The organism is Brevibacillus sp. HB1.4B (assembly GCF_013284285.1).
Lineage (GTDB): Bacteria > Bacillota > Bacilli > Brevibacillales > Brevibacillaceae > Brevibacillus > Brevibacillus porteri.
This window is the reverse complement of the sequence record NZ_JABSUT010000006.1, coordinates 1-57,671: the sequence shown is the minus strand read 5'-3', so window position 1 is coordinate 57,671 and position 57,671 is coordinate 1. Positions and strand designations below refer to the sequence as shown.

Genomic DNA, 57,671 nt, shown 5'->3' with positions numbered 1-57,671 from the left:
TAACTTCAAGGGGGAGTCGAGGGGTGTAGTCGTGGTGCTGCATGACATCACCGACATTCGCCGCTTGGAGAAGATGCGCAGTGATTTTGTGGCTAACGTATCGCATGAGCTACGCACGCCGATTACCTCGATCAAGGGCTTCACGGAGACCTTGCTTGAAGGGGCGATGCAGGACGAGGAAACATGTCGCAACTTCCTGCAAATCATCTCAGATGAGAGCGAGCGACTCTACCGGATGATCCGCGATATTTTAGACCTGTCCAAAATCGAGCAGAAGCGAATCCCCTTGCATCTGAGTCAGGTTCACTTGCAGGATTTGATCAGTTCGGCAGTTGCCATCATGCATGACCAGGCACAGCGCAAGGAATTGACGATCACACTCCCTTCACCGAAGCCAGATATTTGGTTGATGACAGATAAGGATTGCTTGCAGCAGATCATCTTGAATCTGTTGACGAATGCGATCGCCTATACGCAAGAAGGTGGGAAGATCAACGTTAAGACACAGGCAGACAGCGAAAACATCACCATTCAAGTTATGGATACTGGGATCGGCATTCCGGAAAAGGATCTCACGCGTATCTTTGAGCGGTTTTATCGCGTAGACAAGGCGCGTAGCCGCGATTCAGGTGGAACAGGTTTGGGCCTCGCAATTGTGAAGCATCTCGTGGAAAATTTGCACGGACATATCAGTGTGGAGAGCAAGGAAGGAAGAGGGACAACCTTCTCAGTTACACTTCCCCTTACCTAAAAAGCTGCTGCAAAAACATTTACACAAACAAAATAGTAGCTTTACTTCTACAATACAATCGCCTTGTACCATTTGACATGTCAGACACTAGAAGGGGGAAGAGGGAAATGTCACGGCACGCTTTTGAAGAACAGCAGGATGTACTGCACCGCAAGCTCATGACGATGGGCACATTGGTGGAAGAAGCTATTCATAAATCCATTAAGAGTCTGGTTGAGCGGGATGCTGAACTGGCTGAACAGGTTATCGCAAACGATCCTGTGATCAATGAGTTGGAGCAAGAAATACAGAGCGATTGCTTCCGTCTCATTGCATTGCAGCAGCCAGTCGGAGGTGACTTGCGACGCTTGGGAACCATGTTGAAGCTGGTGACGGATTTGGAGCGAATGGGTGATCATGCCGTTTCCATTGCGAAGACGACCCGGCGCTTGATGGCGGACCCGTACGTGAAACCCCTCATCGACATTCCGATGATGGCTGATCACGTCAAGGCTATGGTGCGCGATTGCTTAAATGCGTATATTGCACGCAATAAAGAAGCGGCAGAAGAGATTGCTGCACGCGACGACATTGTTGATAAACTGTACTCCACGATTTTCCATGATCTGATTGAATTGATGACGAAAAACAGTCAGGCCATTTCGCAAGGAACGCATTTGCTCTTGGTCGCGCAATATTTGGAACGGATTGCCGATCATGTTACGAACATCTGCGAATGGATTATTTATATGTCGACTGGTAAAATGACGGATTTGAATAAATAATACCCGCATGACAAAAAGCCGCCGTGAGCTATGAATAATAGCTTGCAGCGGCTTTTTGTAGACAGACGCCTATTTCCCCTGTTGTGCATACAATACATCGTTTCAACCGCAGCGAGAAGATGTACAGGAGGGAAAAGCAATGACGAACAAAGTGCGCCATATATATGCCGCAGGGAATACTGCGCGAGGATACAAGACATTTTATGACTCCGTATTGGAAGGCTTGGAGCGCGTTTATATTTTGACAGGGACAGTGGAAGGAATTACATCGCCACTGATCGAGTCGATTGGAAATCAAATGGCACGAAAAACAAACGAAGTGGAGTGGATTCATTCCCCTTTTGTGAACGGACAGTTTGATGGTGTCATTTTTCCTCACTATAAAGTAGCGATCATGGACGGGAGCTATCCGCGCTTGTGGAGACCGGCTTCCCCTGGCGTAACAGAAATTCAAGTCAATTTGCAGGCGATGGTAGACGTTGATCAGCTCGTGGATGACAAAGACCGGATCGCCGCCTGGTACGAAGAGATTTTTAACAAGAGTGAAGAGGCTTATCTGGCTTTTGGCGAAGCACTGCGCATCCATGATGAGTGGGAAGCCCCTTACATTGAAAACCTGGACAGAGAAGAAGCCAATCGTGTCACGGAAGAAGTCATCGCGCTATTCTTCAGGGATGAGCAGCTAGAGAAGAAAGCAAAAGTTCGGCGTATGTACTTGGGGGCTGCCACTCCACAGGGACCAGTCGATCATATCATGAAGCTGACAGACCAATTGCAGAAACGTTACTTCATCAAGGGCAGACCAGGCTCTGGCAAGTCAACCATGCTGAAAAAGCTGGTGAAGGAAGCCCAGACACGGGGTTTTGATGTGGAAGTGTATCATTGTGGTTTGGACCCACACAGCCTCGATATGGTGATTGTACCTGAGAAGAGCCTCGCTATTTTTGACAGTACGGCTCCGCATGAGTATTTTCCTAGTAAAGAGACGGATGAGGTTATTGATATGTACGAACGCGCGATTACCCCAGGAACCGATGAGAAATATGAAGAAGAATTATTGGATATTAAGGTAAGATATAGCCAAAAAATAAAAGAGGCCACAGCCAATCTTGTCGCTGCCAAAGAGCTGCGTGACCAGTTAAACATCACGTATCAGGAAGCTGTTGACCAGCAGCGTTTAAAGGCTGTCTCTCAAGCTCTCGTAAGCAGACTGACAAAGATGGCTAATGGTATTTAGATCGTAGAATGAAACCCGTTCGACTGCTCATACTACAATAACGGAAGATGATCGTTGTTGGAGAATGGAGGTGAGCAGCCGGATGGGTTTTGCTATGACGTTGGCTCTGTTATTGTTAATCAATCCCCTCGACCCGACGAATTTTTTGCAGATAGAGATGGAGGACAAGACGGTAGCTATTCTCAGTCGTGCTGATTATTCTCTTCCCTTTGATGGTGTTCCATTAGTTGATGAAAGCAAGCTTGCGCGAATGGTGGAAGAGGTGGCGAAAAAAGCCCACATCGAGCCCACCAATGCGACGATTAATAACGCCGGGGCCATTGTTCCAGAAACCAAGGGAAGAAGGTTAGATGACCTGGCATTTCGCGCACGCTTTTACGATTATTTTTACGGTACGGGAGCCGCAAGCATGAATGTTAGCTACAAAGAGGTATTCCCGAAGGTAGACAAGGCTCTCATGAGTCAGGTTCGGAAAAAAACGATCGGACAGTATGCGACCTATTTCAATGCAGGCAACCGGAATCGTGTACACAACATTAAACTCGCCTCGCAGGCGATTAACAATTACGTTGTCTTGCCAGGAGAAATTTTTTCTTTTAATAAGGTAGTGGGCCAGCGTACAAAAGAAAAAGGGTATTTGCAGGCACCTATTATTGTTAGAGGAGAGCTATCGGAAGGCATTGGGGGAGGAATCTGCCAAGTATCGTCTACTTTGTTCAATGCGGTAGACCAAGCAGGCTTGCACATTATGCAGCGTTATTCTCACAGTCGAAACGTAGCGTACGTACCTCCAGGTCGTGATGCAACCGTGAGCTGGTACGGCCCTGATTTTGTGTTTCAAAACAAATACGCCTATCCGGTCTTGATCCGGGCGATCGCGAGCAACGGAAGCATGTACGTGACGGTTCACTCTTTCCCAGAAATTGAGCATGAGCCACGAAATGTACCAAGCGTACGCCGCACGACCCCTGAAGAAGCACCGGATGCTCCATCTATTTTGCATGAAAATGGGCCGACAATTCCTTGAGGGTAAAGGGGGTGTCGGTTTTTCTTTTTTAGTACGAGGCTGCGGTGGGGAGAAGAATATTTCCAGTCTAGGCTCCAGGCTCCGTCCCACGGGGATGTTTAGATTGCCCGCTCCGAAGGGATTTGCGGGGAAACGCAAAAATGGTAGCCGCTTCGTAGCACGGGCACGTTGCGTTTCTTTTGCCCGCAAATCCCTTCTCCGCTGGGTAAGACTCCACAAGTCGCTACGTCTGGAAATATTCTTCTCTAACGTAACTGCGCACATTCTTTAATCTTTTAAGGCATTTAAGATCCGTTTAACACGGAAAGCTCGTAGAGGAAACAGGAGAAATAAGCGAAGATCTTAGGGACGCCGACCGAGACGGAATGCAAAAAGCGAAACACGGCTTTAAGCGTCCACCTCTGAAACACATCTTGAATGGACCACTTTGGACGCGGTTTCGCTTTTTGCATGGAGTCGGGCAGTCAATCCCCCAGCGGGTGGCCCTAGAAGCTGGAGCGTTTTCTCCTGTTTCCTCCCCACCACGACAGCCCGCCCAACTCATGCTTTTAAAAGGTTACCTAATTAAAGTTTAACCTAAAGAAATAGTTGCCACGGATAGAAAAACATCGTATAGTTTTCATGTGATAAATTTCGTGTACGAAATATTACTTAAGAAAGGAGTGCACTATGAATAAATCACTGCTTATTCGGGACTTGTTAAAACGGTTGAACAAGACATTTGGAACAATGGCCACAAAAGAACTGTCCCAATATGGTGTGACTGTCCCGCAGCTAATGGTCATTCGAGAAATACACCCTGATCCCAAAACGATCGGCCAGATAAGCAAAGCCGTAGACTTATCGTACAGCACCGTTTCTGGCATCATAGATCGTTTGGAACGAGAACAACTCGTAGAACGCGTACGTGATGAGAATGACCGGCGTGTTGTCTGGATTCGTAAAACACCGAAGATTTCGGAGCTGTTCGCAAAGGTTGATTTTTTCTCAGAGAACTTTTACAAGCGTATTTTCCATGGATTTTCCGATGAGGATTTAGACATCATTATTCAGTCGATGGAAACATTGATTGCGAAACTAGAAGAACGAGAAAGTTGAGGAGAAACCATGAAGCGAAAACTGGTTTTGTATGTCATTTTGCTCCTGTTCGTGGCAGGTGGTGGAGGAATCGGTTACTACTATTGGTATCAAGGTGCACATTATGTGACCACACAAGATGCTCGGATTGCGGGAGACATTTATCGCGTCATGCCAAAAATGACAGGCAAACTGACCGGACTCGCTGTCAAAGAAGGCGACACCGTTATAGCGGACCAAATCGTAGGGCAGCAAGATACAACTAACGTAGCAACGACGATGCTGGAAAACAGCGTGTTGCGTTCTCCCATTACAGGTACCGTGATTAAAACGCAAGCAAAAGAGGGAGAGATTGTTTCGGCAGGGCAATCGGTAGCTCTCGTGATGGACGAAAACAAATTGTACATCTCCGCCAATTTGGAAGAGACTGAGATCGAACGGTTGAAACTCGGCCAAAAAGTCGATTTTACGATTGACGCTTACCCAGGTAAGAAATTGGGCGGTCATTTATTGGAGATCGGAAAGGCGACGAATTCTACATTTTCCTTGATGCCAGCGACCAATACGAGCGGGAACTTCACCAAAGTAACCCAGCGTATCCCGATCAAAATCGCTATAGATGACACAGCAGGTCTGGACCTCGTGGCCGGATTGAATGCCGAGATCAAAGTGCACGTGAAGGAGATGTAATCAAGCATGAAAAAGACAGCACAATGGAAAACAATCGCTGCAGTCATGGCAGCCGTTTCTATTCTTACGGCGGGCTGTAGCGAGACATCTTCTGCATCGCAAACGAGCGAGAGCGTCCCTGTCGTGAAGACGTGGAAGGTGACCTCTGCCTCTACGGGTGTCATTGCCAACGGTAAGGTGGCAGCATCTGAAGAGATCCAAGTCGTTTCTAAAGTATCTGGAAAAGCAGCGAGCGTGAAAGTAAAAGAAGGCGCAGTCGTCAAGCAGGGCGATGTACTGGTCACGCTAGAGGCAGCTGATTATCAGCAGCAGATCAATCAGGCACAAGCAGCCATTGCAGGCGCTCAGGCAAAGCTGAGAGATACGAAAGCAGGTGCGCGCAATGAACAGCTGACGCAGCTTGGGAGTATTGTCACCCAGGCAGAAGCCAGCCTGAAGGTGGTCGAGAGCAACTACAATCGGATGAAAGCACTTTTTGATGCAGGCGCATTGTCCCAGGCTGAGCTGGAGAAATCTTCGCTGGAATTGGAAAAGGCGCGTACAGGTCTTGAACAAGCGCAAGCTCAATACGATCTGGCAAAAGCAGGCCCAACTGCCGACACGGTAGCGGCTCTGCAAGCAGAAGTAAGCCGTTTAGGCTCCAATCTGGAGCTGGCGAAAAGCAATTATGACAATACCATTATTCGTGCGCCAATCACAGGTATCGTCGCCAAGCGCTCGGTTGACCCGGGAGAAATGGCAGCGGCAGGGACACCTCTCATGGTGCTAGTGAATATGGCAGATGTCAAAGTAGAAGCAAGCGTACCGGAAAACCAAATCAACCAAGTGAAGGTCGGCTCTACTGTTGATGTGAAGGTAGGCAGTCTGGGGGGAAAAGTGCTGAAAGGTACCGTTGAGTTTGTCTCTCCGATTTCGGATACCAACAGCAGTTCTTTCCCAGTCAAAGTGAAGGTAAATAATCAGGACGGCTTGCTGCGCGCAGGTATGGTAGCAGAAGTCATGCTCCAAGGTCAGGCAACGCCAGGAACAAAATTACCGACGTCAGCCGTGCTGGAGAAGGACAGCAAGCATTACATCTATACCGTAAGCGACAACGTTGTACACCAGGTAGAAGTTGCGGTAGAGAACGCAAGCGGCGACTGGACAACTGTCACGAATGGCGTCAAAGACAATGATCAAATTGTACTGAACCCGACAGACAAACTGTCCGAGGGCAGCAAGGTGATCGCAAACTAACGGGGGTGTTGACACATGGCGGAAGCGGTGGCACACCGAGAGGAGAAAAGAGGGAACAGCGGCATGTGGCTGTCTCTTGTCGCCATCCTCTCAGGAACCTTCGTTGCGATTCTGAACAATAGCTTGATTAACGTTGCCCTGCCTGCCATGGTCAATATTTTTGGTTCGACTACCGAGACCATGCAGTGGGTATTGACCGGATATATGCTGGCAAATGCCGTCATGATTCCGATGAGCGGCTCGTTGTCTGCCAAATTCGGGGCGAAAAAAATATTTGTACTCTCCTTATCCGCGTTTACATTTTCGTCCATCCTTTGTGCCTTGGCGTGGAGTGACTCTTCGCTGATTGCTTTTCGCGTCGTGCAAGGTGTCAGCGGGGGGATGATCATGCCAATCGGGATGTCGATGATTTACATGATCGTTCCGCGTGAAAAGATCGGAATGGCATTGGGGATATTCGGGATTGCTTCCATGACAGCCCCTGCGCTGGGCCCGACATTGGGTGGATATCTCATCGAATTTTTAAGCTGGCAATTTCTTTTTCTGGTCGGTGTACCCTTTGGTATTTTTGCGGTGATCATGAGTATCGTTCTGCTCAAGGAAACGCCGAAAAAGCCAGAGCTAAAGTTCGACTTTTTGGGAGCGTTTCTTGCCATCGTCGGTTTCGGGACCCTGCTGCTCGCCTTCAGTAAAGGGCAAGCAGAGGGCTGGACCTCCTTTTTCATCGTCAGTCTGTTTTTCGTTGCCGTGATGAGCTTGATCCTGTTTGTTTGGGTAGAGCTGGGGAAAGAAAGTCCGCTGCTCGATTTGCGGCTTTTGAAGATTCCTACCTTCACCATTAGTATTTTGACTTCGGGTTTCGTCATGATGGGGATGATGGGCGGTATCTTCCTGATGCCGATTTTCCTCCAGAACATTCAGGGATTGACGGCCATGGAGTCTGGAATTCTGCTGATGCCGCAATCGATTGCTATGGCGATCATGATGCCAATCAGCGGAAAGCTGATGGATAAATACGGAATCGGACCGATCGGGTTGATCGGCTTGACCATCATGAGCATCACGACGTACGAACTGCACACTCTATCTGCTGACAGCATGCATTCGTGGATCGATATGATCTTGACCATTCGCGGGATTGGAATCGGATTGTGCATGATGACGCTGTCTACTGTAGGGATGAACGCCGTTCCGCGTGCAAGTGTAGGGGATGCCTCTCCGCTGTCCAACGTATTGCGCCAAGTCATGAGTTCGTTTGCCATTGCGATTTTGACAGTCATCATGCAGGCGCGTCAAAATTTCCACATGGCCTCAATCTCTGACAACTTGAATACGGATATGGCGATGCAGTTTATCAGTGGCATTTCAGGAATGTATGCACAAGTTGGGGTAGATGCGGCGAGTGCGACAGGGGGAGCCAGCGCGATTTTATACGGAATGATGGCAAAAGAATCGTTGGTCCAAGGCATCGGGGATACTTTCCTCGTCTCCGTTATCCCTATTGTCCTCTCGATTCCACTTCTGTACTTCCTGCATAAAAAGCCGAAAAAAACGCAACAGGTGCCAGCAACCGAAAAGGCAACAGCCTAATAGCAAGGGGCAATTCCGCAAGTCTTATCGAAGACTTCTTTGGAATTGCCCCTTTTGCCTGTTAGGACATCATTTTAAATAACCAGTACAAAATCCGTCCGACGATGTAGCCAAGAAGAACTGTCCAGCCAATCTTCGCCCAAATACTCAGTCCCTTGACGAATTCACGCAAGCTTTTTCGGTTCTCCGGTTGCTTGTTCAATGGAGGACACTCCTTTAGCAGGTTGGTTAAAACGAATGAACACATAAATGCCGGCGATAATGATCAGGCCGCCGATCCATTGCGGAGGTGTTACCACTTCACCCAAGATGAAGTAAGCGAGAATCGCAGTCCCAATCGGTTCTCCCAAAATCCCCATGGATATCGTCGTCGTATTGAGCCATTTAATGATCCAGTTAAAAATAGAATGTCCAAGCAAGGTCGGGAACAGGGCGAGACAGAAGAACCAGCCCCAATCTGCCGCAGGGTAACCGACGAGCGAATATCCGAGTGCCAGATCGTAGGTGACCAGAATCACGCTGGTGGCTGTATAGACGACCAGTGTGTAGGCAAAGGAGGACATATGTTGGCGAACGTACTGCCCAACCAGCCAGTAGCCCGTCACAGTGACAGCTCCCATCAATGCGAGGAAATCACCCCACAGAGCCATGCCGCCTACTTGAAAGTCTCCCCAGCCAATCACAAAGCTTCCCGCAATCGCCAGCAAGCCGCCGGATAGAGCCAGAAATCGAACTTTTTCACCAAAAAAGAAATAACCGCCGATGAATGCAAATAATGGCTGCAAGGTAACGAGCACAGTAGAACTGGCTACAGACGTGTAGTTCAGCGATTCAAACCACAACAGAAAGTGGCTTGCCAAAAAGGCCCCGGATAAAATACAGAGTAGCCACACTTTTTTGGACATTTTTCCAATCTCTGCGATGGCGCCACGATTCCAGAATAAAAAAGGAAGCGTTAAGAGAACAGAAAAAATCAGGCGATACGTAGCGATAATCGGAGCAGGCGCATCCGATAGCTTTACAAAGATCGCAGAAGAGGAAATGGCGATCACCCCGATTAAGAGAGCCAAATACGGGGGGAATAACGGTTTTTCCAAAGATTGATTCATCAGTACACCTTCTTATGCGGGTAAGGTCATGTTTCATTATTGTAATTGTACAGTTGGATTAAAAAATTCACAATGTTATGTGTACCTCACCGCTTGAAAGGTTTCTTTTCAATCCGGTTATCCTACTGGCATGAGAAACTTACAGGCTATTTTCCGTATCGCTGCTTTCATACTTATCCTCATCTGTATCCCGACGCGAAGCGAGGCATTGCCGCTCACCCCCTTTCACATTTTGATTGATGTAGGTCATGGGGGTGTAGACTCGGGAACTTCTTATGGGGATTTGTACGAAAAAGACATCAACCTGCAAATTGCCAAGCAACTATACCAACAGTTGACAGAAGCTGGCTATACGGTGGCCTTGAATCGGAACAATGATATCGCACTGAGCGATGAGAATCGGTGGTTGGACAACCGATCGAGGCATATTCGGGATTTGGCGCAGAGGAAGAATTTGGCGAAAGAGATCGGTCCCCAGATGTTGCTCAGCCTGCATGTAAACTGGGCGTCTAATACGCGACGACGCGGTGCCATTCTCTTGCACCAAGATACCGAACAAAGTTATATGCTGGCAGAGCTGCTGCAAAACTCGCTGAACAAGCTGACAGGGACGAACAACCAACCAGTCAGGGGGAAGACGTACTACATGTTGCGTCATAACTACTGTCCGTCTGTCATCGTGGAGATGGGTTTTATCAGCAATGCGCATGACCGCGAAATGTTAACGAATCCCAAAGCACAAGAAAAAATCGCTCAGGCTATTACAGAAGCCGTGAGCGAATACGTAAAGCTGTCGGGAAATCTGAAAACGGAGGCTCGTGTGAAGGAGAGCTGGTGGCGAAAATTAATGAGCAGTTTGCTGGATAAGCTTTGAAATGGTTACAAATTCGGCCTCCTTCTGAATTCGCGGGATATACTGGCGCAGAACGGAGGCTGTTTTCTTGCCAGGAGGCCCAACATGGCCTATTGCGATACATAGGGGATGGTTGTGTATTCGTTTGCAAACGAGCTCCATTTGCTTCGTAATATGTGGGACAGAGTACACGTCATCGAGAAAAATTTGATTCACTGCATGGGGCACGCCCATTTCAGCCGCTATTTTCGCCGCCACGCTTTTATCAGTGGTCTTGCTATCCAAGTAAATGAGCCCACGCTCCTTGACGACCTTCATGATGATGCGCATAAGTCGCTCGTCAGCCGTTATTTTTGACCCCATATGGTTGTTCATGCCAATCGCATGTGGCACATCGTCAATCGCTTTTTCCACGCGACTGCGAATCTCATCGTCGGACAGATCAGCCGTAATGGCTCCAGGACCGAGCCAGGAGCGCTTTCCTTTCATCGGCTCCATCGGCATGTGAACGAGTACATCATGTCCTTTTTGATGGGCGAGCTCGGCATCCTGCTTGGTGCTTGGCAGAAACGGCATGACGGCAACCGTGAGAGGGACTGGCATTGATAATATTTCCTCCGTCCCTTGCATGTTGTTCCCGAAGTCATCAATGACAAATGCCATCAGCTTTTTGCCTGCGGGCTCGGCATCTGCATGTGGAGTCGCTGTTGCTGGTATTGACCCGAAGGAAAGAAATAGCGTGAGCAAGAGCGGAATCAATTTCCTCGCATTCATAGGATCACCTTCCTTGTCCATTTTTTTCATAGTCTGTTCAATCACCTTGTTCTTTACCCGCCATATCTACGGCTTGGCTTTGATGTTTGCCCTATGTTACGATTAAAGATAGTAGTTTTGTAACGAGAGGGGTCGAATTCCTTGAGTCATTTTGTGTTGATTGATGGAAACAGTGTTGCGAACCGGGCGTTTTATGCGCTCCCTTTATTGTCCACATCAGCAGGACTGCATACGAACGCAGTGCTGGGCTTTACGACTATGCTGTTAAAAGTGTTGGAGGAAATGAAGCCAACGCATATTATGGTTGCTTTTGACGCGGGAAAAGTCGTGTTTCGCCATAGCGAGTATGCTGAGTACAAAGGGGGACGCAGTAAAACTCCGCCGGAGCTGTCTGAACAGTTTCCATTGATTCGGGAGCTGTTGGATGCCTTCTCAATCAAACGCTTCGAGCTGGAAGGCTACGAGGCGGATGACATTATCGGTACGTTGACGAAGCAGGCAGATGGGCAAGCTTGGAAAACGACTGTCATTACCGGAGACAAAGATATGCTGCAGCTCGTGTCTGAGCATGTATCCGTCGCTTTGACGCGCAAGGGAGTCAGCGAAATCGAGCTGTACACTCCACAAGAAATTCACGAAAAGTACGGCCTTAAGCCGCTGCAAATAATTGATCTGAAAGGCTTGATGGGTGATTCATCCGACAACATTCCAGGTGTCCCTGGTGTCGGGGAGAAAACAGCGCTGAAGCTGCTGCACGAATACGGCTCTGTCGAGCAAGTACTGGAAAACATCGATAAAGTCTCGGGAAAAAAGCTGCAAGAGAACCTGCGTGAGAATGTAGACAAGGCGAACATGAGTAAAGCCTTGGCAACCATTTTGCGTGAAGCGCCTGTGGAGCTGGATGTGCAAGAGACTGGCTATGAAGGTTATGATGGTGTACCGCTAAGCGAGTTCTTTAAAAAGATGGAGTTCAAATCGCTGCTGTCCAAGATCAAAGTGGCACAGCCAGCAGAGGGAAGCGGACAAGCAGACGCTAAGCCGTTTTCGTTTGAGATGATTTCAGAGGAAAACAAAGCGGCGTACGAGTCCAAGCTGACGTCACCAATGGCTCTTTACATTGAAATGGACGGGGAAAACTATCACCATGCGCCATTCCTCGGAATTGGACTGGCTGCGGAAGATACGGTGATGTTCGTTCCGTGGGACGTAGCTAAGGAATGGAAGGCACTCTGTGAGTGGCTGGCTGATCCTGCGAAGGAGAAGTGGGTATTTGACGGCAAGCGAGACACGGTTGGACTCGCCTGGCATGATTTGGTGATAAAAGGCATCAGCTTTGATGTGTATCTCGCCTCTTACCTGCTGAATGCGACTGAGAGCAACCCGACATTGGATAGCATAGCGGCACAATACGCACAAACACGGGTATTGTCAGATGAAGAGGTGTACGGCAAGGGTGCCAAACGTCTTGTTCCTGAAATGGACGTGCTGAGCGAGCATGTAGCGCATAAAGCGGCCGCAATCTGGCAGAGTGTGCCTGTATTGCGCGAGCAGCTGGCGGAGAACGAAATGGAAAAGCTGCTCGGTGAATTGGAAGCCCCGCTGAGTATGGTACTGGCTCTCATGGAAAAGCAAGGCATAAAGGTAAACAGTGAGCGCCTTGTGCAAATGGGGGAAGACTTGGACAAAAAGCTCGCAGGTCTGACAGATCAGATTTACGAGCTGGCGGGTGGGGCATTCAACATCAACTCGCCGAAGCAATTGGGTGAAATTTTGTTTGATCGCTTATCTCTGCCTGTATTGAAAAAGACCAAAACAGGTCCTTCTACCAGTGCAGATGTATTGGAGAAGCTGGCTCCTTATCATCCGATCATCGATGCGATCCTGACCTTCCGTCAGCTCGGCAAGCTCCGCTCTACGTATATTGAGGGCTTAACCAAGGAAATCCATACGAAGACGAGCAAGGTGCATACACTTTACAACCAAGCGACTACAGCTACAGGGCGCCTGTCCAGTACGGACCCGAATCTGCAAAATATCCCGATCCGCATGGAAGAAGGACGCAAGATTCGCGAGGCGTTTATCCCGTCGGAGGATGGCTGGTACATGCTGGCGGCCGACTATTCCCAGATTGAGCTGCGGATTTTGGCCCACATTTCGCAAGACGAAAACTTGATTGACGCCTTCCAAAAGGGAATGGATATTCATACCCGCACTGCCATGGACGTATTTGGTGTGAGTGAGGAAGAAGTGACCTCACTGATGCGTCGTCAGGCCAAAGCGGTCAACTTTGGGATCGTATACGGCATCAGCGACTACGGTCTGTCGCAAAACCTCAATATTACCCGCAAAGAAGCTGGGGACTTTATTGAGCGCTACTTCGCTGTCTTCTCCGGTGTGAAGCGCTGGATGGACGAGATTGTCCAACAGGCGAAGGTAGATGGCTATGTGACGACCTTGTTGAACCGCCGCCGCTACCTGCCAGATATTCGCAGCAGCAACTTTAACCTGCGTTCGTTTGCCGAGCGTACTGCGATGAATACGCCGATCCAGGGTACTGCTGCCGATGTGATCAAGCTGGCGATGATTCGTATGCAGGAGGCAATCGAGGAGAAAGGTCTCGCTAGCCGCATGCTTTTGCAGGTGCACGATGAACTTGTATTTGAAGTCCCAGAAAATGAGCTTGAGGTCATGCGCAAACTGGTGCCAGAAGTGATGGAGAGTGCACTGTCACTCAATGTGCCACTCAAGGTGGACGTCAGTGATGGACGTACTTGGTACGATGCGAAGTAGGCATGCCTAGACAATAAAACATGGATAGACAGCGAGAGGAGGAGGGCATATGCCAGAATTGCCGGAGGTAGAAACCGTCGTACGGACTCTGCGTGGCTTGGTCATGGGAAAAACGATTGAGAGAGTAAGTGTTCATTTGGCGCGTATTGTGCGTCAGCCAGATGATGTGGAAGCTTTCAAATCTCTCTTGGTGGGACAAACCATCCAGGATATCCAACGGCGGGCAAAATTCATTCAGTTTTTCTTAAACGAGGATGTGCTTGTGTCCCATCTGCGAATGGAAGGGCGCTATGGCGTGTATCAAGCGGATGATCCCGTTGAGAAGCATACCCATGTCGTCTTCCATTTTACGGACGGAACGGAGCTGCGTTATCGGGATGTTCGCCAGTTCGGGACGATGGATCTATTTCCTAAGGGGAAGGAAACAACCGTCGGACCTTTGGCAAAACTGGGAGTAGAACCGCTAGATAAGAGTTTTACTCCTGAAGTTTTGGGGAAATTGGTAAAAGGACGGTCAACAAAAATTAAGCCACTTCTCCTAAACCAGGAATGTATTGTAGGGCTGGGGAATATTTATGTGGACGAGTCACTCTTTAAAGCAGGCATTCATCCGGAGAAACCAGCAGGAATGCTGACAGATAAAGAAGTTATCCGACTGCACGAAAGCATCGTCTCTACCTTGCAAGAAGCGGTAGAACAAGGTGGTAGCTCCATCAAGTCGTATGTGAACGGACAGGGCGAGATGGGAATGTTCCAACAGTCTCTATTAGTTTATGGACGAAAAGATGAGGCATGTACGAAGTGCGGGGCCGAAATCATTCGGTTTGTAGTCGGAGGCAGAGGGACGCATATTTGCCCGGACTGCCAAAAGAACCAGTAACCTCGAGAAGTTTTTCACAAAGCAGTGATAACAGTTCGACCAAGGGAGGAGGATGGGCATGATACTAGGGTTAACAGGCGGAATTGCCACTGGGAAAAGCACGGTGACAGGTATGCTTCGAGAGCGCGGAATTCCTGTCATTGACGCTGACCAAATCGCCAGAGAGGTCGTAGAACCAGGTAAAGTAGCCCATGAAGCGATCGTGCGCCATTTTGGAAGAGAGATCCTATTGGAAGATGGTCAAATTGATCGGAAAAAACTAGGTGAGATCGTGTTTTCGGACGAGTCCGAGCGTCAAAAGCTGAACGCCATCGTCCATCCCGAGGTACGCCGCGTTATGCGGGAAGAGGCCGAAGTAGCGGAAGCGAATGGAGCCGAGATCGTCTTTATGGACATTCCTCTGCTGTATGAGAGCAAGCTTACGCATATGGTAGAAAAAATCGTGGTCGTCTATGCGCCCTACGAGATGCAATTGGCGAGAATGCTGGAGCGCGACGAATTGGAAGAAGAACAAGCACGAAAAAGACTGCGGGCGCAGTTTCCCATTGATCAGAAGAAGCAAGGCGCAGACTTTTTGATCGATAATTCTGGTTCGCGTGAAGAAACCGAGCGTCAAGTGGAGGCCGTATTGGCCGCGATTCGATCGGAGCGTCAATCATGAGTTTTGGCAAACGTGCAGCATTGATCTTGCTCGTTTTGGCGAGTGTATTTCTGCTGCTAAACACGCCATTGGTGTGGAAATGGATGTACCCGATCAAATATGAGCAACAGATTGTGACGGCTGCACTGAAATATGAGGTGGACCCTCATTTGGTATTGGCCGTCATTCGTTCCGAGAGTGGGTTTGCGACAGATCGCGTTTCGAAAAAAGGTGCCGTCGGGCTCATGCAAATCATGCCGGAAACAGCACAGTGGATCGTCAAGGAGGCGGGCTTCCGTCCAAAGGACAGTCAATACTTGTACGACCCTGTCATGAACATCGAGATTGGGACATGGTATCTCGATTTTTTGCTGTCCCGCTATGATGGGGATATTGTCAAAGTCATTGCAGCCTACAACGCTGGTCCGGGGAAAGTAAACGGATGGCTCGCGAGTGAGCAATGGAACGGAACTCGAGAGACGATTGAGGACATTCCTTATGGGGAGACTCGTCAATATGTCCAGCGAGTGCTCTATTATCATGATCGTTACAAAAATATATACGACTTTCAATTACGTTAAAAGTCATGAAAAGCCGCTTCTCTTATGGATAAGAGAGCGGCTTTTTCCTCTTTTTTTGGGTAGGGTAAATCGTCCAAATATTTATTTTTCAGTAAAACACATTGATAATTGTGTCATACTTATTATAATAAAAGTATCAGATAAGCGTAACTCAATTCGGAAGGGGTTTCTATATATGACAATTAAAATCGGTATTAATGGTTTCGGACGTATTGGCCGCATGGTATTCCGCCGCGCTATTCAGGACCCCAACATTGAAATCGTTGCAATCAACGCCAGCTATCCAGCGGAGACGCTTGCACATTTGTTGAAATATGACACGATCCACGGACGCCTGCAAAATAAAGTGGAAGTCCAAGACAACAAGATTATCGTAGATGGAAAAGCAACAGTTGTCCTGTCTGACCGTGATCCGCTGAAGCTGCCTTGGGGTGACCTCGGAGTAGAGATCGTCGTAGAAGCTACAGGCAAGTTCAACAATCGCGAAGGCGCTGGCAAGCACCTGCAAAGCGGTGCGAAAAAAGTTGTGATTACAGCACCAGCGAAAGAAGAAGACGTTACGATCGTGATGGGTGTAAACGAAGGTATCTACGACCATGTTAATCACCACATTATCTCCAATGCGTCTTGCACGACCAACTGTCTCGCACCTGTGGCAAAAGTGCTCAACGATGCATTCGGTATCGAACAAGGTCTCATGACTACCATTCACTCGTTTACAAACGATCAGGTGAATCTCGACAATCCGCATAAAGACCTGCGTCGTGCACGTGCAGCTAGCGAGTCCATCATTCCAACGACTACCGGTGCTGCTCGTGCAGTGGGTAAGGTTCTGCCAGAATTGAATGGCAAGCTGAATGGATTTTCACTTCGCGTACCTACTCCAAACGTTTCCGTAGTGGATTTGGTAATCAATACGAAGAAGCCTGTTACATTGGACGAAGTAAACCGTGTCCTACGTGAAGCGAGCGAAGGCAGCATGAAAGGCTACCTCGAGTTCTGCGACGAGCCGCTCGTATCCAGCGATTTCAATGGTAACGATCACTCCTCGATCATCGACGGTCTGTCTACGATGGTAATGGGAGACAATCAGGTGAAAGTGATTGCTTGGTACGATAACGAGTGGGGCTACTCCTGCCGTGTCGTAGACCTGGTTCGCCACGTTTCCGAGCAGAACAATCAAGCTGCAACAAAAGAAGCAGCTGCTGTGGGTGTAAAATAAGTAGCATAACCAAAACCCCTTTGCCGATTTTCGAGCAAAGGGGTTTTTCGTTGCTTCGTATTTACGATGAGGTAGAAGATTCATCTAATGAGTTCACGTTAAATAGATCATCATCTTCAAAGCTGACAATAAACAGTCGGATGTTCGCCTTGAGATCGAGGTCATAAGGACTTGGGACGTCGTTTCCTCGGCCGTCTTTTAGCACACGTACAGTAGGACGATGCGAATAATCCGGATCAACCCGACTCACTACCCCGATTTCTCCGGTATTCAAAACGACGCTGCTTCCAATCGGGAAGATAGCGATGTGCTTGATAAAGGCATTGACTAGATGGTGTTCGAACAGCGTACCGCCAGCGCCTAGCAGGTACTCGACAGCATCCTGTGGCATGTACCGCTTGCGCCATGGGCGTGGGGAAGTCAATGAGTCATAAATATCACAGAGACCGACGATTTGCGCAAATTCGTGAATTTGCTTGCCGGATAATCCCTGTGGATAACCACTTCCATTTAGTCGTTCATGGTGTTGCAAGCAGACATGTGCTGACATAAGCGAGATATCATGCTGCTTTCGCAACAAATTAAAGCCAAGCATCGTGTGCTGTTTGGCGATTTCCTTCTCTTCGTCCGTCCAACGCTCTGTTTTTTGTAACAGCTCTTCAGGCAGGCTCACTTTGCCGATATCGTGCAGCATGGCGCCTACCCCTAGGTTTATGAGCTGTGTGCGATTGTAGCCCAGAGACATGCCCACAGCAGTCGCCAGCACGGCCACATTCACGGAGTGATGGTATAAGGATGGCGAATGAGAAGAGATTGTCGTCAAATGTCCAACCATTTGTTTGTTTTGCATCAGGTCGTCCAATATTGAACTAAAGGCACGCTGAAAATGAAGGCCCATTTCTTTTAAGGAAATTTTCCGGGCCAGCTTGTTTGAGTTTGTAATTTGTTTGATCGTCTTCTCGATGGCTTCCACAGCTACTTGCCTGGTTTGTGGGCGAATCACTTCTTCTACAACGATGTCATTGGTACGGGGATCATCGATATACACCGAATCGACACCAGTTCGCTCTAATCCGGATATCAGTCGTTCCGTTAAGAGCATACCGGTTCCAAGCAGCACCTTTCCATCTTCTGTGAAGACCGTACGTCCCAATTTCATTCCAGGCTGTAGGTGCCTTAAAGATACTAAACGCATGACTATCCCTCCAACAGTACCATAATTGTACTCCATTCGACTTATGCTTTAAATAGGTACAAGGATTGACTTGACTTCTGACAGGAATATGAGGGACACTGTAGACAAGTATTGTCAGTATTGGAGTTGATTCTGATATGCGTTGTCCATTTTGCGAATATAATGGGACTAGAGTCCTGGATTCACGTCCTTTCAATCATAATAAATCCATTCGTCGTCGCCGTGAGTGCGAAGCCTGCGAGCGCCGTTTTACTACCTTTGAAATGGTAGAAGAAACACCTTTGTTAATTGTGAAAAAGGACGGAACACGCGAGGAATTCAATCGTGACAAGATATTGCGCGGGTTGGTGCGCGCTTGCGAAAAACGCCCCGTACCGTTGGAAGTGCTTGAAAATGTAGTGAACGACATTGAAAAAGAATTGCGCAGTTGCGGGCAAGCGGAGATCCCAAGCAATGACGTTGGGGAGAAGGTCATGGAGCGTTTATACCATGTCGATGAGGTTGCTTATGTACGCTTCGCCTCTGTATACCGCCAATTCAAAGATATCAATGTATTTATGAAAGAGCTGGAGGAGCTATTGGCTCAAGCGCGAAATAGCTCGTTTCCAAAAGAATAGATAAGCTTTTTCTATCAGACTCGCAACTTCTCTCTCACGCTCTTGCGGCCGATCCGCCAGGGCTTCTTTGGCTTTCCAGCTGATTTTTCCGCGAATGAATGGGTAGTCGTGCTATAATAAAAGAATCGAATTTTGTCAGGAAGGAAAGATCTGATGCGTCGTTTAGTTTGGAACGAATTGTTGCCGAAGGATCGTTATCTGGTGCGGATGGCAAGACCGATTGGCTTTGCCGAAATGGGCTTTGTTACGCAGCTATACTTGCCGATCATCGGTGTCGAATCGTACGCTCTCTACCAACTGCTCGTCCATGGCGTGCAGGAGGTGAGCGGAGCCTCCTCGGAGGGGACCCATCGCAGTTTGATGCTGACGACTTCGCTTTCTCTGGATCGGCTATTGGATGCGCGTGAACGTCTGGAGGCAATCGGGCTAGTCGAGGTGCGCCGCAGGGAAAATCAGCAGCGTGACTATTATTACGAGTATTTGATCAAACCGCCGCTTAGTCCGGCAGAGTTTTTTGCAGACTATGTACTGTCGTTGATGTTGTTAAACAAAATCGAAAACGTTCGCTATTCGCAACTGCGCCAGCATTATGCAGATACGCTTGGCAGTCAGTTGGATCAAGAATACTCCATCGTGGAAAACGTCACGAAAGACTTCCATGATGTATTCCAGTCGTTGAAACCATCGGAGCTGGAAGTGAAAAAAGGATCGGAGCGGGATCAGTTTTTAACCGAGATGGACACTAGCTTTCCGCAAGCGCAGATGAAATCTGGCTACGAGGCACAGGTCAACCATTCGTTGAGTGTATCGTCCTTGCGCCTGTACTTGCCGGATAATGCCGACTCGGTCAAAGTTTTGGAAGGCAAGAGCATGGAGCTGTTGTTCTCACTGTGCCATTTCTATCAGCTGGACAGCTGGGGAATGGGGCAGGAGCTGCGTGATTGGACGCTGTACAAATCGGATCGGAGTTTGGACGGAGAAGTTTTGCGCAAGCGTTTGGTGCAACGCTACACGGAAGACAAGCTATACCGAACTGCGCCTGCAACTGACACGACAGAGGATGACTTTGGACCAGGGCGCTTGCCTGAGCCTGGTAGCGAAGCCTTTATCCGTGCTTGTCGCCAGTTATCTCCGGTGACCCTGTTGGAAAAGGTCGTTGGTGGCAGAATCAGCAAGGTGTTTTTGGAACGGGCTGAAACGCTTGTATTTGCGGATGGGATGCAGCCGGAAGTCGTCAATGCCCTGCTGCTCCATACGTTAGCCAGCATGCAAATGGAGCTGCCAAAAGCGTACATGGAGACGATTCGTGACAGCTGGAAAGCCAAGCGGATCGCGACAGCCGACGAGGCAGTCAAGCAGATCCTCGAGCGTGCGGATCAACGGGCACAAACTGCCGAGAAGGCAAAAGCGGGCAAGAAGGAATCTGCTCCTGTCAGACGGAACGGTAGAGCTATCTTGCAGGACAAGCTGCCAGCATCTGTCGAGTGGCAGCTGTCGCAGGAGAAAACCACATCGGACGCTGAAAAGAAACAGTCCATTCAGGATTTTCCAGACTTGCAGAAAAGACTGGAAACCTTGCGAAAACGGAAATAAGGAGTGTGAGGGAACGTGGAATCTATCAGTGAGTTCATGCAAGAGCTCGCCAAACGAACACCGCGTCAGTTGCTGACACCGGATCAGCAGTTAGATAAAATGTTCCGTTCGTCCGCGTATTTAAAAGCATTTCAACAAGAGCATCCCGAATTGACCAGGGACGATTACCTTCGCTCGCTCTCCAACATCTATACGGCAGTCAAGGAGCAGTATTGGTGTGAGCGTTGTCCGGGTCTTGGCGAATGCCCGAATTTGGTCAAGGGGCATAGCACTCAATTGGAGCTGGCTCACCATCATATTATCAGCTCGATGACGCCCTGTTCCAAGCAATTGTCGCATGAGGAAGAGATTCGCCGCCGCCGACTGATGCGCAGCTACTATGTTTCCGAAGAGACCTTGAACGCGAGCTTTGAGGGCTTGGTCATTGACTCCGGGAATTTGGCTACCGTAGACGCTGCGATTCAGTTCTGTGAAAAAGTGGGAACAGGCGAGCGGGTAAAGGGGCTTTATCTGCACGGTCCGTTTGGGGTTGGAAAAAGCTACATCATGGGAGCAATCGGTCGCGAGCTCTCGGAGCGCAATGTCGCTTCCTTGCTGGTTTATGTGCCTGACTTTATCCGGGAGATGAAGGATTCCATCTCGGATCAATCGTACGCGGGGAAGCTGGAGCTGCTGAAAGAAGTGCCTGTACTGATCCTCGATGATATCGGCGCGGAAAACCTGACGCCATGGGTTCGGGACGAGATTTTGGGGGTTATCTTGAATCAGCGGGCAAACAACCATTTGCCTACGTTGTTTACTTCAAACTACGCGCTGAATGAACTGCAAGAGCATTTGTCTATCTCCAACGGAAATCGGATTGAACAAACAAAAGCGGCTCGCATCATGGAGCGAATCCGCCATTTTGTCGATGTGTATGAAATTTTACGCGAGAACCACCGTTCCTAGCACGTGTGTCCAGAGGCGAGAGAGCTCCCAATGCGTGAGGGCGAGTACTTCTCTCGCCTTATGATACGGTCCAAAAAGGACGTGTGACGTCGTCCCGACAGGCGAGGCGACAATTCCCAGTGAATCAGCCATGATCATTGCACGGGCCAAATGATAGTCGTGGCTGATGATCAGGACGTCTTGTATATGATGTTCCGCCAAGACCTGCTGGCCGTACAGCAGGTTTTCGTATGTACTGGTAGACTTGTTTTCTAGCAAAATGTCCTCTTCTGGAATTCCTTTGGCAACCAAGTAATTTCTGCTCACAGCAGCTTCCGTGATCGTTTTGCCTTCACCAAGGCCACCTGTGACCAACAGCTTCGATACATAGCCTTCTTCATACAAAGTCGCGGCCTGCTCCAGGCGTTCGCGCAGACCAGGACTAGGCCCCTCACCCCATACTGCTGCACCGAGGACAATGCCGACGGTTGCGTGCCGGGCGTTGGCTCCCTCAATCGTCTGTTCGATGCGGTACCAGTTGTAGCTCGACCATAGTAGACCGAGCAGCATGACAATCCCCAACACTATCCGTATCCCGTGCCAGCACGGACGCTGTGCGTTTATCGTTCGATTTTTCATTCTTCGAAATCTCCCTCATAGTCGCTCTCCTAACTTTAGACGTTTGAAATGCGGTCTAGTTACAAAGTTTGACATATGCCTGACACGAAAAACTAGTAAATTGTTTCTTGCTCTTTACCGATATAGTAATGGTGGAATGGTTTCGAAGAACAGCAAATTTCATACTTGCGAGGGAGGCTAGCAATGTTCTGGAAAAAAACGATGCTCTTGTTTCTGGCCGTCCTGCTATTAGTGGGGACTGGAAACGCAGGGGTAGGATTGGCTGCCGATGAAATCAGCCGACTCGTTCTGTCCAAGAACGAGGTAACATTGGAAAATGGAGATTCTACCAAGCTGACGGCTACCGCTGTTTACGTGAGCGGAAAAACGGAAGACGTCACCGTCAAGACAGAATGGACCACGCAAAATGCGGATGTAGCCTCTGTATATGCGGGGCAGATTACAGCCAAATCGGTAGGGAAATCTACCGTAACGGCTACGTACATGGGTAAGCCTGTTGTAGTAGGTGTAACCGTAACGAAAAAGGTAAAGGCACTGACAACAGAAGATCAAACGTTGAACGTACGGATCGGCAACACGGAAAACGTAAAGCTGACAGCTGTATACAGCGATGGAACAACAGAAGACGTAACAACTCAATCAGACTGGTCCATCGATAATCCAGCGATTGCGACTGTAGTCAACGGTGCAATCAAAGGTTTGAATTCAGGAACTGGTACCGTGACAGCGAAGTTTGGCAGCCAGACGACAACGATCTCTGTTAATGTCGAGATCGCCCACAGATTGGAGCCTAACAAAAACCAGGTTTCACTCTTGCTGAACGGCGAAGAAACAATCAAGCTCAAGGCCATTTTCCCGGATGGAAGTGTAACGGAGGATGTCTCCGACAAGGCTGAATGGTCTTCAGACAATACGGCTGTAGCCGATGCGCTCAAAGGAACGATCAAGGCTTATGGCGCAGGTACAGCAACCATTACTGCGAAGTATGGAACCAAAACAGCGACGATCAAAGTCGATGTGGATACAACGCAAAAGCTAGAACTCAACAAGCAAAACATTTTCATGAATGTGGGCAAGGAAGAAGACATCGAGCTGAAAGCAACTTATGCCAATGGCGGCGGTTCCACAGTGGTGAACGATAAGGCCGAATGGTCCTCCGATCGAGAGGATGTTGCGTACTACAGCAACGGGAAAATCCATGCGGTGAAGTCCGGTGAAGCTGTGATTACTGCCAAGTACGGAAACAAATCCGTACAGGTACGTGTAGATGTAGAAGTACCTCGTTCCATATATATCACTCCAGCTTTCCTGACGATGAAAAGCGGATCAACGAAAGACGTAGTTGTAAACGCATCTTTCGCAAACGGAACAAGTGAAGATATCACTTCAAAAGTAGAGTGGTCTTCGGATAATCAAGATGTCGTATTTGCAAGCGGCAAGACCGTATCCGCCTACAAGGCTGGAACGGCGAATGTAACCGCTAAATACGGCGGAAAAACAGCGACACTGGTTGTCGATGTAGATGTACCGCAAAACTTGTCCGCAGATATCACGACAGTAGCGATACCAGTGGGCGGCGCGAAGCAAGTGAAGGTAACGGCTTCGTATCCAGATGGAAGCACTCCTGCTGAAGATGTCACACAAAAAGTCGTTTGGTCATCCAGTGCTCCTAACGTAGCAAGCGTGCGTCAAGGCTTGATCACTGGGGTGTCAACAGGTGCAGCGACCGTGACAGCTACATACGGATCACGTACAGTGAACATTTCCGTATCGGTTGGCGTTATGCAGACATTGACGGTAGACAAGAAAAAGATCGTGCTTGGCAATGGCAAGTCCGAAACCGTTAAGCTGACGGCAGCTTACGCAGATGGAACGACCAAGGATGTAACAGATACAGCGACATGGAGCACAGCTTCTGCTGCTGTAGCAGAGGTAATGAACGGGAAGATCACAGCGACTGGAGCAGGGAAAACGACTGTAACAGGTACCTTCGATGGCAAATCGGTTACGATTTCGGTAGAAGTAGACCAAGCGACGAATCTCTCCGTTGATCCTCGACTGCTGATCCTGAACGTCAACGAATCAAAAGAGATCAAGCTGAACGCAACAGACTCCGCTGGCAATTCGGACAATGTGACCAGCGATGCAGAATGGTCCTCGTCCTCGGTTAAAGTAGCGGATGTGGTAAACGGCCGCGTAACAGGTCTCTCAAACGGACGTGCGACGATCACTGCGAAATACGGCGGCAAATCGATCAGCATCCCGGTAGAAGTCGGAATCGTGAGCAAGCTGGAAGCAAACAAGCGCTTTGTATCTACGAAGTCGAACAGCAACGTACAAGTAACCTTGACCGCTACCTTCTCCGATGGCCGCACAATGGATGTTACCTCCATGGCTGACTGGAAGACGAGCAACTACAAGGTAGCAGACGTAACCAAAGGCCTCATTACAGGACGTGCCTACGGAAAAGCAACGATTACAGCTAGATACAACGACAAGAGCGTATCCATCCCAGTCGATGTTGATACATTGAAATACTTGAAGACAGATGTCGTCCAGCTCGTGATGAGCAAGGGCGAAGTGAAACAAGTGAACGTCATCGCTACGTATGCAGATGGCTCAGAGCAAAATGTCACCAAGCCAGCTCTCTGGACCACATCTCGTCTGTTGGTTGCCGATGTGAAGGACGGCGTCATCAAGGCGACGGGTTCTGGTAAAGCGACGATTTATGTACAATACGGTGGGAAGAAGACACCGATTGTGGTGACGGTGAGATAGTAGATTGATAGGGAAAAGAGGGAAGCCAACCGGTGGAGATCGGTTGGCTTTTTTCGTGGGTTTTTTCAGCTGGGACGGGGATTTATCAAGTTTGTGAAAATAAAAAAAGTCACCTTGTATAAGTGACTTGTGCGATCTATATTATGGTGGAGCCAAGGGGGATCGAACCCCTGACCTCTTGACTGCCAGTCAAGCACTCTCCCAGCTGAGCTATGGCCCCATTAATATTTAAATACTAACATATGCTGGATAGATAGTCAATAATAAAATATTTACTAATGAGTATATGGAGTCTACTGACCAGCAATTCTTTCATATAATTGGTAGTATAATCGCATGTGGAGCGCATTTTAATCGGTTCCTAATAGATAAGAAACCGATTAAATTTTACCCCTTTTTTTGGAATTTCATTGTCCTTTGCTTTGCCCATCTTATACATTTCACTTCAATAAAATGATACGATACGATAGAAAACAATATTGTCGTTGTAACACATAAGAGGAACAGCAAAGAGGTTGGAATTTTTGCATACAAAAGTTTAAATAGTACCATCATAATTGGAAAATGACATAAATAGATACTATATGAAATTTCCCCTACGTATACAAATACACTCTTATTTAAAATTGCTTTTACTTTTAGGTTACTCATAGCCATTATAATAAGTATGCTAACACCAATGACAACGCCCCAATCTTTTAATAGAAAATACGTATCACTACGAGAAATCGCCAAAATTCCAGTTGAGTATAGATATAGAATGACTCCTAATGTGATAAGAAGTCTTCTTTTCCATTTTTTCATATTTCTATATAAACGGACAAGTTCTTCCTGATGCTTAAAAAGTACCATTCCGACCATAAATATAGATGTGAAATGCAGTGTATCAGCATAACCATTATAAAATCCCTCAGCTTTTCCAATATGCAATATATTAAGGAAAATACTAATGAAAGAAAAGCTCATGGCAAACAGTATTGTTTTCTTCCAACTTTGTTTATAAAAAAGAAGGAATAACAAAGGAAACACGATAGATATACGCATTTCTTGAGCCAATGACCAGATAACCGGGTTGTAATTATCCGTAAAAAAGTTATTGAGAAGCACAAGGTGATTGATAATATCTAATGTTGTGATAGGTCCTTGCCACTTATCATAGAACCAATCTCGTAGTCCCGTAACTTCATATGGCGAAAACAAAATAAATAACGCAAAGGTGATGAATATCCAGAAATAATAAGGGATATATATTCTTACAAATCGCTTAATTAAATAGCCCCAATAATTTGTTTTTGAATGATAAATGGCCATAGATAAGACAAAACCACTGAGTACATAAAAAATGATTACAGCTTCTCCACCAGCCCATAAAAATCTAAGGGGTGAAAATTTAATAGAATCAGGCAAGGATGGTATCATTAAACAAAAATGTCCTATCACCACTGTAATAGCCGCCAATCCTCGTATTGAATCTAATTCTTTAATTCTATTACTCATAGATGACTCTCCTTGTAAACTTTGTTGTTGATAAATGCTACTATACTAGTAGGGCGGCATACTTATGTGTATCTTCTGAAGGGGATTTTCATATTTAGGGAAATCATACAATCATAATAGAAAGGAAAAAGAAACTTTATTTAAAGATTCTTTAAAAATTTCATTTCAAAATTATTACGATTTATAGCATAGATAAACATATTTACGTGTTAGTAACTGCTTTCCTTGACTTGTAGGATGGGGACGGATTGGGGACGAGCTTCACTCGGAACCTCAAAAACTCACTCGGACGAAAACGGATGCGAACAAGAAAAACCCTTGATATTCAAGGGTTTTTAAGATTGGCTTGTTTTCACAAATTCATCAAACTGCGAAACGCTTTTATTTTCCCTCTGCTTACGGGAATATCCGTCTGGCTGTCGTCGTTCATCTTGATCAAGTACGTGTTATTAAACCAAGGGATGATTTCTTTAATATGCTTCACGTTCAAAATATAGTTTCGATGACTTCTAAAGAAAGAGCGGGATCGGTTCAAAATCTCCTCCAGCTCATTTAAGGACAAGTCGCACTTGTCGATACTCTCTTTTGTCGCAACATATAAATCTTTCTCCCGCACAAACGCAAAGTAAATCTGTCCTACAGGGATCGGGATGATTTTGTTGGTCTTCCGGATGCAGACATGTTCTTCCATCGGGGGAACCGTCGCGATGCGGTCATTCATGGCCGATCGGTTCCTCAGTGTCCTCACTTTTTGGATCACATCGTCCAATTTCGATTCTATGATCGGTTTGGTCAAATACCCCACAGCCAGCGTGGAAAAGGCCTCCAGAGCGTGTTCATGATAGGCAGTCGAAAAAACGATCAATGGGGGATAGGACATCTGATTCAATGTTTTGGCAAATTCAAGCCCATTCATCCCAGGCATCTGAATATCAAGCATAAGCAAATCAGGCTTGGAATTGATAATATGAGGCAATGCTTCAAGCGGATTTGTATAGATTGCGTCCACCTGAATATCGATATATTTTTTCAGCAAATATTCCAATTCGGAACAAATGGCTGGCTCGTCATCGATGATGATCGTTTTCAGGAGCATCTGGATGCACTTCCTTTTCAAATACGGATAACGGAGCGACAAAGGATACTACTGTTCCCAAACCAGGCTGGCTGTGAATCGTGAGGCCATATTTTTTGCCATAGATCGATTGCAGCCGTGAATGGACATTGACAAGGCCGATCCCTTTCGATTGGCTGTTCCAGATATCGGCCAAACGCTCTTCACTGATTCCAACTCCATTGTCTTCAATACTGATTTTGACTTCATGGTCGTACGGTTCCACTCGAATCGTGAGCAGACAGTCGCTAATTTTGGGGAAAAGTCCATGGTGAATGGCATTTTCCACGATCGGCTGCAAAGTCAGGACAGGCAATTTGCGGGTCAGCAGGGATTCGTCGATCTCCATGTTCACCTTTAAACGGTTGCTAAATCTGACCTTCTCGATTTCCAAGTACGACTTGATTCCGTCGAGTTCTTCCTGCAAGCTGTGATGATTTCCCTTGCTTTTTAAATTGCGCCTGAAGATGTCACTTAAATGACCGATCAAGTTTCTCGCCTGATCAGGGTCTGTACGACAATAGGACATAATCGTCCCCAAGGTGTTGAACAGAAAATGCGGATTAATTTGTGCTTGTAGGGCGCTCACTTCAGCCTGCTTCCGCATTGTCGATTGATGCTCGATCTCTGCCAGTTCAATTTGGACCGACAGCAGCTTAGCGAGGCCGTCCACTAACTTCTCGTTGGTCTGGGACGTCTTGGAGGAAGAGGTTTTATAGTAGAATTGCAACGTCCCGATTTTCTGGTTTTGATGATACAACGACGCGGCACTGATCGATTTGAGGCGAGGCGGACGAGGAAGAGCAAAATCTTTGTCGCACCATACCCCTGTAGGGTGGGTCAAAACAGCCTCCGCTACTTGTGCGCACAGCGTCTCTTTCTGCAAATGATTCTCCAGTTCGTGGCCTTTTGCACTGAGCAGCTTTTCGCGGTCGGTAATAGCGACTGCATCCACCCTGGCCATTTCACGGATCAGTTCAGCGGTTTTTTTCGCAGAATGTTCATTTAGCCCCGTCCGCAGATGAGGCAACGTCTGGCTTGCAATCGACAAGGCCAGGTCTGCCCCCAATGCGCCGGACTGGTCTTGCATCATTTTGAGATTTTGGAAAACGCGCGTGAACAGCAGTAGTCCTGCAATGGTCATAATGGTGGTCGGGATCGCGATTTTTACTTCCAGTTCGAGTGCCGCAGAAAAAGGCTTGGCCATGAGAAGCACCAAAACTTTTTGAATGAGCTCGGCTGCAACGCCAATTAGTACGATATGCTGCCATTTCAGACGCAGCATATTCATTTTCGTACTGACGATCCCGGCCAAGTAGCCGTTCATTACGGTCGAGATGGCACAGGCGAATGCGGTAAATCCGCCTATCGAATAGCGATGAATACCTCCAATAAGGCCAGCAAAAAAACCGACGACAGGCCCCCCGATCAACCCGCCCGCGACGGCACCGACAATGCGCGTATTGGCGAGTGCGTCATCGACCCGTAGCCCGTTCTCCGTTCCGATTACCGACAGGAACCCGAACAGCGTAGAGAGGATCACGATCCGCATCCAGTTGTTTTTCCCGTACATGATGTTCCGAAAGTAATCCAGTTGGCCGATGATAAGGGCGATGACTGCGATTACAGAGATGTTTTCAAGCAGTCCCAGAAGCATAGTGATTGTCATAACAGCCGCCTCCCTATGGAAAAGGGTAGCCCGATCCGGTCGAAAAATCAATGTAACTCAACTGGGTTTTTCGGCAGCTCGGATGCCGTTTTTGCACATCTGGAAGTATTCAATAGATTCTAGCAAAACAAATAACTTAGAATAAAAACAGTTCTTCGAGAATCCATTCAGGTAAATATGTAACCCCTTTCAAAGCGAACGATGCCGTCTCGAGATTAGTATTGTTTCATTTGAAAGCGGTTAAACTATCCCAATTGCGAATGGATTCGGGTCAATCATAAGGAGGGGGCAGCAATGAAGCCATCGAGTGATCGTGAAAATACGCGGCGAATCACAAGCAACATCTTTAAAGGTTCACTGGGGAACCTGATTGAGTGGTATGACTGGTATGTCTATGCAGCTTTTGCGGTGTATTTCTCATCTCAGTTTTTTCCAAAAGGGGACGCTACCAGCCAGTTGCTAAATACAGCCGCTGTTTTTGCTATCGGATTTTTAATGAGACCGATCGGGAGCCTGCTCCTAGGTCGATACGCTGACCGTCATGGGCGCCGTGCCGCGTTGACACTGTCTGTTACCATCATGGCAGGTGGTTCTCTGGTGATTGCAGTAACACCAAACTATGAAACCATCGGCGTGTTTGCACCTATTATTCTCGTTCTTGCCCGCCTGCTCCAAGGGCTTTCGCTTGGCGGGGAATACGGAACATCTGCAACGTACCTGTCCGAGATGGCTGCGAGTGGTCGCCGAGGCTTCTATTCTAGCTTCCAGTACGTCACGCTGATCAGTGGACAATTGCTGGCGTTGGGTGTGCAAATTATCCTGCAGCAAATACTCCCGGAAGAAGCCATGATGGCCTGGGGCTGGCGAATTCCTTTCATCATCGGAGCATTTGGCGCAGTAGCCGTGTTGTGGCTGCGCCGCAGTATGGACGAATCGGAGCAGTATACCAAAATGGAGTCGAAAAACAAGGAGAAGGCGGGTACGCTTCGAGAGCTGATGAAGCATCCGAAGGCGGTGCTGGCAGTTGTCGGCCTTACGCTCGGGGGAACCATCGCCTTTAACACCTACACGACCTATTTGCAAAAATTCATGGTGATTACGGTAGGAATGCCGAAAGAAGTAGTTAGCTGGATTAACTTTACCGCATTGCTCGTATTCGTCGTCTTGCAGCCGCTTGCCGGTATGCTGTCCGACCGGATTGGACGGCGACCGCTGTTGATTGGTTTCGGTGTTCTTGGAACATTGTGGACCGTACCGATGTTTTTGCTCCTGGAACAAACCACTAGCCCATATGTCGCTTTCTTGCTGATGCTGTCTGGTCTTATCATTGTTACTGGCTATACGTCCATCAACGCAATCGTGAAAGCCGAGATGTTTCCTACCGCCATTCGCGCTCTGGGTGTAGGCTTTCCGTATGGCGTGACTGTTGCGATCTTTGGGGGAACAGCGGAATTCATCGCACTATGGTTTAAAAGTATCGGGAACGAGTCTCTCTTCTATTACTATGTAGCAGCTTGTATTGCCATAAGCCTTCTCGTTTACTGGCGTATGGACGAGTCTTCGAAAAACTCTAAGATCGAAGCTGAGCTGAATACAGCAAAGGACTAGATGGAAGAATAGAAGGGCAACGAAAAACGGCAGAGATGCCGTTTTTTTGCATGTACCGTTTCAAAATTCCCGGATAAAGCGAACAAAAAAATCGCCCAAGAGAATTTATGTCTCCTGAGCGATTTTTCGATTTTTACCCTTGCCCCACAATCTTCTTCAAGCGTCCCACCAGCGGGATGACAATAACTGCTGCTACAACCACCTGCAAAACGTTCCCCGGAATGGAGCCAAACGGCTGAATCCAGTTCCCGTAAAGAATAACCTCAACAAAGTAGTAGCCCACGATCTTAATCACCAATGCTGCCGCAACTGCGAGTGCGTACACAAATACCCGATTGCCAGGCACCTTTTCGGCGATGAGGCCAGCTACATAGCCCATTGCACCTACGATTACGAAGGTAAACGGCGCCCATGCCGTCCAACCAGAGATAAGGTCAAAGAGGCCCATACCAAAAGCTCCTGCGATGGCTCCTGTTTTTCTGCCATACACAAAGGCAGCGATTAAAAGAGGCACGTTCCCGAGATGAATGAGGCCACCGTTACCCATGATCGGGAGTCTTAGGTTAATAAACATGGTGGCTGCGAGAGTAAAAGCGATAAATAGTGCATTGATAACGAGGGTTTTCGTCTTTGTTGCTTTTCTTGATGAAAAAGTAGAATCCATTTGATAGCCTCTTTCTTATTATTTTTACTATTATCATACTCAGAATCAGCTACATAATAAATACACTTTGCACGATTTATTTGTCTAGGTAAATCATTCCAAGGAGGATGCTCCATAGCCGAAGAACTGACGTTTTCAAACACTTAATCCAGATCTCTAGCCCAACTAACTAACTCTTCATCTTCGAAATTATGTGGATTCTTGTAAATATTAGAGTAATAGTACTCTGCTTCTAGTACGTCTCGAATTTTATTGAACGTATGATTGGTTGCATCAAATCCATTACTGATTGGAGCAGTAAACGCGAGTGAACCATTATGAAATCCATCTAGAGAGCCTGAAAGTTCTTTTTTGACGATAGATTCAACTGCTTCTATCTTTTCTTTGCTAGGCTGCTCTTTGTAAATTTGAATACAGAAATTTCCACCATGCTCGATTAAATCAAAATCTCCGTTGGGATGGAGTTTTATGGTATCTCCTTTCGCAAGGCCTAGAGCTAGCCCTGGAGATGCGCATAATTTGAATGTTTGATCGCTTAGGTATTCTGCAGGAAGCTCTTCTAAAACTGTTCCCTGTGAACTTGTGCCAGCAAAAACCTTAATCAATGTTAATTTATCTTCCATACGATGCTCCACACCTATCTCTTTATTTGTATGATCTATCATCAGGATGCCGTCTTCTATTACCATTTGTTTCTTTATTTTACCATATCAATTTCAATAAAAATAACTGCCCGCTCTTCGGATTTCGGGAAAAGAGATCCGCTGATCATGGCCTGTGATAAAATATGGCTGTAAAAAAGGACCCATACATCTTGGACAGGAAGCAGGTGCAAAGACAGTGACAGATTTGGATAAACTAGCCGAAGTATTTGCTAGTGGTTCCTCTGAGATAGTAGGTACCTACCGTTTATTCATCCAGCCGAACAGTGTATTGCGTGAATTCAGGACGGTATGGCACGGTTTTCTTTTTACCATTCGCGGAGCAGCCAGAATGTGTGTGAATGGAACTGTCTACGAATTACATCCAGGAACCGTATTTCATGCGGCGCCAGACATGCTGCTGGACACGCGAGTCATTGGCGATTCAGAGTTCGAGTACTATTTGCTTACGTATCGATTGGACAACATACGTGATGGAGCTAGCGTCCACGAATGCGACGCACATTTCATGCTGGAACCGAGAGCTAATCCAAGAGTGACCGAATTGCTGATGCTGCTTCATCAGAGTGCCCACACCGTTGACGGAATCGGGAAGCTTCGTAGCAAGGAATTATTCCTGGGGATCATGCATCAAGTTCTGGTGGGGTGCAGGCTTCGAGAGAGTGAGAGTTCTCCTAGTAAAATGGTGATACAGCAAGCCATTGCTTACATAAACGGACATTATATGAATTCACTGACGCTCGATGAATTGGCAGAGTTGCATGGAATGAGTCCCAAGAGCTTCTCGTACTTCTTTCACAAATATACGGGAGTTCGTCCAATCGATTATGTCATCCAGTACCGTATGGAGCAAGCGAGCGAATTACTTCTAGCAGGCAATTATTCCATCCGTGATGTAGCCTTCAGTGTGGGGTACGATAATCCGCTATATTTCAGTAGAGTTTTTAAAAAGAAATTCGGGGTTTCTCCTTCTGCTTACACAAGTCAATGAGAGCTCCTTTCGTCGCCAGTTTCAATAATGATGCATATCGCATTAGGGATATGTGTATTTGCATTTGTGCCAGACCTTGCTACACTAATCGTTGATAATGAGAATCGTTATTATTATTCGTGTAGGAAAGGTAGAGAAAAATGACGGAAGACAAACAATTGTGCATCGGATTGTCCTTAAACGCAACCTGGATGAAAGGGGAAGGCTGGCGGCGTCCAGACAGCGGTGTGGAAAAAATGGGCTCTATCGACTATTACATGGATCTGGCTAAAATGGCTGAGAAGGCAAAGCTCGATTTTCTTTTCAGGGCGGATTATTTGTGTGTCCACCCGCAGACGCTAGGTGATGCCGCTCATTTCGGGAGTCCTGATCCTACGATGATATTCGCAGCGATTGCCAGGGAAACCGAGCGGATCGGACTGGTTACGACGATTTCTACGACGTTTAATCCGCCGTATGTTGTTGCCAGACAGCTTCAATCTTTGCATTGGCTAAGCAATGGTCGCGCTGGCTGGAATATTGTCACATCTATTGAAGGCGCGGAAAATTTCGGTGATTCCCCTATGCCTTCTCCCCAAGAAAGATATGCGAAAGCAGCGGAATTTACGGAGGTCATAAAAAAGCTGTGGGACAGTTTTCCGTCCGAAGCAATTGTGATGGACCGTGAGACAGGCATGTTTTCTGATAGGGAGAAGGTTACCGCCATTGATCATTCGGGTGAGTTTTTCAGTGTTAAGGGGCCGCTTACGTTGCCTGCCCATCCATCTGGCTCCATTCCCTTCTTTCAAGCAGGAGCGTCGGATACGGGACGGAGCTTTGCTGCTAAAGTAGCGGATGCGATCTTTGCGGCGATGCCAGACCTTGAATCAGGAGTGGAATTGCGAAGCGACTTGAGAAGAAGAGCCGAGGAACAGGGGCGTAGTCCGGACGCGATCAAAGTTTTGCCTGGATTATATTTTTTCTTGGCCGATACCCGTGAGGAAGCGCATGGGTTACATAAAGAAGCACACGCGCATTTGAGTTTGGAACGCAGACATGCATCGCTTCAATCCGTACTGGGCCTTGATTTGCGCAGCTTTACTCTGGATCATCCCGTAACTGTCGATATGCTCCCTGATCCGAATCAGCCAGTGCGCAGCCGTACACACGCTGATCTGTTGCGCCGGTATATCATCAATCATCAGCCTACAGTAGAAGAGGTGTTGGCAAGGCCAGAGGTTGTCGGGTCTGCTCACTGGGTTTCCATTGGGACGGTTGAGGACGTGTTGAACGATATCATGGAGCGGTTTGAGGCTGGAGCTATGGACGGGTTTATTGCCCTTCCAGGCGGTTCAGAAAAATCGATGGAACTATTTTTTGAAAAGCTGATGCCGCAATTGGTTGAAAGAGGCTTATTCAGAAGCGAATATGCGGGTGTCACCTTGCGCGAGCATTTAAGGATTGGATAAGCCGCTTGAAAAGGGGTTCAGGAGAAAAAGGGAGAAAAAATCGTGATTTCTGGGGCGATGAAAGCGATGGAAGATGCAGGAATCCTCGGCGTTCATCCAGTAGGGGCAAGTTTTTGGAAAGTGTGCAAAAGCACCTCGATAAGTAAGGCAACAGGAAAAACTCAAGCTGAAAGAGGGCTTGAGTTTTTGTTTTGTCACTCTGGTTCACCGTACGCTTAGGCTAGCCTCTCCCCAAGCTGGTTCACTTTCTCCAGCCACTTCTTGCGCTTTTCATCCGCGGAGGCATTCACTCCACTGATTTCCGTAACCTTCACAGGCTTGATCCCGCAAAACTTCAAAATGTTGCGTTTCATCACGAGATGTCCGGCTCGCCAGTAGATCAATCGATTGTACCAAGATGGGGTATCCATGGTCACAAGTACATGTGCGGTTTTGCCCGTTAACAGCTTATCCCAGAGTGACGAACCCTCCCGATATTTATAGGCGAATCCGGGTAATAAGACACGATCGAAAAATCCCTTCAAGATAGCAGGCATCGTGCCCCACCAAGTCGGATAGACAATAACCAGATGATCCGCCCAACGGATGAGGTCCTGCGCTTCTTTTAAGTCATCCTCCAGCTCCGTTCTTTTCCGATATCCGTACTTCAAATTTGGGTCGAAAGAGATTTGGCTCAAATCAATGGTGCGAATTTGTGCTGCTTTGCCTTTAGCTCCTTTCATATAGGCGTGCGCCAACGCAGAGCAATAGCTCTCGGGATCTGGATGTCCGATGATAACGAGAATGTTCATTTTCATACCCCCTGTTGAGTTGATTCCATAACGGACAGATCGTGGTAAACTGAACTGTATTCAGCATATCGTGTGGAATGGAACAGATGAATGATCGAAAGCGCATAAATGTTGTGGATTCACGCAAAGGAGGTTCCGTACTTGGAAAATGCGCATGGGTTTGCTATTTCGATGGTGTATCCGATTATGAAAACAATTACTCACAAGAAGCTTGATTTTGAGCGTTTTTGTGATCATGTTTCTTTCGACGGTGCTTTGTTGCAGGATGTGGAGGCTCGCATTGACGAAGCGGAGCTTGAGCGCTTGATGAAAGAAGCTGCCATATACACGCAGGATGATCATTTCGGACTGCTTCAAGGACAGTTAACCGATATTGCCGATCTGGGCATTCTTGGCTATGTCATGATGCATTCGGAAAAAATCGTCGATGCATTGAAGGCTTATCAGCGGTATCACGTGATCCTTTGCAGCGGGTACGAGCTGGATTGGGAAGAGCGGGGGAACGATGTTTTCCTGCGGTTTCATAGACAAAGTCCTGGGAGCGTTTCTCGACATTGCATGGAGGATATGGTCAGCTCCTTGTACCACTTGATCGTCCGTATGAGTCATCGGTCTATTCCGTTACAGGCGATACAATTCACACACGACGCTACGGCCGATATCGCACCTTATTTGAATTTGTTCGGAATGGAGCCTCAATTTGGTGGAGCAGAAAATGGGCTCTTGGTAGGCAAAGAAGTTTTGCAATACCCGATTCTGTATTCAGATGTCCGGCTGCGTAAAGCTTTTGAACCAATCGCGGAAGAAATTAGAGAGAAGCTGATCAGAGGACGGGAATTTTCGGACCGTGTGTTTCAATGGATGGTGGGATGTATGCCTGCGGCTTTTCCGACCTTACAGCAGACTGCCGCTGCTTTTCATATGAGTACGAGATCCCTGCAAGCGAAACTAAAGGCAGAGGACACTTCCTATCATGAATTGTCCACGAATGTTCGCAAAGAAATGGCGATGGGGTATTTACAGCAAGCGGAGCATTCCATTGGAGAGATTGCATATTTGCTACATTTTTCAGATCCAAGCGCCTTTCAAAATGCTTTCAAGAAATGGACGGGGTTGACACCGGGGCAATATCGGATCAGTCGCCAAGCACTTGCCATGTAACGTTAGGATGGAACACGCTGAGTAAGCGTGTTTTTTTGTGTTGTCGAACCTATTCGTTTGACAAACTGGAAAATAATTGTGTACACTTTTTTTATTCCGACCGTACAGTATAAATAAACGAGGTAAGATCATGCCCAAATTAGGAATGGAACCAAAGCGCCGAGCAGATGTCATCAATGCGACCCTAACGTGTATTAGCAATCACGGGATTGATGGCATGACACTAGATAAGGTGGCGGACTATGCGGATTGCTCAAAAGGTGTCGTCACGTATTATTTTAAGAATAAGGATAATTTGACGAGTGAAGCCTTTCAGGCATTCTTGGCCTATTATGGCTTGAAAATCGAATCTGACATTGAGAACACCATGACCGCCCAGGAAATGATGGACGTTACGCTGAAGCATATCTTGCCGCCATACGTGAACGACAAGGAAAAAGGGATCAATGTTTCGCAGCTGGATGGCATCGCTGAGATGTATATCCCGCATGAAGATCAAGCAAGACTCTTTGTACAATTCTTCTCCAAAGCCGCATTGGACCCCAAGCTCCAAGAAGTGGTTGCGAAGAGTTATACGAGAGATTTGCAGGGCATCACCAAGATTTTTGGTTACGGGAATCAAACCGGGCTTATGTCCGTAGAGGATTCGCAAAGCGCTGCCTACGGACTCATGGCGATGGTTGTGGGTTTGAGCTTTTTTCGAGTGGCGAGCGTTCAGCCAGCAAACGGCGAAGACAACCGATATATTTGTGAGGATTATGTGAGGCAGATTACCAGTAGAAGATGAGGAGGATACACATGAATATTACAAAGGTAGAAGCAGCCGTGGGAAACATTGCGATCGTGAGCGGAAGCGAGGTATTGATTATTGATGTGCAGTCAGCTCTGGATCTGATTGCAACCGTACACTATGAGGCAGACAGTAATCGTATCATTATAAACAAATCATTGATTAACGAAAGCTTTTTCGATTTGAAAACACGCCTTGCTGGCGAGATCCTGCAAAAGTTCATCAATTATCGCGTGAAAGTAGCCATTGTAGGAGATTTTTCGGTGTACACAAGTAAAAGTCTAAAAGACTTCATCTATGAATCCAACAACGGAAACGACATCTTTTTCTTACCGACCGAAGAGCAGGCGATCGAGAAGTTAAGCCAGGTGAAATAGAAATGGATCAGGCGTACCCCATGGTGAACATCCCAGCAGGGAAGAGCGAATTACGGGACGATCGAATCAAGGCGACATGGACAGCCGAGGTGAACGCTTTTTTACTCGCACCGGTTCCTGTTACGAACGCGTTATACTTCTCGGTTGTACAAAAATCAGCTGGTCAGAATGACCACTCCGAGGCTCCCGTTGTAAATGTCTCGTGGAACGATGCGATTTCGTTTTGCAATCTGCTGTCTCAGCAAGCGGGTCTCACGGAATGCTACTCGATGAGTGAAGATGGTGAGCGTGTCGTATGGAACGTCGAAGCGGATGGCTATCGTCTGCCAACAGAGGCGGAATGGCAGTACGCGTGCAAAGCAGGGACGGGTGGTTATCGGTACGGCGAGCTGGATGAGATCGCATGGTACGAAGAGAACGCTGAGGGTACAGCACATGTGGTAGGACAAAAGCTACCGAATTCGTGGGGACTCTATGACATGCTGGGCAATGTTTGGGAGTGGTGCTGGGACCTTTATGATGTGAACGTTTACGGCTCCTACCGAATTTTTCGTGGTGGCAGCTGGGCAGAAGAGGCCAGAGGCTGTGGAGCGACGTGCCGCCGTCGCAGTCACCCCACGTTTCGGATTGATGATCTCGGCTTTCGTCTTGCCAGGTCCCTGTAAGGTAGGGGGTTGCAAAATCCAAAAGAATCCGTTATATTGATTTTAGTTAGATAATCTAATTATATTCAAGGTGGATCATGAGCAGAAAAAACAAGAGAGAGCATACATCCGATCAATTGCCAAAACTAGGTATTCAGCCGTATTTGGATCTGATGGAAAAAACAGCTCTGCAAAATACGGATCGCAAATTGGCTCATTTGGGGTTATTGATGCTATGGCTGGGGGATAACGCCATAGACACTATTGATTTGAATTTGGAGTCATTCGGCATAACGGAGAGTAAATGGGACGTTTTACTGTTGCTTACGTTACATGAAGACAGAGAGCTTATCACCCCCTCTTCGCTTGCAGACAGGCTGGGCATTCGGCGTGCTTCTGTTACAGCTTTGCTGGACTGGCTGGAAAAAAGGCACTGGATAATCAGGGAGCAAAGCACGCTGGATGGTCGCAAGATTCATGTCAAACTAACACAGGAAGGCAGAGAATTAGTAGCCAGAGCACTGCCAGTTTTCTGGTCTGCCTGCTCCTCCATTATGAGCGACTTAGAAGAGGAAGAACGGATGCTGCTGGAAAAAATCTTGATGAAGTTGAATCGCAGCATGGAAGAAAAACTGGGGGTGGGAAGATAAGATCATATTTTTTTGTGAATATAATTAGATAATCTAACTATAATGGGTGTAAATAATTGAAAAAGAGGTGTGCGATGTCACAGCGAAACTACTCACTCATGACGGCAATCCTATGCTGGTCTGGAATCGTCGTCATGTCGAGCTTATACGTTACGATTCCCCTTATGACCATATTTGCCGATATTTTCCGTATTACGTTGACACAGGCTGCAGTGGTAGGCAGCGCATTTTCGGTTGGGTTTGCCATAGGATGCCTGATTTATGGACCGTTGTCCGAAAAGTATGGCCGCAAGAACGTTATTGTGATCGGGATGATTGCCCTGGTTCTATTTTCTTTGTTGCTTGGTAGTACAAATGATTTCGCATGGATCATTGTACTTAGGAGCTTGCAAGGTGCTGCCGCAGCTACGTTCTCGCCTGTTGCGCTCGCCTATGCTGTGGAAATGTTCCCTGCGGCAAAACGGGTAACGGCAATCGGATTTATCAGCACAGGATTTTTGGCGGCAGGGATCATTGGTCAAGTGATCAGTAGCTTCATGAGTCAGCAATACAGTTGGCACGCCGTATTTTATATGCTTGCTGCTATTTATTTCGTGACGCTGCTCGTGGTGATGAGGTGGCTGCCAAAAGAAGAGAGTTCTCTTGCTACCGTGAATATTTGGGAGCCGATTAAGCGAATCCCCTCCCTGTTCAAACAAAAAAATATCGTCTTGAGCTACATGATCGCTCTTGTATTGCTTATGTCATTCGTTAATATGTATACGGTTTTGGGGAGTTATTTGGTGGGACCCGATTTTGGGCTTAGCAACAAGGAGATTCTGCTTGTTCGAATGATAGGTGTAGTGGGCATGCTCATTTCTCCGCTGGCGGGCGGGCTGGCAAAACGGTTTGGCTTACGTACCGTGCTCCGCTGCGGATTAGTTCTGGCAGTGGTCAGTATGGCTTCCCTCGGTATAATATCTAACTTGGCTCTTTTGATTGGTACGAGTGTGCTTTTCGTTGCAGGAATTGCGTTATCCGTTCCTTCCCTGATCACGCTTATTGGACAGCTAGGGGGCAAATCGCGGGGAATTGCGGTTTCGGTGTATACGTTTATCCTGTTTTCGGGAACAAGTCTTGGGCCGATCTTGTCCATCCGTTTTATGAATTTTGGCAGCTATGGACTTACTTTTGTACTGCTTGCAATCGTACTTGGTATTGGTCTGTTGGCTGCATGCCTGATTCATAGTGATTCCGCGGTTGAAAGCATTAGCACAAAACCTCCTTCGCCACTAGTTTAGTGGTTAAGGAGGTTTTGTTGTTATAAACGACGGCTGCTACCGATTATTTTGTTGATTCAGCAAGCGTTCTCGTTGCTTATGCATGGCAATGAAAGCGGCAAACACGAGCAGCAGGCTTCCTGTGAACAGAAACCCTTCCTTAATGGAGAAGGGCAGCCACCCTAATAGGCCTGAGCCGACGACCACACCGAGAGAGAAGAAGGCGTATAAGTAACCGTGTGCTTTCCCCCGCAATTCTTGCGGCGTCGATTGAATGAGCATCGTATTGACAGAGGGAAACAAGAGAGCAAAGCCTATCCCATATAGTCCTAACATGCAATACAGTGCCAATGTCGTGTTGGATTGACCAATAAGCAACTGACTCACGCCCATGAAACCAATTCCGAGTGACATCGTTTTGGAAGGGGCCACACGATCGAAAATCCGATTGGTCGGAAGCACGAAAATCAGAACAGCAATCAGTCCAAACGTGCTCAATAACGTACCGCTTAATTTCGAGTCATATCCAAGCGATTGGACGTGCAAGGGCAAAAGGTAAGCAATCACACCTTGTGAAAACATGAGCAAAAAGGCACCGCCGTAGGCCTTGATTATCCCCGTATTGAAGATCAAGGCTGAGGTTGGAACGTCCTTCTTGAGCTTCTCTTTCTTGCAGGCCTGAGTGGATTGCAGAAAAATGACGGACAGGATGGCTAGGAAAAAGCCCATAACAGCTACACATGTAAAGACAAAAGGCACGGTGGTTTTGCTAGCCATAATGCCGCTGAATGCAGGTCCGATAATCGCTGCGAGTCCCACAAAGGTACCGGTGAAAGCAACCTTTCGCCCTTGCTGCTCATGTGCAGTGTTATTCGCAGAGAAAGTAAAAGCAGCAGGAACGATCAAACCGGCAACAAATCCGTGAATGATACGCACGATAATCAACAGAAACGGCTGATCGACGATGTGATACAGCAGCAAGGCACAGCTTGATAAAACCAATCCGATCAATAGTGGTTTGGATGGACCAACCTTATCTGTCAGCATGCCAGAGATAATATTGCCAAAGGTATTGGCTAACGAATACAGACCGATGACAAAGCCTATAACAAATGAGCTGGCACCTACGGAAGCAGCAAAGGTACTCATGACCGGCAGTTGCGAGAACAAATCAAAGAACGAGAAAAAAACGATGCCGTATACAAGCAGGGCATTATTAAACGGCTTCAGAGGATACACATCCTGTGCCGTTTTCAGTCTGCGATCCAGAAAGAAGTTCCCAAACGGTACAAAAGCGGCGAGTAACGCAGCAAGAGACCAGAGCAGGCTCCATCTCACGCGAATGGCCGCATAGAGTATCGCTAGAGCATACAGGCAAAATATCCCGCCGTGAATACTTCCTATGATGGTTACGGCTTTGTCTAAGCCCCACACGTATTTCAAGGGCATCGCGATGCCCATCAATACTAATAAGGAAAGGCCATCGAATAGGCCTGTAAGACGTAAAAAGTAAATTGGATGTACCCGCACTTGAGACTCTCCTCATTTTTTATGAAGTGATGCCTCTATCCTACCATTTTTTTTGATGAAGAAAGTGAACAAATTGGGGTCATTCCTGTGTCGATTAGGCAAATAAAAGACGTTTTGCATAATCAGGGTCTTCCAAGAGAGGGCGACCAATCGCGACACTATCGACGAGATGGTCTTCGAGAATTCGATTGGCAAGACTGCGGCTATAGATTTTTCCCACGGCAATGACCGGAATGCTGACATGTTGTTTGATCGCAGCTGCATGAGGCAACTGATAAGCCGTATAGACGTCACTAGGCTGGATCGGGAGCAGCCCCCCTGTTGAGACATCGATCGCATCCAATTCGGACTCAATGGGCTTTAGCATTTGCACCCAGTCTTCTGGGGTTAGACCGCCTCGGACAAAATCTGTGGCAGAAACACGGATGATAACTGGATATTCCCGTCCCACTTCGGCTCGAATCGCCAGAAGTACGTCTTTCAAAAATCGTGCCCTGTTCTCGGAAGTGCCACCATAGGCATCCGTCCGCGTGTTGGACAAAGGCGATAAAAATTGGTGAAGCAAAAAGCCGTGCGCCGCGTGAAGTTCAATGCCATCAAAGCCTGCTTCGACGCTTCTCTTTGCCGCCAAACGGTATTCTTCGACGATGCTCTTTATTTCGGCAAGAGACAGCGACTTAGGGGTCCCGTAGTAATCATCGTACGCAATAGCACTTGGAGCGACCAATTGCTTTGTTACATCAGGCGAAGCCTTCCTTCCGCCATGCGACAACTGGACGAAGATCGGGGTGTGCTCTGCGTGAACAGCTTCTGTTATTTTGCGCAAAGGCTCCACATGTTGGTCGGTAAAAATGCCGATGTCGTTGAGAAACAGTCTGCCGTTGGCTGAGACGGCGGTCGATTCCACAATCACCAGAGACACATGCTTGGCCCTACGGCTGTAAAATTCGATATGATGGTCCGTGGCAAAACCTTCAGGAGTTCCCCGATACTGCTGCATGGGCGACATGATGAGTCGGTTTTTTAAGCGCAAGTTGCCAATGTTTATGGGTTCGTTTACGGTAAATGTCATGTTCTCATTCTCCTCTTCTGTTTATGAGTGACATTTTATGGGAGAATGCTTACAATTTACATAAGTTTTTGAAGGGATTTCAAGTCATTTACCTTACATTTTTATTTGTTTTAGGTATCCCACTTTCGAAAAATGAGGTGCTGTGCGGATGGACCAAATCGATCATAAAATTTTGACAGTGCTTCACGATAATGCCCGGATTCCCATTTCCGAGTTGAGCCGTATGATTGCGATGTCGCAGCCAGCTGTAACGGAAAGAGTGCGAAAGTTGGAGGAGCAAGGCGTCATAACCGCTTATCGGACGGAGCTTTCTCCCCAGAAGCTCGGCAAGCACACGACTGCATTTGTACTGTTTAAAACGAGTGTGTGTAAGGATTTCATTGCATTCTGCGAACGAGCACCTGAGATTGTCGATCTCTACAGGATCAGCGGGGAGTACAATTATTTGATGAAGGTGCTGACTGAGAGTACCGAGTCACTGGCTGCCTTTTTGGATACATGCCACGTTTACGGATTTTCAACGCCTTTAATTGTTCTCTCGAAACCATTCGAGAATAAAAGTTTGGTTCTAAGTACGGAGTGAAAAAACGCAATTTTTGCATTCATGAAAAATGAGTGCTAACAAACATGATCGAAGAGGTGTTCCGATGAAGGATCAAAATACCGAATCACGCAAAATTGTTGGTCAAACGGCATCGACAGGCTTCCAAGTAGGTGTACGCAGGACGATGCCCATTACCCCAGAGCAGGCATGGGCGTTTTTAACCTCGTCCGAAGGGGTGAGATTATGGCTTGGTCATGTATCGAACCTTACCTTTAGGGAGGGGGAGACCTTTATTTCCAGCGAAGGAATATCGGGTCAGTTCCGTGTTGTAAAGCCGCTCCGGCAGTTTCGTTTAAAGTGGTCGATGAAGGATTGGGAAAAGTCGTCCACCCTGCAAATCCGGCTGCTATCTGACAAGCCTGACCGAACGACAATTAGTTTTCATCAAGAGAATTTGGATCATGAGAATACACGAGAGCAAATGAAGCTTCATTGGGAAGAAGTTCTGAATGAAATCAGGCAAAAGGTCTCTATTTTGGAGAGGGAATAAAGACTTTTGAATAGACGCTGACGACCATTGTTGAAGCGGTCAGGGCAGCAGCATCAGCCGTCCGGTGCGGCGTACTTCCTTACGTCTGGCTCGAATGTCGCTCCATTGGACGAGTCCAGCTCCAAATGTGTGGTTCCGCGATCGTCGGTCAGCACGAGTATGCGCGAGCCGACGACAGGGACGCGGTCGGCGCTGGTGCGCATGTGCGCTGAGACGACACGAGGAGCACCGTCGACAATGTAACCTACCTCGACCGTGAACATCGGGAGATCGAAGAGCCAGCGGTTCGCGAAGCTCACGTCGGTCAGCGTCCCGGTGAATGACGAGCCCTCCACGCGGAGGCGAGCGATGTCCGTCTGACGCCGCCGGGCGTGGGCGATCGACCCGGGCAACCGCAGGAGCGTGATGGCGGCCCAGAGGGCGAAGCCGGCTCCGACGACGGCGCCGAGCTCTGGCGGGATCGTCGGCGACGTTGCGATGGCCTCGAGGTCGAATGGTCGCGACGGATCGCTTGTCAGCGTCCAGAGCAGGAGGACTCCCGCGTCTGTGACGAGTCCTCCTGAGACTGCGAGCGATACGAACAAGCCGGCGACCCTGGTCTGTCCGAACTGCTCGACCGCTCGCGAGTACACTCCGCCAGTCGCACCGATCGCGAAGAACAACAGCACCACGGCGACGCCCACCGTGACCGGATGACCGAGGAACATGCTGATCGTCGGTGTTGGCGCCAGGCCGAGCAGGGCACCGAACGGCACGGAGCCTGTCAGCGCCCACAGTGCAGCGGCTGCGAGCAGCCACGGCAGCAACGGAGCCGCGCGTCCGACTCGACGTCCTGGCAGGAGCATAGTCATCCGTCCGTCCTTGTCCGTGGTGGAGAACAGCGGCAGCGTCTCGATGTGCTCCTGCTGACCCTCCGTAGCATCCCTCATCGGCATGGCCCTCCCGAGGAAGATTCTCGCACCTCGAACGGCGGAGGGGGAGTCCCCAAGGAACGGCCGGGTCGATCAACTATAGAATGGAGGAGTTGCTTCCCTTTCTGTATTTCTTCTTCATGAATACTGTATTTGGGTACATCATTTGAAGATCTAGATATCAAGTATCCCTTTTCCATTAATCTGTCAGATATTATTCGTTCGTATTGACGCCGATGATAGTTAGCCATACACACCTTCACCTCCATAATTTTTGTCCACTGTAAATGCCACCGTGTGTCAAAGCTGCCGATCGATGATACCTGCTTTCATATTCGTTTGGTGTAAGGAACAATCCGATCCCCCATGTCGTAAATCACTTGAGGTATATTCAAAGCTGGGATCACTGATGCGCAGTTTGTGTATAACGAGGTTATCAATAAGTTTCTCTTATCATCTTCTGATACTTTGCGGGTGGTGTCAGCGACGCTGGTACAAGCTAACGAGATCAAGCGCGGAGAGCCGTATCACAATTGATGGTACACACAATCAGAAAAAAAATAGTGTTTGATCGTAGTTATATCAGCAGATTAAGACGATAGTGATAGTAGTCCGGCGGAAAAAGGCTATAAAATAAAGCCTTTATTCGCCGCTGTTTTGTTGAACTAACGTTCTCCGTTAACTGTCTTTCCGCAAAGTAGTGTTGATCACCCGGGTATAAAAAAAGATCGGCATGATAGGTCAATGCCGCGAGCTCAAGTGCCGCCTCAAGACCCGTACATTCGGAAGTTCTTCAGTTCCTGATTTGAACATTCTCAAGCTGTAGTTTTCTAGCAGATTCGGTTATTGAATTTTTATTACACCTACGTTATATTCCATATATGAAATACTCAAGATAAGGAGTCTCTCTATGCATACATTATCGAATGTCGAATTCATGCTCCTGCAAATGATCGCGGAACATCGTCAAGCTTCCGGATACGATATTATGAAGTTAGTCGAGCAGCGAGGTTATAAAGAATGGGCGAATATCGGTACAACTTCGATTTATGCAGGATTGAAGAAACTTAGCGATAAAGGATGGATCTCGCCTGAGACATCCGACGAGAAATCCGGCAAGGGGCCAGCGCCTACCCGGTTTGCCCTCACCGAAGTGGGTATACGTAAGCTGAGAAATGAAATTCTTGATAGTCTGTCGTCTACACGGGAACGTGACAACCGCTTCGATCTCGGTTTGGCCGCTTTGCCCCATATCGGGAAGGAAGAGGCCGTCATGGCTTTACGGAAACGACTGGATTTTCTTGGACAAACCTCGATAAAAATAAGACAGAAGTACGAATCACAAGGCGGAGCTAGCTTGCCGCTGAACGTAAGGGCGTTGTTCTTGCATCCATTCAGCTTAATCGAGAGCGAGCAAGCGTTCGTTAGTCGTTTAATACATGAATTATTGGAGGAGGCAAGTAGACATGGACAAATTTATTGAAGGTTTCATTCCTTATCAAGGCGAACATTGCGAAACAACCGCCATGGGCAATTTAATGCAATATGCGGGAGTCCGCTTGTCTGAGCCGATGTTGTTCGGACTCGGGCAAGGGCTTGGATTCATATACTGGGATTCGAAGGGAATGGACTTCCCCTTCATCGGAGGAAGGGTAAAACCGGATAAACTGACCGCTCATCTCGCCGAACGACTCGGCTTGAACGTCAGATATCAAGAAACCTCGTCCGTCAATAAGGCGTGGCAGAACGTCCGAAGCAGCATCGAACACGGCATTCCGGTTGGGCTTAAATTAGATGCCTATTACTTGGATTATTTTAAGAACAAAGTGCACTTCGCCGGTCACTATGCGGTACTTTACGGTATAGATGACGAATACGCCTACATGGCGGACACCAGACAACAGGGTGGACTTGTGAAGACGCGTTTGACAAGCTTGGCCGCTGCCAGAAATGCAAAGGGACCCATGAGCTCCCGGAATCGTTCCTTTACGATCGAGCCAAGCGACGCATTGCTTCCGCTTGTTCCTGCTATACGCGAATCCTTGACCATGAATGCGCATGACTATCTGAACCCGACTATTCGGAATATTGGTAATAAAGGCATTGTTAAAATGAGCAATGAAATCTTGAAGTGGCCTTCTCGCAGCAACAATTTCGAACATGATTTATGTCTTACCGCGACGCTAATGGAGCGGGCGGGAACCGGCGGCGCTTTATTTCGGAATCTGTATAGGGATTATTTGAGAGATTGTGCTGATCGGCTGGAGGACCCGAGGATCGAACAAGCCCACTGTATGTTTACAGAGATCGCTCCCATGTGGGTTAGCGTCTCTGCTTCAATCGACCATGCAGGAAGAACAGGTGATCACCAAGAGCTCGTGCATGCGTCTAAGCTGTTGCTCGAGATTGCGGATAAAGAACGCGCAGCCATGGAGCTATTGTTGTGATAGCCTTATACTTACATTGAACGCAATCATTCCTTTCGGCACGCATGCTTTTACCGAGTGTCAGCTTAAGCACCTCACACGGATTTTATTCTTGTGCAGGTCATTTATTGCTTGGACTTTCTCCCATAATTCTATTGAAATAATTTCTGGGTGTTTGCCGTTTCTTTCAGGCATTTCTTCAAATGTGCCCTTTTACCGAAGATACTATATGTGCCAGGTATACCACCAAAAAGGTAGGTCAGAATATTCCTCAAATTTAAGTAGGGCTGACTGGATTGAACAGGGAGAACGACCTCTATGGCGTTCTCCCTTTTGCTATTGATATAAAGGAACGGACTAAGGATTGAGCTTTAGCCGATCTGAGGGAGAGGTATATAGTTTCAACAAGATTTTCCATTTCCATAGTATGATTATGTTGAGAAAAGATGGAACAAGCGAAAAGGCGGGAGACAATGAACGAATTGCAGAAAGAAGCGCTGGGAGAGATGAAAACAGCCATTCATAAATGGTTTGACGAACGGGAGAATCGAAAGGACGCAGAGGAAGTGGTCTTACGCACCACGCTGCAAGTAGGCATCTTTAACTTTGTCATGCTGGATTATCGGCCGGGCAGGACTAGGGTTGACAGTTCGAAATCTGTGGGGAGTGCCGCAGGCAAAAAGTCGATGAAAGCTTCACCCTTTACGCGGGAGCAGATATTGCATGAGGTTCAGCCCCTGCTGGCGGAAATCGTAAGGGAGAGGCTGGACAAGTTGGAAACGTCGGCGTTGATCAACTACCGTTTTACCTTCCAAGGAACCTTCGCAACGATGGACGGGCTTGTGGAATTAACGGTGCTGGAAACTGTATATGAAGAGAAAAAGCGGCAGCTTCTGGAGCGAATTCAGTCCTATATGGAGGAAAAACTGGAGAAGGGCTCTTACCCGACAAACAGGCGGGAAACCTTCTTTTTGGCGCGCCATCTGCTGGATCCGTATTTATTCCCCGAACCGGAAGTCGCAAAGACGATAGCTATATTTGACCGGATTCAGGAGTTGAATAAAGAACGGGTTGAGACTCTCGCGGAGCATCGAAGAGATATCATTAGGGCTTTGACCGACTGGGCCGAGAATGTATTTTTGCCGCATTACTATGACGTCACCTGTTCCGAATACAGGACCAATGAGTATGTGATCAAGCCGGATGCTGTTTTTGAGAATAAGGATGAACCGAATCAGCCTATCGACCTTCTGTTGTACGGAGCGGTGATGATTATTCGTTACGAGCCGGACTTCAACAAATTCATGGGCCAGACTTTTCTGGAGCTGGCGAAGCAGCTTGGTAGCGGTAAAGCCGCGCGTATGCTGACGGAGGGCAGCGACAGCTTCTCGCAAGAAGACGTCCATATGCGTCATGAATCGGTCGAATGCAAGGCTAACGATGTTTTTTCCCTCTTCACAATCGTTATTCGCAAGGAAGAAGCCGGGGCGTACGAGCGGGCGATTTCGTTTATTCTCTCCCTGCTCCGAAAGGAATTCCCGAAAAGCTATAAAATCAAGTTAAAATCTAGCGTGAGAGAGAATTTACCCATCAAGGGGCTAGCCAAATCGGACACGCACCGATTTTTTGCGAATGCTCTGGCTTATTCCGAGCTACATCCTTTATTGGAGGAATACGCTCGAGAGGCGATGAAAGAGTATGAATGGTACGAGGATACGGAAAGCGAAAGAAGCGTAATGCCGGGCAGTTATGCTGTGTTCGGGCTGGGGCTTTCGTCCGAGCGGTATTTTCCGCTTGTTGAAGCTTACATGGACTTTGTGGATGATGAGCATCAGCTGGTGCATGACAAGTTCACAGTCGTTTTTGCCGAAACCTATGGCATAACGGAACGCTCGACTCCGACCTTGATCGCCTGCCTGCTGCGCTCCCATGATTCGCTAAAGCTGAAGATTCAGCCGGAGCTGGAAAGCGAAGACAAGCTGTCGCTATTCGTACAGCAAATAGAGACTCTGTCGGATGACGAGGCAGAGCGGGTACTGTACCCGATCTGGGGCAAGGCGGAGAAGCTGGCTGCATTGGCTCGCAAGGCGCGGGGAACGCGCAAGGAGCTTATCATTCGTCTGCTAAAGGCAGCGGGTATAGCCTGATGGTGGCTCGGTGAAAGCGGCATTGAAACGTAGGCTTAATGGATAATTACAATGCATAAAAGAAAGGGGGAGAAGAACATGTACATAAGTAAATGGTGGGGAGATTTAATTGGCGGTTCCGATGATTCACTGGCATTAATAGACTATTTGGAACAATTGGACGCAACGGATGTGACGCTCAATCAGATTTTAAAGGACTTGGGTCTGGATGTTCTGCTTTCCGAGGGAGACTTGAAAAACGGCGGAAGTATTGGATTTGATATAAAAAATGCTAACGTCATGTTTCGAGCAGAACTTGATATTGCCTGCTCAGCTCTAATCGATCTTTCAGCCATTGTGTTGGAGTCTCAAAAATCAGGCTATGTCGATTTGCATGATTTGGATGAGGATAGGCAGCCGTGCAAACTTTATATAGATGCCTCTGAAGAAAAAAGGAACCTGCTTCGGGATGAATTGTATAAGTTTTCACGTGATCCGCTGGCTTACGAATTAGCCGAGCTTGTTCCGGCCGATGATATGAGAGAGCTTGCGGAAAAGGCAAAAATAATCGCAGATGAGCTGGTATAAGTTGCATCGTTTGTGATAACGATCCTTTGAATATGGCGATGGGTCATTACAAATAAAGATGGTTGGCGTTTAAGTTTGCCAGGCAGAACACTAAGCTGGCGAGGACCATTAGAATATTAATGGAAGACGGAAGAAAGGGGCTGGTTGTGCCAGCCCCTCTTTCATTTCTTTTTCTCCAACTCCGCCTTTAATCTTGCATTCTCTTCCAACAGCTTTTGAACGTCCGGGACATCCTTGCCGGAAAACCAGCCGTACAAATCGTCTCTTGCTGCATACTCCGGCAATTGATCACGAAGTACCATTTTAATGTGCCGTACATCTTCAACATAATAAGTAGGAATTTGTTCCATGACAGATTGCTTAAACTCTTGAAACTTCTGATAGTACTCAATTGCTGCGAAGTCGTATGGCTTTTGTCTTAATGCTTCATCTGTGACAACAAAAGCAAATCTAGGTTTGCCCGCTTCTCCGGCATACTCATATTCCCACTGTGTATAGCTCTTGGATTCATCAGGAAGCGTTAAACCATAGAATCCTCCGAGAATCAGGATATATACATCGGACTCGTCGATCCATCTCTTCCTAATTTTCATTGGACTTTCCTTGAAAAATTGCTCGATTCCAGCAGGGATATGACCGACTTGAAGTACGGCTTCAACAGCGGTATGTCTTTCCTCAATAAGATCGTAGTAAGTAGACGATATGTAAATTTGCAATTTTTTTCTCATAGGCCCACCCAAATTAAAGAATTAGTATAAATAGAATCTACCACTCACTCACTTTATTTTCCAGTGAAGTGAATCGTTAATTCCTGATCTGTGTTTTTTTATTCTTCAAAGACTTCTAAATTGGCCATTTTTTTCTTTACCTTTGTTAGTTATCCAACCTATGCGAAAAGTATAGATAAAGAGTAAGGAGAAATTCGTAGAGTATTTTGGAAGAAAGCTCGGTATTGTTATTCGATACCGAGCTTATTCATTCCTATGCTCATAATTGGCAAGAGAATGCACATAGCTTATCAGTAGCGGGCGCATAAGTCCTTGCTGGTGAGTGAAGTGGGAGGGAGACAAATGAGCAATGAATTGATAAGGAGTGAAATAGAGAGCAACCTGAAGGCCAAAGTAGCTTCTGATCCACAACTGCACAATGTCTATTTGTTAATCCATTCTGAGAAGCTGGATATCCACTGGCCAATAGCGGCTGGCAATACTGATGGGGGGACAGCCAACCCGAATCAACCCTATCACACGGCTAGTGTGGGCAAGGCTTTTACGGCTGTGATCGTATCGATCCTAGCAGAAAAAGGTCTCGTTACGTTTGACGACCCCATTGCCAACTATTTACCGACTGAGATTCGAAAAGATCTCCACATCTGGAAAGGAAAAGATTACACAAACGAAATTCAGATCAAGCATTTACTCAACAATACTTCTGGATTACCAGATTTCTTTGAAGAAAAGCCGAAGGGAGGGAAAGGATTCCTAGAAGAGATTCTGGAGGATTCTTCACGCTATTGGACGTCGCAAGAAACCATACAATGGTCGAAAAAGCACTTACAGCCGCACTTTGAGCCCGGGAAACGCGTTCATTATACAGACACAGGGTACAATCTGTTAGGGCTCGTGATTGAAAAGGTTACTGCCAAACCATACCACGAAGTTCTCCATGACTACATATTTAACCCCCTTCAAATGAATCACTCTTATTTATCTCAGTATTCCAATCCCGTCAGCAAAAGTGAGCATCCGGTAGCCCATCTACATTTGGACAGGATAAAAATAAATGTAGAAAACTACCGCAGCTTCAGTAGTTTTTACGCGGGAGGACAAACCGTAAGTACAATGGAAGATCAGCTGCGTTTCATGAAAGCACTCGTCCAGAATCAGATGATTAAAAAAGAAACGCTCGAGATCATGCAGCAGTGGAACAACATGCGGATCGGCATGGATTATGGCTATGGACTCATGCGGATGCGTTTTCTTCCGTTCACGCAAAAGTATACGGGATGGGGTCACTTAGGGGCGAGTGGCAGCTACATGCTTTATTTTCCCAATAGGGAGGTATATCTGATCGGGAGCTTCAATCAGACTACGTATCAAGCAAAAGGGATGAACTATCTCTTTTTTCATGTGCTGCGCAAATTAGCGAAGGCAAAACCCCGTCAAGCTTCCAATATTGACAAGTAAACATAAATGCTTGGGAATCCAAGCATTTTTCTTTTTGCTTTTTGTTCATTTCCACTGTATATGGAAATTGAAGTAAAATAGAGGAGTAATCCTATGATTTGAACAAAACAACAACAAAAGAGGTGTGACGATGGTAGAAGAGTTGTCGAATTACCTAAAGAAATGTGACATAGAAGTGGTTGCTGCGGAGGATTTCACGATACCTGCTACAAAGGTAGATAAGCACAGAATCTTGGTCCTGCCTAGCTATAATATACTAGAGATGATAGAAGAAGCGGTAGACGAAGAAGGATCACTCTCTGATTATGTACATAACCAGCTAGAGGAAGTTCATCATCTATCCGTAGAGGATGTCTTTCGGCGAATTGTAAAATCTCGACTTTTGTATACAGACATTTCATCCGAGCTACAAAATTTGGATGGAAAGAACTTTGAAGATATCTATCGGGCATATTCTCTGATATGGGAAGGCCAGGAGCTAATCGATGAACAACTAAGTGAAACAGAGACGGAGTCCTTTCAAATCAGTGAAGCATGGGTACAGGATCGATTAGAGGATGACGCCTTGATTGTCCTGGAATTGCCGCTAGCATCTGGTTATGAAGCGCCGTTGTGGATTCCAATGGGCGGCTTTAATGAATGCCCATTGCCCGTTTACCAGTCCGTTATCGTAAAGCACTGGCAGGAGGTATATGGGATCAGGATTCTCGCTGTGACAGAGGACGCTTGGATTTTTCAAGCCGGTTCAAGACCACAGACCTACCAGGAGGCCCTAAAGCTGGCACAAGAGCATTTCATCTTTTGTCAGTACGTCTTGGATGAGTTTCCTTCCTTAGGGCATTATGCCGATTATTTGATGAAACAGGATGTGTGGTTTTTTTGGTGGGATTAGCTCGCCATATTCCTGAAATATCTCCCGTGTTCCTACAATAAACATAACAAGATACCAAAGAACACTGGGGGAAGGAATGAGCAAATCATGCCTCAAGGAATACATGATGTGGAGCTGAACCTGCCCATCGGGGCGGTATGGCAGTTTGTGAGTATAGTGGAGAATTGGGTTCCACTGGTACCTGGCTACATCAGCCACGAGGTAATCAATGAACGTCGTGTCGCTTGGACGTTTACAGGCGAAATCGGCATCATGAAGAAAACGATCAGCCTGCAAGTGGATATCACTGAATGGACTCCGCCAACTGAGGTGAGGTTCAACCTGACAGGGATCAGCGGGAATTTTACCGGAGAGGGTTATTTCAAAGCGAAGGCACTGGGTGAGGCGCGGACGAAAATGACGGGGTGTCTGGATATCACCGCCCATGGTGTGAAGGGCCCCATGATCAATTCCATTCTAAAATCCAATCTTCCGAAGACAACGAGGGAGCTCGTGGAGGCTATTGGAAAACGTATAACGAAATAGCATCCTTGCCACCAAAACGAAAACACGCCAGCTCGGCGTGTTTTTTTGTGTCATGCACGTTTTGGGAGATAATAAAGGCATTCAAGCGGAATAAGGAGTTCAAAGAGGAAGTGAAGGATTATCACAAGTCGAAAGGAACATTGCCATTTCCGATCAATCAGCCTTTACCTTATGATCTGATCAGGAAAATCGGCCAATACCGAGTATCGAGCAACTTGAAAAAAGCAGAGAGTAAATCACAAAGTCGGCGGAGTTGACGCTTAGAGACGGCGATCCTTATAATTTCTTTATGACAATTCCAATTGTAACCACCAAACTGTATATGCCCCCGCCACGGTTGAAGACCGTTACCCGTCATCGACTGATCGAGCAGTTAAACGAGGGGCTAAACCGTAAACTGACGGTCATTTCAGCACCAGCAGGCTCCGGGAAAACGACACTTGTCAGTAAATGGCTCGCCAGCGGTGATCGACCCTTCGCCTGGATTTCCATGGATGAAGGGGATAATGACCCTGCGTGTTTTCTTACATATCTCTTCACAGCTCTACAAAACATTGACCCGAATATTGGAGCGGGCATATTTCCTTTGCTCCATTCCCCTCAACCTCTACCACTCGAATCGATGATCACGACTCTGCTTCATGAAATAATCGCAGTACCCAACCCTTTTGTTCTAGTCTTCGATGATTACCACGTATTGAAAACGGGGCCACTCGATGATGCCATCTCATTCCTGCTTGAACGCATGCCACCGCAAATACATCTGGTAATTGCGACCCGTGAGGAACCGCGTCTGCCTATCGCTCGGTTACGTGTGCGGAACCAATTGAATGAAGTACGCGCGTCCGATTTGCGCTTTACCTACTCGGAAGCAGCAGAATTTCTGGAGACAGTGATGGGTTTAGAGCTATCACCGGAAAACATCGCTCTGCTCGAAGCCCGCACAGAAGGCTGGATTGCGGGTCTACAGTTAGCGGCTCTTTCCATGAAAGAACAAATAGATATCGCAACCTACCTTCGATCTTTTTCCGGCAGTCACCATTTTATCCTTGACTATCTGGTGGAAGAAGTACTTACCCAGCAATCTGCAAGCATTCAAGCATTCTTGCTGCATACATCCATCCTCGCCCGATTGTCCGGTCCTCTTTGTGACGCCATTTTTGGCGAAAGTGGTATCGGTTCAGGTTCAGGCCAGGAAACGTTAGAATTCCTCGAACGAGCCAATTTGTTTATCGTTCCGCTGGACAGCGAGCGGCGTTGGTACCGCTATCACCATCTTTTTGCTGATTTACTACGGCAGAGGCTCCATCAGCGTTTTTCATCGAAAACAGGAGAGGGCGAACGTATTCTCGCAGAATTACATACCCGAGCAAGCATTTGGTATGAAGACACTGGTCTGGAGATGGAAGCTTTTTACCATGCAGTGGCCGCCAATGATACATCACGAGCAGCGCGACTGGTTGAGGGAGAGAGGATGCCGCTGCTCTTTCGTGGAGGGGTAATCCCAGTACGGAACTGGCTGGAGTCGTTATCACACGAGGAGTTGGATGCAAGACCCGCGCTGTGGGTGATGTACGCCTCTGCCTTGCTGATGACTGGTCAAGTGACTGGCGTTGAACCAAAATTGGTAGCCGCTGAAAAAGCATTACAAGGTTTGAAACAAGAGGCCAGGTCCAGAGATACTCTTGGGCATATCGCTGCTATACGCGCCACATTGGCTGTGAGCAAGCATCAATCAGAGGACATCATGGCCGAGGCCAAGCGAGCTTTAGAGTACCTGCATCCTGACAACTTGCCAGTTCGCACAGCCACTACTTGGTCGCTGGGGTATGCTTATCACCTTCAAGGGAATCGTATCGCAGCCAGTAAGGCTTACCAGGAGGCATTATCAAACAGTGAGAAGATTGGCCATGTCATGATCACCATGATGGCCACGATTGGACTAGCGAAGCTACAAGAGGCAGATAATCAGCTCCATATGGCGGCTGAGACTTATCAGCATGTACGAAAATTGGCTGGTTCTCCTCCCTTACCAGCTGCTTGTGAATCGCATCTAGGCCTGGCCCGGATTTTTTATGAATGGAACGACCTGCGTACAGCGGAACATCATGGTCAACAGTCCATTCAATTAGCACGTCAGCTGGAACAAACGGACAGAGTCGTGGCAACGCAGGTGTTTCTCGCTAGACTGAAGCTAGCACAAGGAGACGTTAGTGGAGCGGCTGCCATGATTGCAAATGCTGAGCATGTTGCTCGCAAGCATGGCTTTATCATGCAGATGCCTCCTATTGCCGAAGCACAAGTCCTTCTATTACTTCAGCAGGACAACCTGACAGCGGCAGCCCGATTGGCACAGAAGCACGACCTTCCCCTGCTCCAAGCCCGTGTACTTCTGGCACAGGGAAATACGTCCGCAGCACTTGCGGTGCTCGAACCATTACTCGAGCAGGCAAGGGCAAAACAGTTAGAGGATGAACGACTCAAGATCATGCTTTTACTAGCGGTTGTTCTGCATGCGCATGGTGATCAAGCAAAAGCTGCGCAAATGGTGAAAGACGCTTTGGTAATAGCGGAGCCGGGTGGCTTCATTCGTACATTTGTCGACGAAGGTATCCCGATGAAAAGGTTATTGTGTGATGCGGAAGTCTATGAAACGATGCCACGTTATAGAGAAAAGCTACTTGCGGAGTGGAAAGAGGAAGAGCCGAAAAGGGAAGGAGGCAATTCGAATCTGCCCCACCATGTTGATTCCCTGATCGAGCCACTTAGTGAGCGAGAGCTTGAAATTTTGCAGCTCATCGAAAAAGGATTATCGAATCGTGACATTGCCCAGCAGCTGTTCCTCGCACTCAGTACGGTGAAAGGGCACAACCGGAATATCTTTGACAAGCTGCAGGTACAGCGGCGTACGGAAGCAGTTGCACGGGCTCGCCAGTTGGGCTTGCTGTAAATTTCAAAACAATACTTAAGTATCTGTATAGCAATACCGTGCTCCCGCTATACTCATGGCAAAGTACAGGTTAGGAGGATGTCAATGAGAGCCGTGGTATGCACGAAATACGGATCACCAGATGTTTTGGAGCTAAGAGAAGTAGAGAAGCCTAGACCTAAGGATAATGAAATCTTGATAAAAGTTCATGCAACAACAGTTACATCTGGAGACTGTAGAATACGAGCCTTCAAAAGTCCGTTCTTGCTCTGGATTCCCATGCGCCTTGTGCTCGGTCTCACCAAACCGCGAAATCCTATTCTCGGTGTCGAGCTATCTGGGGAAGTCGAAGCGATCGGAAAACATGTAACGCGATTTCAAAAAGGCGACCACGTCTATGCATTAAGCGGGATGCGATGCGGGGCGCATGCGGAGTACATCAGTCTGAAGGAAAACGCAATCGTGGGGTTAAAACCGACAAACGTAACACATGAAGAAGCCGCCGCGATTCCTTTCGGGGGAACGACCGCCTTGCATTTTTTTCGAAAAGGAAAGCTGCAAAAGGGACAAAAAGTGCTGATCTACGGGGCTTCTGGATCGGTAGGGACATCCGCGGTACAGCTTGCCAAGTATTTTGGGGCTGAGGTGACAGCAGTGTGTAGTTCTGCCAATTTAGATTTGGTGAAATCGTTGGGAGCCGATAACGTCATCGATTACACGAAAGAAGATTTTACGAAAAAAGAAGAGCGGTATGACATTGTATTTGATGCGGTTGGGAAAGTAACGAAGTCCCATTGCATAAAAGCACTGGCGCCGGACGGGTTATTCCTAACAGTGGATGGGCAAGGGATTGCAAAGGTGCGAACGGAGGATTTGGATTTTCTTAAAGAGCTGATGGAGGCAGGGCAGATAAAAGCGGTTATTGATAGAAGTTATTCGCTGGAACAAGTATCGGAGGCACATAAGTATGTGGAGACAGGGCGGAAGAAGGGGAATGTCGTGATCAAGGTTAGAACATGATGAAATTGTGCCAAAATGAAAGACAAAGGGGGCAACTCTTGTTCAAAGAAAATAATGTTTTAGACTGACTTTCGGAC

The 57,671-nt window shown here is 47.4% G+C and carries 54 protein-coding genes and 1 tRNA gene (1 of these 55 running past the window's edge); 39 read left to right on the top strand and 16 right to left on the bottom strand.

Features of this window, described 5'->3' with window-relative positions:
* The 8 genes from pnpS to HP398_RS15995 form a co-directional block, all read left to right on the top strand.
* Positions 1-751, top strand: the 3' portion of a protein-coding gene (gene pnpS, locus HP398_RS16030) for a two-component system histidine kinase PnpS (RefSeq protein ID WP_017250760.1). The gene continues 1,013 nt to the left of window position 1, outside the view; only the last 751 of its 1,764 coding nucleotides appear in the window; the start codon falls outside the window, past its left edge; it ends in the stop codon at positions 749-751.
* Between the two features lie 107 nt (positions 752-858).
* On the top strand, positions 859-1,515 hold the full coding sequence (gene phoU / locus HP398_RS16025; RefSeq protein WP_144617167.1) for a phosphate signaling complex protein PhoU: 657 nt from the start codon (positions 859-861) through the stop codon (positions 1,513-1,515).
* 139 nt (positions 1,516-1,654) lie between these two features.
* A complete protein-coding gene (locus HP398_RS16020) occupies positions 1,655-2,752 on the top strand; it encodes a PRK06851 family protein (protein WP_173623103.1) in 1,098 nt (365 codons plus the stop codon).
* A gap of 82 nt (positions 2,753-2,834) precedes the next feature.
* Positions 2,835-3,779, top strand: coding sequence for a VanW family protein (locus HP398_RS16015; RefSeq protein WP_173623102.1), 945 nt, complete (start codon positions 2,835-2,837; stop codon positions 3,777-3,779).
* A 669-nt stretch (positions 3,780-4,448) separates the two neighbouring features.
* Positions 4,449-4,877 carry a MarR family winged helix-turn-helix transcriptional regulator gene (locus HP398_RS16010; RefSeq protein ID WP_017250764.1) on the top strand — a complete coding sequence of 143 codons (429 nt, stop codon included), beginning with the start codon at positions 4,449-4,451 and terminating at the stop codon, positions 4,875-4,877.
* A 9-nt stretch (positions 4,878-4,886) separates the two neighbouring features.
* Entirely contained in the window at positions 4,887-5,546 is a 660-nt protein-coding gene (locus HP398_RS16005; protein ID WP_173623101.1) for an HlyD family secretion protein, read from the top strand.
* A gap of 6 nt (positions 5,547-5,552) precedes the next feature.
* On the top strand, positions 5,553-6,782 hold the full coding sequence (locus HP398_RS16000) for an efflux RND transporter periplasmic adaptor subunit (protein ID WP_173623100.1): 1,230 nt from the start codon (positions 5,553-5,555) through the stop codon (positions 6,780-6,782).
* 15 nt (positions 6,783-6,797) lie between these two features.
* Positions 6,798-8,372, top strand: a complete 1,575-nt coding sequence (locus HP398_RS15995) for a DHA2 family efflux MFS transporter permease subunit (protein ID WP_173623099.1) — start codon at positions 6,798-6,800, stop codon at positions 8,370-8,372.
* Between the two features lie 61 nt (positions 8,373-8,433).
* Here HP398_RS15995 and HP398_RS15990 read toward each other — a convergent pair whose 3' ends face one another.
* The gene (locus tag HP398_RS15990; protein ID WP_158265714.1) at positions 8,434-8,574 is read right to left on the bottom strand and encodes a hypothetical protein; all 141 of its coding nucleotides are present in this window, start codon (positions 8,572-8,574) and stop codon (positions 8,434-8,436) included.
* Positions 8,537-9,481: a DMT family transporter gene (locus HP398_RS15985; RefSeq protein ID WP_017250768.1), complete on the bottom strand. Its 945-nt coding sequence runs from the start codon at positions 9,479-9,481 to the stop codon at positions 8,537-8,539. Before HP398_RS15985 ends, HP398_RS15990 begins: the two co-directional genes overlap by 38 nt.
* Before the next feature lie 130 nt (positions 9,482-9,611).
* On the opposite strand from HP398_RS15985, the gene HP398_RS15980 reads away from it, so the two are divergent.
* Positions 9,612-10,355 carry an N-acetylmuramoyl-L-alanine amidase family protein gene (locus tag HP398_RS15980; RefSeq protein WP_017250769.1) on the top strand — a complete coding sequence of 248 codons (744 nt, stop codon included), beginning with the start codon at positions 9,612-9,614 and terminating at the stop codon, positions 10,353-10,355.
* On the opposite strand, the gene HP398_RS15975 is transcribed toward HP398_RS15980, so the two are convergent.
* Positions 10,326-11,108 (bottom strand): divergent polysaccharide deacetylase family protein, encoded by a 783-nt coding sequence (locus HP398_RS15975; protein ID WP_254476162.1) that lies wholly within the window; start codon positions 11,106-11,108, stop codon positions 10,326-10,328. The genes HP398_RS15980 and HP398_RS15975 overlap by 30 nt on opposite strands.
* A 141-nt stretch (positions 11,109-11,249) precedes the next feature.
* Between HP398_RS15975 and polA the strand changes: the two genes are divergently transcribed.
* From polA to HP398_RS15950, 5 genes are all read left to right on the top strand, one after another.
* The gene (gene polA / locus HP398_RS15970; protein WP_173623098.1) at positions 11,250-13,898 is read left to right on the top strand and encodes a DNA polymerase I; all 2,649 of its coding nucleotides are present in this window, start codon (positions 11,250-11,252) and stop codon (positions 13,896-13,898) included.
* 49 nt (positions 13,899-13,947) lie between these two features.
* Entirely contained in the window at positions 13,948-14,778 is an 831-nt protein-coding gene (mutM, locus tag HP398_RS15965; RefSeq protein ID WP_069846024.1) for a DNA-formamidopyrimidine glycosylase, read from the top strand.
* A gap of 52 nt (positions 14,779-14,830) precedes the next feature.
* The gene (coaE, locus tag HP398_RS15960) at positions 14,831-15,439 is read left to right on the top strand and encodes a dephospho-CoA kinase (protein WP_173623097.1); all 609 of its coding nucleotides are present in this window, start codon (positions 14,831-14,833) and stop codon (positions 15,437-15,439) included.
* A complete protein-coding gene (locus HP398_RS15955) occupies positions 15,436-15,999 on the top strand; it encodes a lytic transglycosylase domain-containing protein (RefSeq protein ID WP_017250774.1) in 564 nt (187 codons plus the stop codon). The genes coaE and HP398_RS15955 overlap by 4 nt, the downstream gene beginning before the upstream one ends.
* A 175-nt stretch (positions 16,000-16,174) precedes the next feature.
* The gene (locus HP398_RS15950; protein ID WP_173623096.1) at positions 16,175-17,221 is read left to right on the top strand and encodes a glyceraldehyde-3-phosphate dehydrogenase; all 1,047 of its coding nucleotides are present in this window, start codon (positions 16,175-16,177) and stop codon (positions 17,219-17,221) included.
* A gap of 61 nt (positions 17,222-17,282) precedes the next feature.
* Here the strand turns inward: HP398_RS15950 and HP398_RS15945 are convergent, their stop codons facing one another.
* Positions 17,283-18,416, bottom strand: a complete 1,134-nt coding sequence (locus tag HP398_RS15945; protein WP_017250776.1) for an HD-GYP domain-containing protein — start codon at positions 18,414-18,416, stop codon at positions 17,283-17,285.
* 137 nt (positions 18,417-18,553) lie between these two features.
* Here HP398_RS15945 and nrdR point away from each other — a divergent pair, with 137 nt between their 5' ends.
* From nrdR to dnaI, 3 genes are all read left to right on the top strand, one after another.
* Positions 18,554-19,033 carry a transcriptional regulator NrdR gene (gene nrdR, locus HP398_RS15940; protein WP_017250777.1) on the top strand — a complete coding sequence of 160 codons (480 nt, stop codon included), beginning with the start codon at positions 18,554-18,556 and terminating at the stop codon, positions 19,031-19,033.
* Between the two features lie 153 nt (positions 19,034-19,186).
* Complete coding sequence (locus tag HP398_RS15935) at positions 19,187-20,626, top strand: replication initiation and membrane attachment family protein (RefSeq protein ID WP_173623095.1); 1,440 nt, start codon at positions 19,187-19,189, stop codon at positions 20,624-20,626.
* 15 nt (positions 20,627-20,641) lie between these two features.
* The gene (gene dnaI, locus HP398_RS15930) at positions 20,642-21,574 is read left to right on the top strand and encodes a primosomal protein DnaI (RefSeq protein WP_017250779.1); all 933 of its coding nucleotides are present in this window, start codon (positions 20,642-20,644) and stop codon (positions 21,572-21,574) included.
* On the opposite strand, the gene HP398_RS15925 is transcribed toward dnaI, so the two are convergent.
* Complete coding sequence (locus tag HP398_RS15925) at positions 21,551-22,192, bottom strand: YdcF family protein (RefSeq protein ID WP_173623094.1); 642 nt, start codon at positions 22,190-22,192, stop codon at positions 21,551-21,553. The genes dnaI and HP398_RS15925 overlap by 24 nt on opposite strands.
* A 183-nt stretch (positions 22,193-22,375) precedes the next feature.
* On the opposite strand from HP398_RS15925, the gene HP398_RS15920 reads away from it, so the two are divergent.
* Positions 22,376-24,970 carry an Ig-like domain-containing protein gene (locus HP398_RS15920; RefSeq protein ID WP_017250781.1) on the top strand — a complete coding sequence of 865 codons (2,595 nt, stop codon included), beginning with the start codon at positions 22,376-22,378 and terminating at the stop codon, positions 24,968-24,970.
* 144 nt (positions 24,971-25,114) lie between these two features.
* Here the strand turns inward: HP398_RS15920 and HP398_RS15915 are convergent.
* From HP398_RS15915 to HP398_RS15900, 4 genes are all read right to left on the bottom strand, one after another.
* Positions 25,115-25,190, bottom strand: a tRNA-Ala gene (locus tag HP398_RS15915).
* 167 nt (positions 25,191-25,357) lie between these two features.
* Complete coding sequence (locus HP398_RS15910; protein WP_173623092.1) at positions 25,358-26,467, bottom strand: acyltransferase family protein; 1,110 nt, start codon at positions 26,465-26,467, stop codon at positions 25,358-25,360.
* 352 nt (positions 26,468-26,819) lie between these two features.
* On the bottom strand, positions 26,820-27,563 hold the full coding sequence (locus HP398_RS15905; protein ID WP_017250783.1) for a LytR/AlgR family response regulator transcription factor: 744 nt from the start codon (positions 27,561-27,563) through the stop codon (positions 26,820-26,822).
* On the bottom strand, positions 27,535-29,250 hold the full coding sequence (locus HP398_RS15900) for a LytS/YhcK type 5TM receptor domain-containing protein (RefSeq protein WP_017250784.1): 1,716 nt from the start codon (positions 29,248-29,250) through the stop codon (positions 27,535-27,537). Before HP398_RS15900 ends, HP398_RS15905 begins: the two co-directional genes overlap by 29 nt.
* Positions 29,251-29,544: 294 nt before the next feature.
* On the opposite strand from HP398_RS15900, the gene HP398_RS15895 reads away from it, so the two are divergent.
* Positions 29,545-30,858 (top strand): MFS transporter, encoded by a 1,314-nt coding sequence (locus tag HP398_RS15895; protein WP_173623090.1) that lies wholly within the window; start codon positions 29,545-29,547, stop codon positions 30,856-30,858.
* Between the two features lie 133 nt (positions 30,859-30,991).
* Here HP398_RS15895 and HP398_RS15890 read toward each other — a convergent pair whose 3' ends face one another.
* Both HP398_RS15890 and HP398_RS15885 read right to left on the bottom strand, forming a co-directional pair.
* A complete protein-coding gene (locus HP398_RS15890; protein ID WP_069845969.1) occupies positions 30,992-31,522 on the bottom strand; it encodes an ECF transporter S component in 531 nt (176 codons plus the stop codon).
* A 143-nt stretch (positions 31,523-31,665) separates the two neighbouring features.
* Positions 31,666-32,187 carry a DUF4265 domain-containing protein gene (locus tag HP398_RS15885; protein ID WP_017250794.1) on the bottom strand — a complete coding sequence of 174 codons (522 nt, stop codon included), beginning with the start codon at positions 32,185-32,187 and terminating at the stop codon, positions 31,666-31,668.
* A gap of 175 nt (positions 32,188-32,362) precedes the next feature.
* On the opposite strand from HP398_RS15885, the gene HP398_RS15880 reads away from it, so the two are divergent.
* The 3 genes from HP398_RS15880 to HP398_RS15870 all read left to right on the top strand — a co-directional run bounded on the left by HP398_RS15880 (position 32,363) and on the right by HP398_RS15870 (position 34,842).
* Positions 32,363-33,175: a helix-turn-helix transcriptional regulator gene (locus HP398_RS15880; protein ID WP_173623089.1), complete on the top strand. Its 813-nt coding sequence runs from the start codon at positions 32,363-32,365 to the stop codon at positions 33,173-33,175.
* 140 nt (positions 33,176-33,315) lie between these two features.
* On the top strand, positions 33,316-34,623 hold the full coding sequence (locus HP398_RS15875; RefSeq protein WP_173623087.1) for an NtaA/DmoA family FMN-dependent monooxygenase: 1,308 nt from the start codon (positions 33,316-33,318) through the stop codon (positions 34,621-34,623).
* A gap of 57 nt (positions 34,624-34,680) precedes the next feature.
* Complete coding sequence (locus HP398_RS15870) at positions 34,681-34,842, top strand: hypothetical protein (protein ID WP_173623086.1); 162 nt, start codon at positions 34,681-34,683, stop codon at positions 34,840-34,842.
* On the opposite strand, the gene HP398_RS15865 is transcribed toward HP398_RS15870, so the two are convergent.
* Complete coding sequence (locus HP398_RS15865) at positions 34,839-35,414, bottom strand: NAD(P)H-dependent oxidoreductase (protein WP_173623085.1); 576 nt, start codon at positions 35,412-35,414, stop codon at positions 34,839-34,841. The two genes, HP398_RS15870 and HP398_RS15865, sit on opposite strands and share 4 nt — an antisense overlap.
* 141 nt (positions 35,415-35,555) lie before the next feature.
* Here HP398_RS15865 and HP398_RS15860 point away from each other — a divergent pair, with 141 nt between their 5' ends.
* The 6 genes from HP398_RS15860 (at position 35,556) to HP398_RS15835 (ending at position 40,316) form a co-directional block, all read left to right on the top strand.
* Positions 35,556-36,575 (top strand): AraC family transcriptional regulator, encoded by a 1,020-nt coding sequence (locus HP398_RS15860; RefSeq protein WP_173623084.1) that lies wholly within the window; start codon positions 35,556-35,558, stop codon positions 36,573-36,575.
* Between the two features lie 130 nt (positions 36,576-36,705).
* On the top strand, positions 36,706-37,362 hold the full coding sequence (locus HP398_RS15855; protein ID WP_173623083.1) for a TetR/AcrR family transcriptional regulator: 657 nt from the start codon (positions 36,706-36,708) through the stop codon (positions 37,360-37,362).
* A gap of 11 nt (positions 37,363-37,373) precedes the next feature.
* A complete protein-coding gene (locus HP398_RS15850; protein WP_017250801.1) occupies positions 37,374-37,742 on the top strand; it encodes a DUF4180 domain-containing protein in 369 nt (122 codons plus the stop codon).
* Positions 37,743-37,744: 2 nt separating this feature from the next.
* The gene (locus HP398_RS15845; protein WP_026043262.1) at positions 37,745-38,407 is read left to right on the top strand and encodes a formylglycine-generating enzyme family protein; all 663 of its coding nucleotides are present in this window, start codon (positions 37,745-37,747) and stop codon (positions 38,405-38,407) included.
* A gap of 77 nt (positions 38,408-38,484) precedes the next feature.
* Entirely contained in the window at positions 38,485-39,036 is a 552-nt protein-coding gene (locus tag HP398_RS15840; RefSeq protein WP_017250802.1) for a MarR family winged helix-turn-helix transcriptional regulator, read from the top strand.
* Positions 39,037-39,110: 74 nt separating this feature from the next.
* Positions 39,111-40,316, top strand: a complete 1,206-nt coding sequence (locus tag HP398_RS15835) for an MFS transporter (RefSeq protein ID WP_017250803.1) — start codon at positions 39,111-39,113, stop codon at positions 40,314-40,316.
* Between the two features lie 36 nt (positions 40,317-40,352).
* Here the strand turns inward: HP398_RS15835 and HP398_RS15830 are convergent, their stop codons facing one another.
* Both HP398_RS15830 and HP398_RS15825 read right to left on the bottom strand, forming a co-directional pair.
* Positions 40,353-41,825 carry an MFS transporter gene (locus HP398_RS15830; RefSeq protein ID WP_017250804.1) on the bottom strand — a complete coding sequence of 491 codons (1,473 nt, stop codon included), beginning with the start codon at positions 41,823-41,825 and terminating at the stop codon, positions 40,353-40,355.
* A gap of 94 nt (positions 41,826-41,919) precedes the next feature.
* Entirely contained in the window at positions 41,920-42,897 is a 978-nt protein-coding gene (locus HP398_RS15825; RefSeq protein ID WP_017250805.1) for an oxidoreductase, read from the bottom strand.
* Between the two features lie 148 nt (positions 42,898-43,045).
* On the opposite strand from HP398_RS15825, the gene HP398_RS15820 reads away from it, so the two are divergent.
* Positions 43,046-43,480: an Lrp/AsnC family transcriptional regulator gene (locus HP398_RS15820; RefSeq protein ID WP_017250806.1), complete on the top strand. Its 435-nt coding sequence runs from the start codon at positions 43,046-43,048 to the stop codon at positions 43,478-43,480.
* A gap of 64 nt (positions 43,481-43,544) precedes the next feature.
* Entirely contained in the window at positions 43,545-43,991 is a 447-nt protein-coding gene (locus HP398_RS15815) for an SRPBCC family protein (protein ID WP_017250807.1), read from the top strand.
* Between the two features lie 53 nt (positions 43,992-44,044).
* Here the strand turns inward: HP398_RS15815 and HP398_RS15810 are convergent, their stop codons facing one another.
* Complete coding sequence (locus tag HP398_RS15810; protein ID WP_017250808.1) at positions 44,045-44,920, bottom strand: hypothetical protein; 876 nt, start codon at positions 44,918-44,920, stop codon at positions 44,045-44,047.
* Between the two features lie 892 nt (positions 44,921-45,812).
* Between HP398_RS15810 and HP398_RS15805 the strand changes: the two genes are divergently transcribed.
* From HP398_RS15805 to HP398_RS15790, 4 genes are all read left to right on the top strand, one after another.
* On the top strand, positions 45,813-46,385 hold the full coding sequence (locus HP398_RS15805; protein WP_017250809.1) for a PadR family transcriptional regulator: 573 nt from the start codon (positions 45,813-45,815) through the stop codon (positions 46,383-46,385).
* Positions 46,369-47,349 carry a BtrH N-terminal domain-containing protein gene (locus tag HP398_RS15800; RefSeq protein ID WP_017250810.1) on the top strand — a complete coding sequence of 327 codons (981 nt, stop codon included), beginning with the start codon at positions 46,369-46,371 and terminating at the stop codon, positions 47,347-47,349. The genes HP398_RS15805 and HP398_RS15800 overlap by 17 nt, the downstream gene beginning before the upstream one ends.
* A 452-nt stretch (positions 47,350-47,801) precedes the next feature.
* Entirely contained in the window at positions 47,802-49,475 is a 1,674-nt protein-coding gene (locus HP398_RS15795; RefSeq protein WP_173623082.1) for a DUF6138 family protein, read from the top strand.
* 78 nt (positions 49,476-49,553) lie between these two features.
* On the top strand, positions 49,554-50,042 hold the full coding sequence (locus HP398_RS15790) for an imm68 putative immunity domain-containing protein (protein WP_173623081.1): 489 nt from the start codon (positions 49,554-49,556) through the stop codon (positions 50,040-50,042).
* A gap of 161 nt (positions 50,043-50,203) precedes the next feature.
* Here HP398_RS15790 and HP398_RS15785 read toward each other — a convergent pair whose 3' ends face one another.
* Positions 50,204-50,770 carry a DUF4062 domain-containing protein gene (locus HP398_RS15785; protein ID WP_173623080.1) on the bottom strand — a complete coding sequence of 189 codons (567 nt, stop codon included), beginning with the start codon at positions 50,768-50,770 and terminating at the stop codon, positions 50,204-50,206.
* A 342-nt stretch (positions 50,771-51,112) separates the two neighbouring features.
* Between HP398_RS15785 and HP398_RS15780 the strand changes: the two genes are divergently transcribed.
* From HP398_RS15780 to HP398_RS15760, 5 genes are all read left to right on the top strand, one after another.
* Complete coding sequence (locus HP398_RS15780) at positions 51,113-52,228, top strand: serine hydrolase domain-containing protein (RefSeq protein WP_173623079.1); 1,116 nt, start codon at positions 51,113-51,115, stop codon at positions 52,226-52,228.
* Positions 52,229-52,358: 130 nt separating this feature from the next.
* Entirely contained in the window at positions 52,359-53,120 is a 762-nt protein-coding gene (locus HP398_RS15775) for a DUF4253 domain-containing protein (protein WP_173623078.1), read from the top strand.
* 87 nt (positions 53,121-53,207) lie between these two features.
* Entirely contained in the window at positions 53,208-53,645 is a 438-nt protein-coding gene (locus tag HP398_RS15770; RefSeq protein ID WP_017250816.1) for an SRPBCC family protein, read from the top strand.
* 289 nt (positions 53,646-53,934) lie between these two features.
* On the top strand, positions 53,935-56,595 hold the full coding sequence (locus HP398_RS15765; RefSeq protein ID WP_173623077.1) for a winged helix-turn-helix domain-containing protein: 2,661 nt from the start codon (positions 53,935-53,937) through the stop codon (positions 56,593-56,595).
* An 84-nt stretch (positions 56,596-56,679) separates the two neighbouring features.
* Entirely contained in the window at positions 56,680-57,594 is a 915-nt protein-coding gene (locus HP398_RS15760; protein ID WP_026043263.1) for an NAD(P)-dependent alcohol dehydrogenase, read from the top strand.
* Positions 57,595-57,671: the final 77 nt, after the last annotated feature.

What these genes read in the sequence shown, in the direction of transcription:
- phoU (WP_144617167.1), top strand. Translation starts at nt 859, where the DNA reads ATGTCACGGCACGCTTTTGAAGAACAGCAGGATGTACTGCACCGCAAG.
- HP398_RS16020 (WP_173623103.1), top strand. Translation starts at nt 1,655, where the DNA reads ATGACGAACAAAGTGCGCCATATATATGCCGCAGGGAATACTGCGCGA.
- HP398_RS16015 (WP_173623102.1), top strand. Translation starts at nt 2,835, where the DNA reads ATGGGTTTTGCTATGACGTTGGCTCTGTTATTGTTAATCAATCCCCTC.
- HP398_RS16010 (WP_017250764.1), top strand. Translation starts at nt 4,449, where the DNA reads ATGAATAAATCACTGCTTATTCGGGACTTGTTAAAACGGTTGAACAAG.
- HP398_RS16005 (WP_173623101.1), top strand. Translation starts at nt 4,887, where the DNA reads ATGAAGCGAAAACTGGTTTTGTATGTCATTTTGCTCCTGTTCGTGGCA.
- HP398_RS16000 (WP_173623100.1), top strand. Translation starts at nt 5,553, where the DNA reads ATGAAAAAGACAGCACAATGGAAAACAATCGCTGCAGTCATGGCAGCC.
- HP398_RS15995 (WP_173623099.1), top strand. Translation starts at nt 6,798, where the DNA reads ATGGCGGAAGCGGTGGCACACCGAGAGGAGAAAAGAGGGAACAGCGGC.
- HP398_RS15985 (WP_017250768.1), bottom strand. Translation starts at nt 9,481, where the DNA reads ATGAATCAATCTTTGGAAAAACCGTTATTCCCCCCGTATTTGGCTCTC.
- HP398_RS15980 (WP_017250769.1), top strand. Translation starts at nt 9,612, where the DNA reads ATGAGAAACTTACAGGCTATTTTCCGTATCGCTGCTTTCATACTTATC.
- HP398_RS15975 (WP_254476162.1), bottom strand. Translation starts at nt 11,108, where the DNA reads ATGAATGCGAGGAAATTGATTCCGCTCTTGCTCACGCTATTTCTTTCC.
- mutM (WP_069846024.1), top strand. Translation starts at nt 13,948, where the DNA reads ATGCCAGAATTGCCGGAGGTAGAAACCGTCGTACGGACTCTGCGTGGC.
- coaE (WP_173623097.1), top strand. Translation starts at nt 14,831, where the DNA reads ATGGGCATGATACTAGGGTTAACAGGCGGAATTGCCACTGGGAAAAGC.
- HP398_RS15955 (WP_017250774.1), top strand. Translation starts at nt 15,436, where the DNA reads ATGAGTTTTGGCAAACGTGCAGCATTGATCTTGCTCGTTTTGGCGAGT.
- HP398_RS15950 (WP_173623096.1), top strand. Translation starts at nt 16,175, where the DNA reads ATGACAATTAAAATCGGTATTAATGGTTTCGGACGTATTGGCCGCATG.
- HP398_RS15945 (WP_017250776.1), bottom strand. Translation starts at nt 18,416, where the DNA reads ATGCGTTTAGTATCTTTAAGGCACCTACAGCCTGGAATGAAATTGGGA.
- nrdR (WP_017250777.1), top strand. Translation starts at nt 18,554, where the DNA reads ATGCGTTGTCCATTTTGCGAATATAATGGGACTAGAGTCCTGGATTCA.
- HP398_RS15935 (WP_173623095.1), top strand. Translation starts at nt 19,187, where the DNA reads ATGCGTCGTTTAGTTTGGAACGAATTGTTGCCGAAGGATCGTTATCTG.
- HP398_RS15925 (WP_173623094.1), bottom strand. Translation starts at nt 22,192, where the DNA reads ATGAAAAATCGAACGATAAACGCACAGCGTCCGTGCTGGCACGGGATA.
- HP398_RS15920 (WP_017250781.1), top strand. Translation starts at nt 22,376, where the DNA reads ATGTTCTGGAAAAAAACGATGCTCTTGTTTCTGGCCGTCCTGCTATTA.
- HP398_RS15910 (WP_173623092.1), bottom strand. Translation starts at nt 26,467, where the DNA reads ATGAGTAATAGAATTAAAGAATTAGATTCAATACGAGGATTGGCGGCT.
- HP398_RS15905 (WP_017250783.1), bottom strand. Translation starts at nt 27,563, where the DNA reads ATGCTCCTGAAAACGATCATCATCGATGACGAGCCAGCCATTTGTTCC.
- HP398_RS15900 (WP_017250784.1), bottom strand. Translation starts at nt 29,250, where the DNA reads ATGACAATCACTATGCTTCTGGGACTGCTTGAAAACATCTCTGTAATC.
- HP398_RS15895 (WP_173623090.1), top strand. Translation starts at nt 29,545, where the DNA reads ATGAAGCCATCGAGTGATCGTGAAAATACGCGGCGAATCACAAGCAAC.
- HP398_RS15890 (WP_069845969.1), bottom strand. Translation starts at nt 31,522, where the DNA reads ATGGATTCTACTTTTTCATCAAGAAAAGCAACAAAGACGAAAACCCTC.
- HP398_RS15885 (WP_017250794.1), bottom strand. Translation starts at nt 32,187, where the DNA reads ATGATAGATCATACAAATAAAGAGATAGGTGTGGAGCATCGTATGGAA.
- HP398_RS15875 (WP_173623087.1), top strand. Translation starts at nt 33,316, where the DNA reads ATGACGGAAGACAAACAATTGTGCATCGGATTGTCCTTAAACGCAACC.
- HP398_RS15870 (WP_173623086.1), top strand. Translation starts at nt 34,681, where the DNA reads ATGAAAGCGATGGAAGATGCAGGAATCCTCGGCGTTCATCCAGTAGGG.
- HP398_RS15865 (WP_173623085.1), bottom strand. Translation starts at nt 35,414, where the DNA reads ATGAACATTCTCGTTATCATCGGACATCCAGATCCCGAGAGCTATTGC.
- HP398_RS15855 (WP_173623083.1), top strand. Translation starts at nt 36,706, where the DNA reads ATGCCCAAATTAGGAATGGAACCAAAGCGCCGAGCAGATGTCATCAAT.
- HP398_RS15850 (WP_017250801.1), top strand. Translation starts at nt 37,374, where the DNA reads ATGAATATTACAAAGGTAGAAGCAGCCGTGGGAAACATTGCGATCGTG.
- HP398_RS15845 (WP_026043262.1), top strand. Translation starts at nt 37,745, where the DNA reads ATGGATCAGGCGTACCCCATGGTGAACATCCCAGCAGGGAAGAGCGAA.
- HP398_RS15840 (WP_017250802.1), top strand. Translation starts at nt 38,485, where the DNA reads ATGAGCAGAAAAAACAAGAGAGAGCATACATCCGATCAATTGCCAAAA.
- HP398_RS15835 (WP_017250803.1), top strand. Translation starts at nt 39,111, where the DNA reads ATGTCACAGCGAAACTACTCACTCATGACGGCAATCCTATGCTGGTCT.
- HP398_RS15825 (WP_017250805.1), bottom strand. Translation starts at nt 42,897, where the DNA reads ATGACATTTACCGTAAACGAACCCATAAACATTGGCAACTTGCGCTTA.
- HP398_RS15820 (WP_017250806.1), top strand. Translation starts at nt 43,046, where the DNA reads ATGGACCAAATCGATCATAAAATTTTGACAGTGCTTCACGATAATGCC.
- HP398_RS15815 (WP_017250807.1), top strand. Translation starts at nt 43,545, where the DNA reads ATGAAGGATCAAAATACCGAATCACGCAAAATTGTTGGTCAAACGGCA.
- HP398_RS15810 (WP_017250808.1), bottom strand. Translation starts at nt 44,920, where the DNA reads ATGAGGGATGCTACGGAGGGTCAGCAGGAGCACATCGAGACGCTGCCG.
- HP398_RS15805 (WP_017250809.1), top strand. Translation starts at nt 45,813, where the DNA reads ATGCATACATTATCGAATGTCGAATTCATGCTCCTGCAAATGATCGCG.
- HP398_RS15800 (WP_017250810.1), top strand. Translation starts at nt 46,369, where the DNA reads ATGGACAAATTTATTGAAGGTTTCATTCCTTATCAAGGCGAACATTGC.
- HP398_RS15795 (WP_173623082.1), top strand. Translation starts at nt 47,802, where the DNA reads ATGAACGAATTGCAGAAAGAAGCGCTGGGAGAGATGAAAACAGCCATT.
- HP398_RS15790 (WP_173623081.1), top strand. Translation starts at nt 49,554, where the DNA reads ATGTACATAAGTAAATGGTGGGGAGATTTAATTGGCGGTTCCGATGAT.
- HP398_RS15785 (WP_173623080.1), bottom strand. Translation starts at nt 50,770, where the DNA reads ATGAGAAAAAAATTGCAAATTTACATATCGTCTACTTACTACGATCTT.
- HP398_RS15780 (WP_173623079.1), top strand. Translation starts at nt 51,113, where the DNA reads ATGAGCAATGAATTGATAAGGAGTGAAATAGAGAGCAACCTGAAGGCC.
- HP398_RS15775 (WP_173623078.1), top strand. Translation starts at nt 52,359, where the DNA reads ATGGTAGAAGAGTTGTCGAATTACCTAAAGAAATGTGACATAGAAGTG.
- HP398_RS15770 (WP_017250816.1), top strand. Translation starts at nt 53,208, where the DNA reads ATGCCTCAAGGAATACATGATGTGGAGCTGAACCTGCCCATCGGGGCG.
- HP398_RS15765 (WP_173623077.1), top strand. Translation starts at nt 53,935, where the DNA reads ATGACAATTCCAATTGTAACCACCAAACTGTATATGCCCCCGCCACGG.
- HP398_RS15760 (WP_026043263.1), top strand. Translation starts at nt 56,680, where the DNA reads ATGAGAGCCGTGGTATGCACGAAATACGGATCACCAGATGTTTTGGAG.